The organism is Streptomyces sp. NPDC000229, assembly GCF_040300825.1.
GTDB lineage: Bacteria > Actinomycetota > Actinomycetes > Streptomycetales > Streptomycetaceae > Streptomyces.
On record NZ_JBEPEL010000003.1, the window covers coordinates 1 to 56,205 of the forward strand.

Annotated in this window: 58 protein-coding genes (1 of these 58 only partly in view); 37 read left to right on the forward strand and 21 right to left on the reverse strand. The window is 70.9% G+C overall.

Translation table 11 applies throughout. The annotated features are described in order from the left end of the window. Window positions 1–293 precede the first annotated feature (293 nt). From ABT360_RS02590 to ABT360_RS02680, 19 genes are all read left to right on the forward strand, one after another. A complete protein-coding gene (locus ABT360_RS02590; RefSeq protein ID WP_351809519.1) occupies window positions 294–1,388 on the forward strand; it encodes an LCP family protein in 1,095 nt (364 codons plus the stop codon). A 133-nt stretch (window positions 1,389–1,521) separates the two neighbouring features. Further along, window positions 1,522–1,743, forward strand: a complete 222-nt coding sequence (gene rpmE / locus ABT360_RS02595) for a 50S ribosomal protein L31 (RefSeq protein ID WP_351809522.1) — start codon at window positions 1,522–1,524, stop codon at window positions 1,741–1,743. 104 nt (window positions 1,744–1,847) lie between these two features. Then, window positions 1,848–2,927, forward strand: coding sequence for a peptide chain release factor 1 (prfA, locus tag ABT360_RS02600; RefSeq protein ID WP_351809524.1), 1,080 nt, complete (start codon window positions 1,848–1,850; stop codon window positions 2,925–2,927). Window positions 2,928–2,967: 40 nt separating this feature from the next. Next, window positions 2,968–3,849 (forward strand): peptide chain release factor N(5)-glutamine methyltransferase, encoded by an 882-nt coding sequence (gene prmC, locus ABT360_RS02605; protein WP_351809527.1) that lies wholly within the window; start codon window positions 2,968–2,970, stop codon window positions 3,847–3,849. Between the two features lie 29 nt (window positions 3,850–3,878). Continuing rightward, on the forward strand, window positions 3,879–4,526 hold the full coding sequence (locus ABT360_RS02610; RefSeq protein ID WP_351809530.1) for an L-threonylcarbamoyladenylate synthase: 648 nt from the start codon (window positions 3,879–3,881) through the stop codon (window positions 4,524–4,526). Next, window positions 4,523–5,161 (forward strand): arsenate reductase/protein-tyrosine-phosphatase family protein, encoded by a 639-nt coding sequence (locus ABT360_RS02615; protein WP_351809533.1) that lies wholly within the window; start codon window positions 4,523–4,525, stop codon window positions 5,159–5,161. Before ABT360_RS02610 ends, ABT360_RS02615 begins: the two co-directional genes overlap by 4 nt. Window positions 5,162–5,228: 67 nt before the next feature. Further along, on the forward strand, window positions 5,229–6,512 hold the full coding sequence (gene glyA / locus ABT360_RS02620; protein ID WP_351809536.1) for a serine hydroxymethyltransferase: 1,284 nt from the start codon (window positions 5,229–5,231) through the stop codon (window positions 6,510–6,512). A 106-nt stretch (window positions 6,513–6,618) separates the two neighbouring features. Beyond that, window positions 6,619–7,953, forward strand: a complete 1,335-nt coding sequence (locus ABT360_RS02625; protein ID WP_351809539.1) for an MraY family glycosyltransferase — start codon at window positions 6,619–6,621, stop codon at window positions 7,951–7,953. A gap of 263 nt (window positions 7,954–8,216) precedes the next feature. After that, window positions 8,217–8,654, forward strand: coding sequence for a hypothetical protein (locus ABT360_RS02630; RefSeq protein ID WP_351809541.1), 438 nt, complete (start codon window positions 8,217–8,219; stop codon window positions 8,652–8,654). A gap of 225 nt (window positions 8,655–8,879) precedes the next feature. Then, window positions 8,880–9,692: a F0F1 ATP synthase subunit A gene (gene atpB / locus ABT360_RS02635; RefSeq protein WP_351809544.1), complete on the forward strand. Its 813-nt coding sequence runs from the start codon at window positions 8,880–8,882 to the stop codon at window positions 9,690–9,692. Window positions 9,693–9,770: 78 nt separating this feature from the next. Further along, complete coding sequence (gene atpE, locus ABT360_RS02640; RefSeq protein ID WP_290111532.1) at window positions 9,771–10,013, forward strand: ATP synthase F0 subunit C; 243 nt, start codon at window positions 9,771–9,773, stop codon at window positions 10,011–10,013. A 41-nt stretch (window positions 10,014–10,054) separates the two neighbouring features. Next, complete coding sequence (locus tag ABT360_RS02645; RefSeq protein WP_126883239.1) at window positions 10,055–10,600, forward strand: F0F1 ATP synthase subunit B; 546 nt, start codon at window positions 10,055–10,057, stop codon at window positions 10,598–10,600. Then, window positions 10,597–11,412, forward strand: a complete 816-nt coding sequence (locus tag ABT360_RS02650; RefSeq protein WP_351809547.1) for a F0F1 ATP synthase subunit delta — start codon at window positions 10,597–10,599, stop codon at window positions 11,410–11,412. The genes ABT360_RS02645 and ABT360_RS02650 overlap by 4 nt, the downstream gene beginning before the upstream one ends. A gap of 127 nt (window positions 11,413–11,539) precedes the next feature. Beyond that, window positions 11,540–13,138 (forward strand): F0F1 ATP synthase subunit alpha, encoded by a 1,599-nt coding sequence (gene atpA, locus ABT360_RS02655; RefSeq protein WP_351809550.1) that lies wholly within the window; start codon window positions 11,540–11,542, stop codon window positions 13,136–13,138. 20 nt (window positions 13,139–13,158) lie between these two features. Further along, complete coding sequence (locus ABT360_RS02660) at window positions 13,159–14,076, forward strand: F0F1 ATP synthase subunit gamma (protein WP_351809553.1); 918 nt, start codon at window positions 13,159–13,161, stop codon at window positions 14,074–14,076. Further along, the gene (atpD, locus tag ABT360_RS02665) at window positions 14,076–15,518 is read left to right on the forward strand and encodes a F0F1 ATP synthase subunit beta (RefSeq protein WP_351809556.1); all 1,443 of its coding nucleotides are present in this window, start codon (window positions 14,076–14,078) and stop codon (window positions 15,516–15,518) included. Before ABT360_RS02660 ends, atpD begins: the two co-directional genes overlap by 1 nt. A 152-nt stretch (window positions 15,519–15,670) precedes the next feature. Next, complete coding sequence (locus ABT360_RS02670) at window positions 15,671–16,045, forward strand: F0F1 ATP synthase subunit epsilon (protein WP_073754366.1); 375 nt, start codon at window positions 15,671–15,673, stop codon at window positions 16,043–16,045. Between the two features lie 129 nt (window positions 16,046–16,174). Then, window positions 16,175–16,621, forward strand: a complete 447-nt coding sequence (locus ABT360_RS02675; protein WP_351809559.1) for a DUF2550 domain-containing protein — start codon at window positions 16,175–16,177, stop codon at window positions 16,619–16,621. Further along, the gene (locus tag ABT360_RS02680) at window positions 16,618–17,400 is read left to right on the forward strand and encodes a 4'-phosphopantetheinyl transferase family protein (RefSeq protein ID WP_351809562.1); all 783 of its coding nucleotides are present in this window, start codon (window positions 16,618–16,620) and stop codon (window positions 17,398–17,400) included. Before ABT360_RS02675 ends, ABT360_RS02680 begins: the two co-directional genes overlap by 4 nt. On the opposite strand, the gene ABT360_RS02685 is transcribed toward ABT360_RS02680, so the two are convergent. The 3 genes from ABT360_RS02685 to ABT360_RS02695 form a co-directional block, all read right to left on the reverse strand. After that, window positions 17,381–19,243 (reverse strand): glycoside hydrolase family 18 chitinase, encoded by a 1,863-nt coding sequence (locus tag ABT360_RS02685; RefSeq protein ID WP_351809565.1) that lies wholly within the window; start codon window positions 19,241–19,243, stop codon window positions 17,381–17,383. The two genes, ABT360_RS02680 and ABT360_RS02685, sit on opposite strands and share 20 nt — an antisense overlap. Before the next feature lie 120 nt (window positions 19,244–19,363). Beyond that, the gene (locus tag ABT360_RS02690) at window positions 19,364–20,029 is read right to left on the reverse strand and encodes a response regulator transcription factor (protein ID WP_351809567.1); all 666 of its coding nucleotides are present in this window, start codon (window positions 20,027–20,029) and stop codon (window positions 19,364–19,366) included. After that, window positions 20,026–21,231 (reverse strand): sensor histidine kinase, encoded by a 1,206-nt coding sequence (locus ABT360_RS02695; RefSeq protein ID WP_351809570.1) that lies wholly within the window; start codon window positions 21,229–21,231, stop codon window positions 20,026–20,028. Before ABT360_RS02695 ends, ABT360_RS02690 begins: the two co-directional genes overlap by 4 nt. A gap of 151 nt (window positions 21,232–21,382) precedes the next feature. Between ABT360_RS02695 and ABT360_RS02700 the strand changes: the two genes are divergently transcribed. Then, a complete protein-coding gene (locus ABT360_RS02700) occupies window positions 21,383–21,961 on the forward strand; it encodes a hypothetical protein (protein ID WP_351809573.1) in 579 nt (192 codons plus the stop codon). A gap of 138 nt (window positions 21,962–22,099) precedes the next feature. Here the strand turns inward: ABT360_RS02700 and ABT360_RS02705 are convergent, their stop codons facing one another. From ABT360_RS02705 to ABT360_RS02715, 3 genes are read right to left on the reverse strand one after another with little or no spacing between them, the layout of a single operon-like run. Continuing rightward, a complete protein-coding gene (locus tag ABT360_RS02705; protein ID WP_351809576.1) occupies window positions 22,100–22,672 on the reverse strand; it encodes a cob(I)yrinic acid a,c-diamide adenosyltransferase in 573 nt (190 codons plus the stop codon). A gap of 13 nt (window positions 22,673–22,685) precedes the next feature. Then, window positions 22,686–23,435, reverse strand: a complete 750-nt coding sequence (locus ABT360_RS02710) for an ABC transporter permease (protein ID WP_351809579.1) — start codon at window positions 23,433–23,435, stop codon at window positions 22,686–22,688. 9 nt (window positions 23,436–23,444) lie between these two features. Continuing rightward, window positions 23,445–24,227, reverse strand: coding sequence for an ABC transporter ATP-binding protein (locus ABT360_RS02715; protein ID WP_351809582.1), 783 nt, complete (start codon window positions 24,225–24,227; stop codon window positions 23,445–23,447). Window positions 24,228–24,306: 79 nt separating this feature from the next. Between ABT360_RS02715 and ABT360_RS02720 the strand changes: the two genes are divergently transcribed. From ABT360_RS02720 to ABT360_RS02735, 4 genes are all read left to right on the forward strand, one after another. Beyond that, a complete protein-coding gene (locus ABT360_RS02720) occupies window positions 24,307–24,954 on the forward strand; it encodes a TetR/AcrR family transcriptional regulator (RefSeq protein ID WP_351809585.1) in 648 nt (215 codons plus the stop codon). A 167-nt stretch (window positions 24,955–25,121) separates the two neighbouring features. Further along, complete coding sequence (locus ABT360_RS02725; protein WP_351809588.1) at window positions 25,122–25,970, forward strand: 3-hydroxyacyl-CoA dehydrogenase family protein; 849 nt, start codon at window positions 25,122–25,124, stop codon at window positions 25,968–25,970. Window positions 25,971–26,123: 153 nt separating this feature from the next. Further along, window positions 26,124–26,447: an STAS domain-containing protein gene (locus ABT360_RS02730; protein ID WP_031073773.1), complete on the forward strand. Its 324-nt coding sequence runs from the start codon at window positions 26,124–26,126 to the stop codon at window positions 26,445–26,447. Window positions 26,448–26,671: 224 nt separating this feature from the next. Continuing rightward, window positions 26,672–29,485 (forward strand): ATP-binding protein, encoded by a 2,814-nt coding sequence (locus ABT360_RS02735; protein ID WP_351809591.1) that lies wholly within the window; start codon window positions 26,672–26,674, stop codon window positions 29,483–29,485. A 58-nt stretch (window positions 29,486–29,543) separates the two neighbouring features. On the opposite strand, the gene nucS is transcribed toward ABT360_RS02735, so the two are convergent. After that, on the reverse strand, window positions 29,544–30,206 hold the full coding sequence (nucS, locus tag ABT360_RS02740; protein WP_351809594.1) for an endonuclease NucS: 663 nt from the start codon (window positions 30,204–30,206) through the stop codon (window positions 29,544–29,546). Window positions 30,207–30,426: 220 nt separating this feature from the next. On the opposite strand from nucS, the gene ABT360_RS02745 reads away from it, so the two are divergent. Further along, window positions 30,427–30,819, forward strand: coding sequence for an SCO5389 family protein (locus tag ABT360_RS02745; protein WP_064071815.1), 393 nt, complete (start codon window positions 30,427–30,429; stop codon window positions 30,817–30,819). 66 nt (window positions 30,820–30,885) lie between these two features. On the opposite strand, the gene ABT360_RS02750 is transcribed toward ABT360_RS02745, so the two are convergent. Further along, entirely contained in the window at window positions 30,886–31,920 is a 1,035-nt protein-coding gene (locus tag ABT360_RS02750) for an LLM class flavin-dependent oxidoreductase (RefSeq protein WP_351809597.1), read from the reverse strand. A 193-nt stretch (window positions 31,921–32,113) separates the two neighbouring features. Between ABT360_RS02750 and ABT360_RS02755 the strand changes: the two genes are divergently transcribed. Next, window positions 32,114–32,443, forward strand: a complete 330-nt coding sequence (locus ABT360_RS02755; RefSeq protein ID WP_351809600.1) for an ATP/GTP-binding protein — start codon at window positions 32,114–32,116, stop codon at window positions 32,441–32,443. A 15-nt stretch (window positions 32,444–32,458) separates the two neighbouring features. On the opposite strand, the gene ABT360_RS02760 is transcribed toward ABT360_RS02755, so the two are convergent. The 8 genes from ABT360_RS02760 to mce all read right to left on the reverse strand — a co-directional run bounded on the left by ABT360_RS02760 (window position 32,459) and on the right by mce (window position 42,581). Beyond that, complete coding sequence (locus tag ABT360_RS02760; RefSeq protein ID WP_351809603.1) at window positions 32,459–33,268, reverse strand: ABC transporter permease; 810 nt, start codon at window positions 33,266–33,268, stop codon at window positions 32,459–32,461. Further along, window positions 33,265–34,416: an ABC transporter ATP-binding protein gene (locus tag ABT360_RS02765; protein ID WP_351809606.1), complete on the reverse strand. Its 1,152-nt coding sequence runs from the start codon at window positions 34,414–34,416 to the stop codon at window positions 33,265–33,267. Before ABT360_RS02765 ends, ABT360_RS02760 begins: the two co-directional genes overlap by 4 nt. A 133-nt stretch (window positions 34,417–34,549) precedes the next feature. Beyond that, entirely contained in the window at window positions 34,550–34,879 is a 330-nt protein-coding gene (locus ABT360_RS02770; RefSeq protein WP_351809609.1) for a hypothetical protein, read from the reverse strand. A gap of 30 nt (window positions 34,880–34,909) precedes the next feature. Continuing rightward, window positions 34,910–35,689 (reverse strand): ABC transporter permease subunit, encoded by a 780-nt coding sequence (locus ABT360_RS02775; RefSeq protein ID WP_351809612.1) that lies wholly within the window; start codon window positions 35,687–35,689, stop codon window positions 34,910–34,912. Between the two features lie 2 nt (window positions 35,690–35,691). Then, a complete protein-coding gene (locus ABT360_RS02780; protein ID WP_351809615.1) occupies window positions 35,692–36,627 on the reverse strand; it encodes an ABC transporter ATP-binding protein in 936 nt (311 codons plus the stop codon). Window positions 36,628–36,813: 186 nt separating this feature from the next. Continuing rightward, window positions 36,814–37,752, reverse strand: a complete 939-nt coding sequence (locus tag ABT360_RS02785) for a cellulose-binding protein (RefSeq protein WP_351809617.1) — start codon at window positions 37,750–37,752, stop codon at window positions 36,814–36,816. 115 nt (window positions 37,753–37,867) lie between these two features. Further along, on the reverse strand, window positions 37,868–41,953 hold the full coding sequence (scy, locus tag ABT360_RS02790) for a polarized growth protein Scy (protein WP_351809620.1): 4,086 nt from the start codon (window positions 41,951–41,953) through the stop codon (window positions 37,868–37,870). Window positions 41,954–42,128: 175 nt separating this feature from the next. Beyond that, entirely contained in the window at window positions 42,129–42,581 is a 453-nt protein-coding gene (gene mce / locus ABT360_RS02795) for a methylmalonyl-CoA epimerase (protein WP_351809623.1), read from the reverse strand. A gap of 138 nt (window positions 42,582–42,719) precedes the next feature. Here mce and ABT360_RS02800 point away from each other — a divergent pair, with 138 nt between their 5' ends. Then, the gene (locus ABT360_RS02800; RefSeq protein ID WP_351809625.1) at window positions 42,720–43,928 is read left to right on the forward strand and encodes an acetyl-CoA C-acetyltransferase; all 1,209 of its coding nucleotides are present in this window, start codon (window positions 42,720–42,722) and stop codon (window positions 43,926–43,928) included. 31 nt (window positions 43,929–43,959) lie between these two features. Then, complete coding sequence (meaB, locus tag ABT360_RS02805; protein WP_351809628.1) at window positions 43,960–44,916, forward strand: methylmalonyl Co-A mutase-associated GTPase MeaB; 957 nt, start codon at window positions 43,960–43,962, stop codon at window positions 44,914–44,916. A 493-nt stretch (window positions 44,917–45,409) separates the two neighbouring features. On the opposite strand, the gene ABT360_RS02810 is transcribed toward meaB, so the two are convergent. Next, window positions 45,410–45,727: a PepSY domain-containing protein gene (locus ABT360_RS02810; RefSeq protein WP_351809631.1), complete on the reverse strand. Its 318-nt coding sequence runs from the start codon at window positions 45,725–45,727 to the stop codon at window positions 45,410–45,412. A gap of 119 nt (window positions 45,728–45,846) precedes the next feature. On the opposite strand from ABT360_RS02810, the gene ABT360_RS02815 reads away from it, so the two are divergent. Together ABT360_RS02815 and ABT360_RS02820 are read left to right on the forward strand one after the other, a co-directional pair. Beyond that, a complete protein-coding gene (locus ABT360_RS02815) occupies window positions 45,847–46,506 on the forward strand; it encodes a response regulator transcription factor (RefSeq protein ID WP_351809634.1) in 660 nt (219 codons plus the stop codon). Next, window positions 46,503–47,870, forward strand: a complete 1,368-nt coding sequence (locus ABT360_RS02820) for a sensor histidine kinase (protein WP_351809637.1) — start codon at window positions 46,503–46,505, stop codon at window positions 47,868–47,870. The genes ABT360_RS02815 and ABT360_RS02820 overlap by 4 nt, the downstream gene beginning before the upstream one ends. A gap of 4 nt (window positions 47,871–47,874) precedes the next feature. Here the strand turns inward: ABT360_RS02820 and ABT360_RS02825 are convergent, their stop codons facing one another. From ABT360_RS02825 to ABT360_RS02840, 4 genes are all read right to left on the reverse strand, one after another. Then, window positions 47,875–48,351 carry a MarR family winged helix-turn-helix transcriptional regulator gene (locus tag ABT360_RS02825; RefSeq protein ID WP_351809639.1) on the reverse strand — a complete coding sequence of 159 codons (477 nt, stop codon included), beginning with the start codon at window positions 48,349–48,351 and terminating at the stop codon, window positions 47,875–47,877. Between the two features lie 137 nt (window positions 48,352–48,488). Continuing rightward, window positions 48,489–49,262, reverse strand: a complete 774-nt coding sequence (locus ABT360_RS02830) for an AIM24 family protein (protein WP_351809642.1) — start codon at window positions 49,260–49,262, stop codon at window positions 48,489–48,491. Then, window positions 49,259–49,909, reverse strand: coding sequence for an AIM24 family protein (locus ABT360_RS02835; RefSeq protein ID WP_351809645.1), 651 nt, complete (start codon window positions 49,907–49,909; stop codon window positions 49,259–49,261). The genes ABT360_RS02830 and ABT360_RS02835 overlap by 4 nt, the downstream gene beginning before the upstream one ends. Next, window positions 49,909–50,547 (reverse strand): AIM24 family protein, encoded by a 639-nt coding sequence (locus tag ABT360_RS02840; RefSeq protein WP_351809648.1) that lies wholly within the window; start codon window positions 50,545–50,547, stop codon window positions 49,909–49,911. Before ABT360_RS02840 ends, ABT360_RS02835 begins: the two co-directional genes overlap by 1 nt. A gap of 173 nt (window positions 50,548–50,720) precedes the next feature. On the opposite strand from ABT360_RS02840, the gene ABT360_RS02845 reads away from it, so the two are divergent. The 7 genes from ABT360_RS02845 to ABT360_RS02875 all read left to right on the forward strand — a co-directional run. After that, the gene (locus ABT360_RS02845; protein ID WP_351809651.1) at window positions 50,721–51,065 is read left to right on the forward strand and encodes a DUF3817 domain-containing protein; all 345 of its coding nucleotides are present in this window, start codon (window positions 50,721–50,723) and stop codon (window positions 51,063–51,065) included. Continuing rightward, the gene (locus ABT360_RS02850) at window positions 51,062–51,355 is read left to right on the forward strand and encodes an MTH1187 family thiamine-binding protein (protein WP_351809654.1); all 294 of its coding nucleotides are present in this window, start codon (window positions 51,062–51,064) and stop codon (window positions 51,353–51,355) included. Before ABT360_RS02845 ends, ABT360_RS02850 begins: the two co-directional genes overlap by 4 nt. A 131-nt stretch (window positions 51,356–51,486) precedes the next feature. Then, the gene (locus tag ABT360_RS02855) at window positions 51,487–52,284 is read left to right on the forward strand and encodes a hypothetical protein (RefSeq protein WP_351809656.1); all 798 of its coding nucleotides are present in this window, start codon (window positions 51,487–51,489) and stop codon (window positions 52,282–52,284) included. After that, window positions 52,281–52,961 (forward strand): DUF4166 domain-containing protein, encoded by a 681-nt coding sequence (locus ABT360_RS02860; protein ID WP_351809659.1) that lies wholly within the window; start codon window positions 52,281–52,283, stop codon window positions 52,959–52,961. Before ABT360_RS02855 ends, ABT360_RS02860 begins: the two co-directional genes overlap by 4 nt. Continuing rightward, a complete protein-coding gene (locus ABT360_RS02865) occupies window positions 52,958–53,608 on the forward strand; it encodes a TetR/AcrR family transcriptional regulator (protein WP_351809662.1) in 651 nt (216 codons plus the stop codon). Before ABT360_RS02860 ends, ABT360_RS02865 begins: the two co-directional genes overlap by 4 nt. Window positions 53,609–53,768: 160 nt before the next feature. After that, window positions 53,769–55,574, forward strand: a complete 1,806-nt coding sequence (locus ABT360_RS02870; protein WP_351809665.1) for a glycosyltransferase family 2 protein — start codon at window positions 53,769–53,771, stop codon at window positions 55,572–55,574. Window positions 55,575–55,577: 3 nt separating this feature from the next. Then, window positions 55,578–56,205, forward strand: partial view of a kelch motif-containing protein gene (locus ABT360_RS02875; protein ID WP_351809668.1) — the 5' end (the start) only. The gene runs 1,331 nt beyond the window's last position; 628 of the gene's 1,959 nt are visible here — the first part of the coding sequence; it begins with the start codon at window positions 55,578–55,580; the stop codon falls past the right edge of the window.

Here is a 56,205-nt window from a genome sequence, read left to right on the forward strand (position 1 = left end):
AACGACTCGTACTCCGCGGCCGCCCGCGCCAGTTCCGCCGTCTCCGCCGCCGTCGTCTCGTGGTCGCCCACCGGGGACTCGCCCGCCGTACCGTTTCGTCGGCGGTCGCATCGCCGCAGGTAAAGCGCCATCTGTGCCCATCGCGCCGCGGCGCGATGGGCACGGCGCGTTCTTAAGAGCCTCTTGGCCGGCCGTGCAACCCTTTGGGCCGCTCCACCGTCTGACAGGCCGAGTGAACAGCGCCTGAGTGCCACAGGTGGGGGTAGCGGAACCAGCGAGGACTCGAGGAGACCATGGCCGAGCAGGGCAGCAGGACCAGCCGAATACGAGCCACCGGGCGCCGCCGCAGGCCCGGCAAGGGGCGCAGGGCGGTCACCGTCGCCGCCTGGTCCGCCGCCGGACTGGTGCTGGTCAGCGGGTGCGGACTCGGTTACGTGTACTTCACGCTCAACGGCAACATCGACAGCGTCGACATCAACAGCCAGCTGCGCGACGACGACCGCCCGCAGAACGTCGACAACGGCTCCATGGACATCCTGGTCCTCGGCTCCGACACCCGGGCCGGCGCCAACGGCGAGTACGGCAGGGACGAGGGCGCCGCCCGCTCCGACACCGCGATGATCCTGCACGTGTACGAGGGCCACAAGAAGGCGAGCGTGGTCTCCGTACCGCGCGACACGATCGTCGAGCGGCCGGACTGCACCGACAGGACCGGCGCGAGAGTCCCGGGGCAGCGCAAGGCCATGTTCAACACGGCGTACGAGGCCGGCGGCCCGGCCTGCGCGGTGAAGACGGTCGAGAAGATGTCCGGCATCCGCATGGACCACTACATCGAGGTCGACTTCACCGGCTTCAAGAAGCTCATCGACGAGCTCGGCGGCGTCGAGGTCACCACCACCAAGGCCATCAAGGACAAGAGCAGCCACCTCGACCTGGCGCCGGGCACCCACACCCTCTCCGGCGAGCAGTCCCTCGGCCTGGTCCGCACCCGCAAGGGCGTCGGCGACGGCAGCGACCTCGGCCGGATACAGCTCCAGCAGGCCTTCATGAAGGCCTTCATCGAGCAGGCCAAGAGCGTCGGCGTCTTCACCAACCCGAAGAAACTGTGGGGCGTCGCCGACACCGCGACCAAGGCGATCAGGCCCGACTCGGAGCTCGACTCCGTCAAGGAGCTCGCCGACTTCGCCCGCGGGCTCGGGCAGCTCGGCGCCGACGACGTCCACATGATCACGCTGCCGGTGCAGTACGACCCCGCCGACCTCAACCGGGTCATACCGCTGCAGGCCCAGTCCCAGCAGGTCTGGGCGGCCCTCAAGGCCGACCGGCCGATCCCCGCCTCCGCCACCGAGGACACCGCCAAGGGTCAGGCGGACGGAGTGGTGAAGTAGCCCCGGAATAGATCCGGCCACCCCCCGGTTTTGGGAGATACGGCCGGTCCTGGCAGACTGGTACGTCGGCCCCGGTTCACGCACGCGCAGCCCGCACGTGCGACCCGGCGCCCTCCCGAAACTAGGAGACACCTTGAAGCGCGACATCCACCCCGAGTACGTCGAGACGCAGGTCAGCTGCACCTGTGGCGCGTCGTTCACCACCCGTAGCACGATCCAGGGCGGCAACATCCGTGCCGAGGTCTGCTCCGAGTGCCACCCGTTCTACACGGGCAAGCAGAAGATCCTCGACACCGGTGGCCGTGTGGCCCGCTTCGAGGCCCGCTTCGGCAAGAAGGCTGCTGCCGCCAAGTAGCGAGCCACTGCGCCGGTCTCCGGCCGCCCCGCGAGTGGGGGCGGCCGGGACCGGCGCTTTGCCGTCTTCCACAGCAGCCATTTCGTTGACACCAGGAGCCCGTGATGTTCGAGGCGGTCGAGGAACTGATCGGCGAGCACGCCGATCTCGAGAAGAAGCTTGCCGACCCTTCGGTCCACGCCGATCAGGCCAACGCCCGCAAGCTCAACAAGCGCTACGCCGAGCTGACCCCGATCGTCGCCACGTACCGCTCCTGGAAGCAGACCGGTGAGGACATCGGGACCGCCCGTGAGTACGCGCAGGTCGACCCCGACTTCGCCGCCGAGGTCAAGGAGCTGGAGAAGCAGCGCGAGGAGCTGACCGACAAGCTGCGGCTGCTGCTCGTCCCGCGCGACCCCAGCGACGACAAGGACGTCATCCTGGAGATCAAGGCGGGCGCGGGCGGCGACGAGTCCGCCCTGTTCGCCGGCGACCTGCTGCGCATGTACCTGCGGTACGCCGAGCGCGTCGGCTGGAAGACCGAGATCATCGACGCCACCGAGTCCGAGCTCGGCGGCTACAAGGACGTCCAGGTCGCCGTGAAGACCAAGGGCGGCCAGGGCGCCACCGAGCCCGGCCAGGGCGTCTGGGCGCGGCTGAAGTACGAGGGCGGGGTGCACCGCGTGCAGCGCGTGCCCGCCACCGAGTCGCAGGGCCGTATCCACACCTCCGCCGCCGGTGTCCTGGTGACGCCGGAGGCGGAGGAGATCGACGTCGAGATCCACGCCAACGACCTGCGCATCGACGTCTACCGGTCCTCCGGCCCCGGCGGCCAGTCCGTCAACACCACCGACTCCGCCGTACGCATCACCCACCTGCCGACCGGCATCGTCGCCTCCTGCCAGAACGAGAAGAGCCAGCTCCAGAACAAGGAGCAGGCCATGCGTATCCTGCGCTCCAGGCTTCTCGCCGCCGCGCAGGAGGAGGCCGAGAAGAACGCCGCGGACGCGCGCCGCAGCCAGGTGCGTACCGTCGACCGGTCCGAGAAGATCCGGACGTACAACTTCCCGGAAAACCGGATCTCGGACCACCGGGTCGGATTCAAGGCGTACAACTTGGACCAGGTGCTCGACGGTGAGCTCGACGCGGTGATCCAGGCGTGCGTCGACGCCGACTCCGCCGCGAAGCTCGCCGCCGCCCAGTAACACCCGACCGCGTAAAGACCCTGCAGCCCGGAGGACCAGCGTGCAGCAACATTTTGGGGGGCGACCCCCAAGCCCCCGCAGTGTGCTGCTTGCCGAGGTGGCCCAGGCCACCCAGCGGCTGGCCGACGCCGGCGTGCCGTCACCGCGCTTCGACGCGGAGGAGCTCGCCGCGTTCGTGCACGGCGTCAAGCGGGGAGAGCTGCACAACGTCAAGGACGCGGACTTCGACGCCCGCTACTGGGAGGCCGTCGCCCGCCGCGAGAACCGGGAGCCGCTCCAGCACATCACCGGCCGGGCGTTCTTCCGCTACCTGGAGCTCCAGGTCGGACCCGGCGTCTTCGTGCCCCGCCCCGAGACCGAGTCGGTCGTCGGCTGGGCCATAGACGCCGTACGGGCGATGGACGTCGTCGAGCCGCTGATCGTCGACCTGTGCTCCGGCTCCGGCGCCATCGCGCTCGCCATGGCCCAGGAGGTGCCGCGTTCACGCGTGCACGCCGTGGAGCTGTCCGAGGACGCCCTGGTGTGGACCCGCAAGAACGCCGAGGGGTCCAGGGTCACCGTCCACCAGGGCGACGCCCTGACGGCCCTCCCCGAGCTCGACGGCCAGGTCGACCTGGTCATCTCCAACCCCCCGTACATCCCCCTCACCGAGTGGGAATACGTCGCGCCCGAGGCCCGCGACCACGACCCGGAGATGGCGCTCTTCTCCGGCGAGGACGGCCTCGACACCATCCGCGGCATCGAACGCACCGCCCACCGGCTGCTGCGCCCCGGCGGCCTCGTCGTCGTCGAGCACGCCGACACCCAGGGCGGCCAGGTGCCGTGGATCTTCAACGAGGAGGCCGGCTGGACGGACGCCGCCGACCACCCCGACCTGAACAACCGCCCGCGCTTCGCGACCGCGCGCAAGGCGACCCCATGACGAAGCACGTGTACGAGGAGGCCTGCTAAATGGCTCGGCGATACGACTGCAACGACGCGACCGACCGCACGACCGGCCTCCGTGAGGCCGCGTCCGCCGTCCGCCGCGGAGAGCTCGTCGTGCTGCCCACCGACACCGTGTACGGGATCGGTGCGGACGCCTTCAGCGCGGAGGCCGTCGCGGACCTGCTGGAGGCCAAGGGGCGCGGCCGCAACATGCCCACCCCTGTCCTGATCGGCTCCCCGAACACCCTGCACGGCCTCGTCACCGACTTCTCCGAGCAGGCCTGGGAGCTCGTCGACGCGTTCTGGCCGGGCGCTCTGACGCTGGTCGCCAAGCACCAGCCGTCGCTCCAGTGGGACCTCGGCGACACCCGCGGCACCGTCGCGATCCGGATGCCGCTGCACCCGGTCGCCATCGAGCTGCTGACCGAGGTCGGCCCGATGGCCGTCTCGTCGGCCAACCTGACCGGCCACCCGTCGCCGGAGGACTGCGACGCCGCGCAGGGCATGCTCGGCGACTCCGTGTCGGTGTACCTGGACGGCGGCCCGACGCCGGGCATCGTCCCGTCGTCGATCGTCGACGTCACCGGCGAGGTCCCGCTCCTGCTGCGCGCGGGCGCCCTGTCCGTGGACGAGCTGCGCAAGGTGGTACCCGACCTCGAGGTGGCCAATTGACCGCCCCTGAGGGGCGTGGCATAGGCACGGATGGCTCGTTCCGCATCCTCCACGTCAGCACCGGCAACGTCTGCCGCTCGCCGATCACCGAGCGGCTGACCCGCCATGCCCTGTGCGACCGCCTGGGCGACCCCATGGGCGGCGGCCTGATCGTGGAGAGCGCCGGTACCTGGGGCCACGAGGGCGCCCCCATGGAGGCCAACGCCGAGCTCGTCCTCGCCGACTTCGGCGCGGACGCCAGCGGGTTCGTCGGCCGCGAGCTCCTCGACGAGCACGTCATCCGTGCCGACCTGGTGCTGACGGCGACCCGCGACCACCGTGCCCAGGTCATCTCGATGGGCCACTCGGCGGGGCTGCGCACCTTCACCCTGAAGGAGTTCACCCGCCTCGTACGGGCGATAGATCCGGCCACTTTGCCGGACCCCCTCAGCGACGGCATGGTCGAACGCGCCCGCGCCCTGGTCCGGGCCGCCGCCGCTCTACGCGGGTGGCTCCTGGCCCCCAGCGCGGAAGCGGACGAGGTCAACGACCCGTACGGCGCCCCCATCACCTTCTTCCGCTCCATCGGCGACGAGATCCAGCAAGCACTGGACCCGGTGGTCACGGCCCTGACGGGCGTGCCGACCAAGCGTTGACGGCGCGCTGAGCGGTCCGCGGGCCTACATTGGGTGTGACGGGGCCCGCCCACGCCTGGAGCCACTGATGCCGGTTATTGGTGTTGCCGCCGATGTGCGTGCCTCGAACGCGTACGGGGCGGATGCCGACGTCCTGCGACGGCAGGATCCCGAGATCGCCGACGTGCTGGCGGGGGAGGGGCGGCGGCAGGCCGACAGCCTGCAGCTGATCGCCGCCGAGAACTTCGCCTCGCCCGCCGTGCTGGCCGCCCTCGGGTCACCGCTCGCCAACAAGTACGCCGAGGGGTATCCCGGCGCCCGCTACCACGGCGGCTGCGAGTACGTGGACACCGCCGAGCGGATCGCCGTCCAGCGGGCCACCGCCCTCTTCGGGGCCGAGCACGCCAACGTCCAGGCGCACTCCGGCTCCTCCGCCGTCCTCGCGGCGTACGCGGCGCTGCTGCGGCCGGGGGACACCGTGCTGGCGATGGGCCTGGCGTACGGCGGCCATCTGACCCACGGGTCGCCGGCCAACTTCTCCGGCCGCTGGTTCGACTTCGTCCCGTACGGCGTGGACGCCGAGTCCGGGCTCATCGACTACGAGCAGGTCCGGGTCCTCGCGCACGAGCACCGCCCGAAGGCGATCGTATGTGGCTCGATCTCGTACCCCCGGCACATCGATTACGCCGAATTCCGCGAGATCGCCGACGAGGTCGGGGCCTGCCTCATCGCCGATGCCGCCCACCCCATCGGCCTCGTCGCTGGCGGGGCCGCGCCCAACCCCGTGCCGTACGCCGATGTCGTCTGCGCGACGACGCACAAGGTGCTGCGCGGGCCGCGCGGTGGCCTGCTCCTGTGCGGCGGCGAGCTCGCGGAGCGCATCGACCGTGCGGTGTTCCCGTTCACGCAGGGCGGCGCCCAGATGCACACGATCGCCGCCAAGGCGGTGGCCTTCGGGGAGGCGGCGACGCCGGAGTTCGCCGCGTACACCCATCGGGTGGTCGTCAACGCGCGGGCGCTGGCGGACGCGCTCGCCCAGGAGGGCTTCGCCATCACCACGGGCGGCACCGACACCCACCTGATCACCGCCGACCCGGCGCCGCTCGGCGTCGACGGACGCGTCGCCCGGGCCCGGCTCGCGGCCGCGGGCATCGTGCTGGACACCTGCGCCCTGCCGTACGGGGACGGGCGCGGCATCCGGTTCGGGACGGCCGCCGTGACGACCCAGGGGATGGGCGCCGCCGACATGGAGCGGATCGCCGCCCTGTTCACGGCGGCGCTGCGCGAGGACCCCGACACGGCCGGAGCGGCCGGGAAGGTCCGTGCCGAGGTACGGGAACTGGCGATGCGATTTCCACCGTATCGGGGGTAGAAGGGCAGCCGTGCAACCGTCGACGGCACCCGTGTGTCCTCAACCATGGGGACGGCAGAGCTAGGGTGTGGGGCTGAGATGGCCAGCGATTCCTGTGGGGCAGCCCGTGCGTGATTACCTGCTGACGCTCTGTGTCACGGCCGCGGTGACCTATCTGCTGACCGGTCCGGTGCGGAAGTTCGCCATCGCGGCCGGAGCGATGCCGGAGATCCGCGCCCGCGACGTGCACCGAGAACCGACGCCGCGGCTCGGCGGCATCGCCATGTTCTTCGGGCTGTGCGCGGGGCTGCTGGTCGCGGACCACCTGACGAACCTCAACAGCGTCTTCGAGCTGTCCAACGAACCACGCGCGCTGCTCTCCGGCGCCGCCCTGATCTGGCTGATCGGCGTCCTGGACGACAAGTTCGAGATCGACGCCCTGATCAAGCTCGGCGGCCAGATGATCGCCGCGGGCGTGATGGTCATGCAGGGTCTGACGATCCTGTGGCTGCCCATCCCCGGTGTCGGCACGGTCGCGCTCACCCAGTGGCAGGGCACGCTTCTGACCGTCGCCCTGGTCGTCATCACCATCAACGCGGTGAACTTCGTCGACGGCCTCGACGGCCTGGCCGCCGGCATGGTGTGCATCGCGGCCGCCGCGTTCTTCCTGTACGCCTACCGCATCTGGTACGGCTTCACGATCGAGGCCGCCGCCCCGGCGACGCTGTTCGCGGTGATCCTGATGGGCATGTGCCTGGGCTTCCTGCCGCACAACATGCACCCGGCGCGCATCTTCATGGGCGACTCCGGCTCGATGCTGATCGGCCTGGTGCTGGCCGCCTCCGCGATCTCGATCACCGGCCAGGTCGACCCGGACGCGCTGAAGATCTTCGAGGGCTCGACCCGTGAGGCCACGCACGCCGCGCTGCCGGTCTTCATCCCGCTGCTGCTGCCGCTGACCATCATCGCGATCCCGGTGGCCGACCTGGTGCTGGCCATCGTGCGCCGCACCTGGAACGGCCAGTCGCCGTTCGCGGCCGACCGGGGCCACCTGCACCACCGGCTGCTGGAGATCGGGCACTCGCACAGCCGGGCGGTGCTGATCATGTACTTCTGGTCGGCGCTGATCGCCTTCGGCACCCTGGCGTACTCGGTGCACTCGGCGTCGATGTGGATCGTGCTGGTGATCGTCGCGCTCAGCGCGATCGGGCTCGTACTCCTGCTGCTGCCGCGCTTCACACCGCGCGCCCCGCGCTGGGCGGAGGCCTTCGTCCCGCCGCGCTACCGCCGGCGCCAGGTGCGTCCGGCGGCCGAGGCGGCGGAGGCGGCGGAGCCGTCCTCCTCGTACGAAGAGGACGAGGACGAGGAGCGCGTGCCGGTCCCGGCGGGAGTCAACGGAGCGACCGCCCTCAGTGCCCTCACCGAGCTCCCCGACCGGCGGAAGGCCGGAACGCGCGGTTGACGAACGCCTTCGGTGGGTCCATTACCAGACAAACCGGCTCACCGTCCTGCACACACGCGCAGGGTCACTCTCATGTGTGAGAGTGGGCACACCTCCGGGTAAAGACCTCATCAAATAGTTTGTGATACCGTTCACGAGACCCGGCGACAGAGCCGAAGGACCGTAGTGCGACGGTTCCTCGGCCCCCGAGAGCACGCCTCGGACCGGGCTTACGCTCGTCCATGACGACACCACTGCCCCCACCAGCAAGCGGAGATGCCGCCATGCCGTCCAACGACGCACGCACCCTCCTGTACGCCGCTGTACCCACTCTCGCCACCGGCGCTGTTGCCACCGTGGTGAGCGGTGTGGTCGCCGGCGGCAAGGGTGCTGTCGGCGCCGTGGCCGGCACGCTCGTGGTCGTCCTCTTCATGGGGATCGGGCTGGTGGTGCTCCAGCGGACGGCCAAGTCGCTGCCGCAGCTGTTCCAGGCCATGGGGCTGATGCTCTACATGGCCCAGCTGCTGCTGCTGTTCATGCTCATGGCCTTGCTGAAGAACACCACGCTGTTCGACTTCAAGGCCTTTGCCTTCACGCTGCTCGCGGCGACCATCGTCTGGGTCGCGGCCCAGGCCCGCGCCTACATGAAGGCCAAGATCCTCTACGTGGATCCTTCGTCCGACAAGGGTGAGAAGCCCGAGAAGACTGGGCCGTCGACGTGAGGAGTAGGGCCGGGATAAACGCGCGTTCGCGATGCTGCTATCGTCCGGTGCCAACTGCGGCACTGCGGGCGCGGCCATCCGAGCTGACGCCTGTCCCAGCGCGAGGCTCGACGCCGAACCGCCGCCCCCCCATCCGTAAGACCAGTCCAGTGCCGACCCGCGGCTGCGTGCCGCGCCGACACAACGAGGTTGCCGTACCTATGCGCCACGCTGAAGGAGCCCGCGGTGAGTGCTGACCAGACGCTTGCCTTCGACCCGAGCTGTCACCTCTTCATCGAGGGATGTGGCTTCCCGGCACCGGGCCTCCACTCGTTCATCTACGAGCCCATCGCCACCGTGGCCGGCTTCGAGTTCACGAAGCCCATGCTGCTCGCGTTCCTGGGTTCGATCCTGATCGTCGCGTTCTTCTGGGCCGCCTTCGCGAAGCCGAAGCTGGTGCCCGGCAAGGTGCAGATGGTCGGTGAGGCCGGGTACGACTTCGTCCGCCGCGGCATCGTCTACGAGATCATCGGCAAGAAGGACGGCGAGAAGTACGTCCCCTTCATGGTGTCGCTGTTCTTCTTCGTCTGGATCCTGAACCTCTGGTCGATCATCCCGCTGGCCCAGTTCCCGGTCACCTCGCTGATCGCCTTCCCGGCCGCGCTCGCGCTGATCGTCTACGTGATGTGGGTCAGCCTGACCTTCAAGAAGCACGGCTTCGTGGGCGGCTGGAAGAACATCCTCGGCTACGACAAGAGCCTCGGTGCCATCCTTCCGCTGGTCATGGCCCTGGAGTTCCTCTCCAACCTGATCATCCGGCCCTTCACGCACGCGGTCCGGCTCTTCGCGAACATGTTCGCCGGCCACATGCTTCTCGTGATGTTCTCGCTGGCGAGCTGGTACCTGCTGAACGGCATCGGCATCGTCTACGCCGGCGCCTCCTTCGTGATGGTCGTCGTGATGACCGCCTTCGAGCTCTTCATCCAGGCCGTCCAGGCGTACGTCTTCGTCCTCCTGGCCTGCAGCTACGTACAGGGCGCGCTCTCCGAGCACCACTGAGCCAGCCCCTCCCTCAAGACCCCCAGTCATCCGGTGGCCAACCCCCACCGGGTCATTGAAAGAGAAGGAAGATCCGGCATGTCCGTTCTCCAGACCCTCGCCGCCGAGAACACCGTCTCCGGCAACATGAACGCTGTTGGCTACGGCCTCGCGGCCATCGGCCCCGGCGTCGGCGTCGGCATCATCTTCGGTAACGGCACCCAGGCCCTCGCCCGCCAGCCCGAGGCGGCCGGTCTGATCCGTACCAACCAGATCATGGGTTTCGCCTTCTGTGAGGCGCTCGCCCTCATCGGCATCGTCATGGGCTTCGTCTTCCAGTAAGCCGGACCGACAGCCCAACCCCTTTCACGGAAGGCACTGATGTGAACGCTCTGTTCCTTGCGGCGGCGGAGGAGCCTCAGCCTCCTATCGTCCCGCATCTCGACGAGCTCGTCATCGGCCTGATCGCCTTCGCCATCGTCTTCGGCTTCCTCGCCAAGAAGCTCCTCCCGAACATCAACAAGGTTCTGGAGCAGCGCCGCGAGGCGATCGAGGGTGGCATCGAGAAGGCCGAGTCGGCCCAGATCGAAGCCCAGAGTGTGCTGGAGCAGTACAAGGCTCAGCTCGCCGAGGCCCGCCACGAGGCCGCGCGGCTGCGTCAGGAGGCGCAGGAGCAGGGCACCGCGATCATCCAGGAGATGAAGGCGGAAGGCCAGCGCCAGCGCGAGGAGATCATCGCGGCCGGCCACGCCCAGATCGAGGCCGACCGCAAGGCCGCGGCGACCGCGCTGCGCCAGGACGTGGGCAAGCTCGCCACCGACCTGGCCGGCAAGCTGGTCGGCGAGTCCCTCGAGGACGTCGCCCGCCAGAGCCGCACCATCGACCGCTTCCTCGACGAGCTCGAGGAGAAGGCCGAGGCCGCCCGATGAACGGAGCGAGCCGCGAGGCACTGGCTGCCGCACGCGAGCGTCTCGACGCGCTGACCGACAACACGTCGGTCGACGTGGCGAAGCTCGCAGGTGACCTGGCCGCCGTTACCGCGCTGCTCGGCCGCGAGGTGTCGCTGCGTCGGGTCCTGACCGACCCGGCGCAGGCCGGCGAGGCCAAGGCCGAGCTCGCCACGCGACTGCTGAGCGGTCAGGTGGGCGGGGAAGCCGTCGACCTGGTCTCCGGCATGGTCCGGTCCCGCTGGTCGTACTCGCGTGACCTCGTCGACTCCCTCGAGGAGCTGGCGAACACCGCGGACCTCACCGCGGCCCAGCAGGCCGGCGCTCTCGACAACGTCGAGGACGAGCTGTTCCGGTTCGGCCGGATCGTCCAGTCGAGCACCGAGCTGCGGTCCGCGCTGACGGACAAGGCGGCCACCGTGTCCGCCAAGAGCGAGCTGCTGCGCAGCCTGCTCGGCGGCAAGGCCAACCCGGCCACCGAGCGGCTGATCGTCCGTCTCGTCACCCAGCCCCGGGGACGTAGCCTGGAGGCGGGACTCGAGTCCCTGTCCAAGCTCGCCGCGGCGCGCCGGGACCGGATGGTCGCGGTCGTCACCTCGGCGGTGCCGCTCAGCGACCAGCAGAAGCAGCGCCTCGGCGCCGTGCTGGCGAAGCTGTACGGCCGCCAGATGCACCTGAACCTGGACGTGGACCCCACGGTCCTCGGCGGGATCTCGGTGCGGGTCGGCGACGAGGTCATCAACGGCACCGTCGCAGGCCGCCTCGACGAGGCTGCCCGGCGACTGGCCGGCTGACCAGCACCAACTCAACAAGCGTTACCTACGGCCCGGTTGGGCCGTGCAGAGGATGCAGAAGTTCTGGGGGGAGCCCCCAGATCCCCCAAAGAAACTTCGGGCCCAACAAGGAGAGCAGGGAACCCAGATGGCGGAGCTCACGATCCGGCCGGAGGAGATCCGGGACGCGCTGGAGAACTTTGTCCAGTCGTACAAGCCGGACGCGGCCTCGCGCGAGGAGGTCGGTACGGTCAGCCTTGCCGGCGACGGCATCGCGAAGGTCGAGGGTCTGCCCTCGACCATGGCGAACGAGCTGCTGAAGTTCGAGGACGGCACCCTCGGCCTCGCCCTCAACCTCGAGGAGCGCGAGATCGGTGCCATTGTCCTCGGTGAGTTCAGCGGCATCGAGGAGGGCCAGCCGGTCACCCGCACCGGCGAGGTCCTGTCCGTCGCTGTCGGCGAGGGCTACCTGGGCCGGGTCGTCGACCCGCTCGGCAACCCGATCGACGGTCTCGGCGAGATCGCGACCGAGGGCCGCCGCGCCCTCGAACTGCAGGCACCCACGGTCATGCAGCGCAAGTCGGTGCACGAGCCGATGGAGACCGGCTACAAGGCCGTCGACGCCATGACCCCGATCGGCCGTGGTCAGCGTCAGCTGATCATCGGTGACCGTCAGACCGGCAAGACCGCCCTGGCCGTCGACACGATCATCAACCAGCGCGACAACTGGCGCTCGGGCGACCCCAAGAAGCAGGTCCGCTGCATCTACGTCGCCATCGGCCAGAAGGGCTCCACCATCGCGTCCGTGCGCGGCGCGCTGGAGGAGGCCGGTGCCCTGGAGTACACGACCATCGTCGCCGCCCCGGCGTCCGACCCGGCCGGCTTCAAGTACCTGGCGCCCTACACCGGCTCCGCCATCGGTCAGCACTGGATGTACCAGGGCAAGCACGTCCTGATCATCTTCGACGACCTGTCGAAGCAGGCCGACGCCTACCGTGCCGTCTCCCTGCTGCTGCGCCGCCCGCCGGGCCGTGAGGCCTACCCGGGTGACGTCTTCTACCTGCACTCGCGTCTGCTGGAGCGCTGCGCCAAGCTCTCCGACGACATGGGCGCCGGTTCGATGACCGGTCTGCCGATCGTCGAGACCAAGGCCAACGACGTCTCGGCGTTCATCCCGACCAACGTCATCTCCATCACCGACGGCCAGTGCTTCCTGGAGTCCGACCTGTTCAACGCCGGTCAGCGCCCGGCCCTGAACGTCGGTATCTCGGTCTCCCGTGTCGGTGGCTCCGCCCAGCACAAGGCGATGCGCCAGGTCTCCGGCCGTCTGCGCGTGGACCTCGCCCAGTTCCGTGAGCTGGAGGCGTTCGCCGCCTTCGGTTCCGACCTGGACGCCGCGTCGAAGGCTTCGCTGGAGCGCGGTAAGCGCATGGTCGAGCTGCTGAAGCAGCCGCAGTACCAGCCGATGCCGACCGAGAACCAGGTCGTCTCCGTCTGGGCCGGTACCACGGGCAAGATGGACGACGTGCCGGTCGGGGACATCCGCCGCTTCGAGTCGGAGCTGCTGGACTACCTGCACCGCGAGCACAAGCCGCTGATGACCTCGATCCGCGAGGGCGCGAAGATGTCGGACGACACCCTCACGGCCGTCGCCGACGCCATCGCCGCGTTCAAGAAGCAGTTCGAGACCTCGGACGGGAAGCTGCTGGCCGAGGACGCCCCGGCCGCCGCCAACGTCTCGAAGTGACGACGGAAGGGACCTGACTCATGGGAGCGCAGCTCCGGGTCTACAAGCGTCGCATCAAATCCGTCACGGCGACCAAGAAGATCACCAAGGCGATGGAGATGATCGCCGCCTCGCGCATCGTCAAGGCGCAGCGCAAGGTGGCGGCCTCCACGCCGTACGCGACCGAGCTCATCCGCGCGGTCACCGCGGTGGCCACCGGGTCGAACACCAAGCACCCGCTGACCACCGAGACGGACAACCCGACCCGGGCCGCGGTCCTGCTCATCACGAGCGACCGTGGTCTGGCCGGCGGCTACTCGTCCAACGCCATCAAGGCCGCGGACCAGCTCACCGCGCGGCTGCGGGGCGAGGGCAAGGAGGTCGACACGTACATCGTCGGCCGCAAGGGTGTCGCCTACTACGGCTTCCGCGAGCGCAAGGTCGCGGAGTCGTGGACCGGCTTCACCGACAGCCCGAGCTACGCGGACGCCAAGCAGGTCGCCGCACCGCTCATCGAGGCCGTCACCAAGGAGACGACCGAGGGCGGGGTCGACGAGCTGCACATCGTCTTCACGGAATTCGTGTCGATGATGACGCAGACGCCCGTGCAGAACCGGATGCTCCCGCTCAGCCTGGACAAGGCTGCGGAGGAGACGGGGACCAAGGGCGAGATCCTTCCGCTGTTCGACTTCGAGCCGTCGGCCGAGGACGTCCTCGACGCCCTGCTGCCGCGGTACGTCGAGAGCCGCATCTACAACGCACTGCTGCAGGCCGCCGCTTCCGAGCACGCTGCCCGCCGCCGCGCGATGAAGTCGGCGACCGACAACGCCGGAGACCTGATCAACAGCCTCTCCCGGCTTGCCAACGCGGCCCGCCAGGCCGAAATCACCCAGGAAATCAGCGAGATCGTCGGTGGCGCGAGCGCCCTGGCCGACGCGACCGCGGGGAGTGACAAGTAATGACCACCACTGTTGAGACGGCCACGGCGACGGGCCGCGTCGCGCGGGTCATCGGCCCGGTCGTCGACGTGGAGTTCCCCGTCGACGCGATGCCGGAGATCTACAACGCGCTGCACGTCGAGGTTGCCGACCCGGCCGAGGACGGCAAGAAGAAGACGCTGACCCTGGAGGTCGCCCAGCACCTGGGTGACGGCCTGGTCCGCACCATCTCGATGCAGCCCACCGACGGCCTGGTCCGCCAGGCCCCGGTGACCAACACGGGCGTCGGCATCTCGGTGCCGGTCGGCGACTTCACCAAGGGCAAGGTGTTCAACACCCTCGGTGAGGTGCTGAACCTCCCCGAGGAGAACGCCAACGTCGGTGAGCGCTGGCCGATCCACCGCAAGGCCCCCGACTTCGACCAGCTCGAGTCCAAGACCGAGATGTTCGAGACCGGCCTGAAGGTCGTCGACCTTCTCACCCCGTACGTCAAGGGTGGAAAGATCGGTCTGTTCGGTGGTGCCGGTGTCGGCAAGACCGTGCTGATCCAGGAAATGATCATGCGTGTCGCCAACCTCCACGAGGGCGTCTCCGTCTTCGCGGGCGTCGGCGAGCGCACCCGTGAGGGCAACGACCTCATCGCGGAGATGGAAGAGTCCGGCGTTCTGGACAAGACCGCCCTGGTCTTCGGCCAGATGGACGAGCCCCCGGGCACCCGTCTGCGCGTCGCCCTGGCCGGTCTGACCATGGCGGAGTACTTCCGCGATGTGCAGAAGCAGGACGTGCTCTTCTTCATCGACAACATCTTCCGGTTCACCCAGGCCGGCTCCGAGGTGTCCACCCTGCTCGGCCGTATGCCGTCCGCGGTGGGTTACCAGCCGAACCTGGCCGACGAGATGGGTCAGCTGCAGGAGCGCATCACCTCGACGCGCGGTCACTCGATCACCTCGATGCAGGCGATCTACGTCCCCGCGGACGACCTGACCGACCCGGCCCCGGCCACCACCTTCGCCCACCTCGACGCGACGACGGTTCTCTCCCGTCCGATCTCCGAGAAGGGCATCTACCCGGCCGTGGACCCGCTGGACTCCACTTCCCGGATCCTGGACCCGCGCTACATCGCGCAGGACCACTACGAGGCCGCCATGCGCGTCAAGGGGATCCTCCAGAAGTACAAGGACCTCCAGGACATCATCGCGATCCTCGGTATCGACGAGCTGGGCGAGGAGGACAAGCTCGTTGTCCACCGTGCCCGTCGCGTCGAGCGCTTCCTGTCCCAGAACACCCACGCCGCCAAGCAGTTCACCGGCGTGGACGGCTCGGACGTGCCGCTCGACGAGTCGATCGCCGCGTTCAACGCGATCTGCGACGGTGAGTACGACCACTTCCCCGAGCAGGCCTTCTTCATGTGCGGTGGTCTTGAGGACCTCAAGAAGAACGCCAAGGAGCTCGGCGTCTCCTGAGTCCCGTGACTCGTGAGGGGGGCGGGCGCGTCCCGCCCCCCTTCGTACGCCTCTGTTTGACCGAGGGGCCCGGCGTCTTCCGCGTCGGGCGCCCTACTAGACTTATGACCCAACACCCGGCACACGCCGGGTGGTGACCCGAGGAGCCACCCTTGGCTGCTGAGCTGCACGTCGAGCTGGTCGCCGCGGACCGGAGTGTCTGGTCCGGCGAGGCCACCCTGGTCATCGCGCGCACCACGTCCGGCGACATCGGCGTCATGCCCGGCCACCAGCCGCTGCTCGGTGTGCTGGAGTCGGGCCCGGTGACCATCCGTACGAGTGAGGGCGGGACTGTCGTCGCCGCTGTGCACGGCGGTTTCATCACGTTCGCGGACAACAAGCTGTCGCTGCTCGCCGAGATCGCCGAGCTGGCGGACGAGATCGACCCCCAGCGCGCCGAGCGTGCGCTGGAGCGCGCGAAGGCCGAGTCGGACGCCGCCGCCGAGCGGCGCGCCGAGGTCCGGCTGCGCGCGGTAGCGGTGCACTAAGCGCACCGCGCCGACAGTTGTGCCCTCAGCCGCGGCCCGGTCTGGAATCATCCAGACCGTGCCGCGGCTGAGGTCGATGCAGGTGCAGGTTGAATTCGCTGAACGAACGATGCGAGGAGGTCGGTGGAGATGTTCCTCGCTCTGCTGGTGAGCGCCCTGGTCGTCGCACTGGTGGTGATCGGGCTCTTCGTGTTCGGACTGCGCCGGCGGCTGATCCAGCGTTCCGGCGGCACCTTCGACTGCAGCCTGCGCTGGAACGTGCCGGACGAGGGTGACGTTTCCGGCAAGGGGTGGGTGTACGGCGTCGCCCGCTACAGCGGTGACCGGGTCGCCTGGTTCCGTGTCTTCTCGTACGCCCCCCGCCCGCGCCGCGTCCTGGAGCGCTCCGGCATCGAGGTGCTGGCGCGCCGGATGCCCGAGGGCGAGGAGGAGCTGGCGCTCCTTTCCGACTCGGTGGTGCTGGGCTGTCTGCACCACGGGCGCCATGTGGAGCTGGCGATGAGCGAGGACGCGCTCACCGGTTTCCTCGCCTGGCTGGAGGCGGCGCCTCCCGGGCAGAGGGTCAATGTGGCGTGAGCCCGGACATACCCCGGGTGGGGGCGGGCCAGTGCCATGTGTGGATCGCCGACGCCGTCCGCGTACCGTCGCCGTCGCTGCTGGAACTGCTCGACGCCCGTGAGCGGGCGCGGCATGACGCCTTCGTCCGGGAGACGGATCGCGCGCTGTACCTGACCGCTCACGCCTTGGCGCGCGAGGTCGTCGCGGCGCAGCTCGGGGTCGGTCCGCGCGAGGTGCGGTTCACCCAGGAGTGCCGGCACTGCGACCGGCCGGAGCCGCACGGGAAGCCGGGTGTGGCGGATTCCGCGCTGGAGCTGTCGCTGTCGCACTCGGGGGACCGGGTGGCGGTCGCGCTGTCGCTGGCCGGGCCGGTCGGTGTCGACATCGAGGAGGTCGGCGGCGAGGGCAGGGTGGCGGACCTGGCGCCGGTCGTCCTCGCGGAGGCGGAGCGCGCCGCGCTGGAGGGGTTGCCGGCGGAGGAGCGGACGCGGGGTTTCATCCGCTACTGGGCGCGGAAGGAAGCGGTGCTCAAGGCGACCGGGGACGGGCTGACGGTGGAGCCGGCGCTGCTCACGGTGAGCGCTCCGGACGCTCCGGCCGCGCTGCTGGAGTGGCGCAAGCGGGTGGAGCCGCACCCGCCGGTGCGGCTCCACGATGTCGACGCGGGTGACGGCTACCGGGCAGCGGTCGCCGTGCTGGGTGATCAGTGCCGGGTGGTGCGGCACGAAGTGGGGTACGGCGGGGACGGCACCCTAGTACCGGCCCCGCCGGGGGTGACTACTTCAGCCCGTTGCTGATGGCGCTGACCAGTTCGCCGTTGGCCGTGTCACCGCTGAACTCCCAGAAGAACGCGCCGCCCAGGCCCTGGTTCTTCGCCCAGCCCATCTTGGACGTGACGGTGGCCGGGGTGTCGTAGCTCCACCAGTTGGTGCCGCAGTGCGCGTACGCGGTTCCCGCGACGGTGCCGTTGGCGGGGCAAGTGTTCTTGAGGACCTTGTAGTCCTCGATGCCCTGCTCGTACGTGCCCTGCGCCGGGCCCGTGGCGGTGCCGCCGGGCTCCTTCTGCGTCACGCCGGTCCAGCCGCGGCCGTAGAAGCCGATGCCGAGGAGCAGCTTGGCGGACGGGACGCCCTTGGCCTTGAACTTGGCGATCGCCTCGGCGGAGTTGAAGCCCGCCTGCGGGATGCCCGGGTACGAGGTCAGCGGGGAGTGCGGGGCCGTCGGGCCCTTCGCCGCCCAGGCGCCGAAGAAGTCGTACGTCATCACGTTGTACCAGTCGATGTACTGCGCGGCACCGCCGTAGTCGGCCGCGTCGATCTTGCCGCCGGGGGAGGCGTCCGCGGTGACGGCGGCGGTGACCAGGTTGCCCGCGCCGAACTTGGCGCGCATGGCCTTCATCATGTTCGTGAAGGCGGCGGGACCGCTGGTGTCGCAGGACAGGCCGCAGGCGTTGGGGTACTCCCAGTCCAGGTCGATGCCGTCGAAGACGTCCGCCCAGCGCGGGTCCTCGACGAGGTCGTAGCAGGACTGGGCGAAGGCGGCCGGGTTCTGCACGGCCTGGCCGAAGCCGCCGGACCAGGTCCAGCCGCCGAACGACCACAGCACCTTGATGTGCGGGTACTGGGCCTTGAGCTTGCGCAGCTGGTTGAAGTTGCCGCGCAGCGGCTGGTCCCAGGTGTCGGCCTTGCCGTCGACGGACTGGTCGGCGGTGTAGGCCTTGTCGTAGTCGGCGAAGGCGTCACCGATGGTGCACTTGCCGTTCTGGACGTTGCCGAAGGCGTAGTTGATGTGCGTGATCTTGGACGCCGAACCGGAGGTCACCAGGTTCTTGACGTGGTAGTTGCGCCCGTAGACGCCCCAGTTGGTGAAGTAGCCGAGGTTCACCTTGGCGCCGGGGCCCGGTCCGGGGCCGGGGTCGGTGCCGCCACCGGTGGTGCGCACGGCTCGGGAGCCGCTGACCGGTCCGGTCTGGTCGGCGGTGTCCCGCGCCTGGACGGCGTACGAGTAGTCGGTCCCGGCCGTCAGGCCGGTGTTGGTGTACGTCAGGCCCGTCACCGTGGCGACCTTGACGCCGTCGCGCAGCACGTCGTAGTTCTTGACGCCCTTGTCGTCGGTGGCGGCGGTCCAGGTGAGCTTCACCGACGTGTTGGTGATCTCGGAGGCGCTGGGGGTGCCCGGGGCGGAGGGCGGGTTGTCACCGGGGACGGTGGGGCCGCCGTCGCACGATCCGCCGTTGAGCTTGCAGCCGGAGGGGGATCCGGTGCCGGTGCCGTTGAACCCGAAGGAGACGGAGGCGCCGGGGGCGAGAGTGCCGTTCCAGCCGACGTTCTTGGCGGTCCAGTGGGTGCCGCTGCTGGTGACGGTGGCGTCCCAGGCGGAGGTGACCGACGTACCGGAGGGGAAGTCCCATTCGACGGTCCAGGAGGACAGCGAAGTGGTGCCGGTGTTCTTCACCGTCCACTTGCCCTCGAAACCGGAGCCCCAGTCGGAGACCTTGGTGTACGTCGCGGTCGCCGAGGTGGCGGCCTGGGCGGGGGAGGCGAGGCCGACCATGGCGGCCAGCGGGAGCAGAAGGGCGGTCAGTCCGGCCGTGGCTCTGGCCCGGAACCTCGTTCTGCGCGGAAGTGCTTGAGTGCTCAACGGTGCTCCTCAAGGTGCGAACGGACAACGGTGGGGGTCCGTGAAAGGTGCGCGCCCGTGAGCGTAGGAAGGTCTGGACCAATCGTCAATAGGTCCAGACCATAGGTGTTTCCGCTTGTGTCAAACTCCCAACTCCTGAGCCAGCACCGCCGCTTGCACCCTGCTGCGCAGCTCCAGCTTCCCCAGCAGCCGGCTCACATGGGTCTTCACCGTCGCCTCCGCCATCTGAAGACGTACCGCGATCTCCGCGTTCGACAGCCCCTCGCCCAGGCACGACAGGACCTCCCGCTCCCGCCGGGTCAGCACGTCGAGCACCGCCGGATCAGGCGCGTTCTCCCCCCGTACCGGCCTCGTCGGCGCCGCGAACTCGGCGATCAGCCGGCGCGTCACCGCCGGGGCGATCAGACCCTCGCCGCGCGCCACCGTCCGTACCGCCTCGATCAGGTCCTTCGCGTCCGTGTTCTTCAGCAGGAACCCGGCCGCCCCGGCGCGCAGGGCCCCGAAGACGTACTCGTCCAGATCGAACGTCGTCAGGACCAGCACGTCGGCGAGGGACTCGCCCACCACCTGCCGAGTCGCCGACACCCCGTCGAGGCGCGGCATCTGAATGTCCATCAGCACCAGGTCGGGCCGGAGCTCACGCGTCAGCCGCACCGCCTCCTCGCCGTCCCCCGCCTCGCCCACCACCTCGATGTCGGGCGCGCTGCCCAGGATCAGGACCAGCCCGGCGCGCACCGCGCCCTGGTCCTCGGCCACGAGTACGCGTACACGAGGGGTTCCGGTCATGCCGATGGCTCCTTGTCGTCCGCCGCCACGGGCAGCTCCGCCCGTACCCGCCAGATCTTCTCGCCCTGGTTCTCGACCGGACCCGCCTCGAACACGCCGCCCAGCAGCGCGATCCGCTCCCGCATCCCCACCAGGCCCGCCCCCGAACCAGGCACCCGCGGGCCCGGCCGGGTACCGAAGGGGCTGGTCACCTGGACGGTCAGGGCGTGGTCGGCGGAGTGCAGCGTGACAGTCACCTCACCGGCGTCCGCGTGCTTGAGCGTGTTGGTCAGCGACTCCTGCACGATGCGGTACGCGGCGAGCTCGACGGGCGCGGGAAGCGGCTCGGCGTCCGGCGCCCGGTCGTCGACCAGCCGGAAGGTCAGGCCGCTCGCGGCGCCGTTCGCCCCGGCCTGGCGTACGAGGGCGTCCAGGCCGTCGAGGGTCGGCGCGGCGGCGGGCTCGTCGTGGCCGCTCGTGTCGCGCAGCAGACCGATCAGCCGGCGCATCTCGGCCAGGCCGTCGACGCTGTTCTCCCGGATGACGCCCAGCGCGTCGCGGGAGGTCTTGGGATCGTCGAGGGAGAGCGCGGCGGTGGAGTGGATGGCGATCGCGGACAGGTGGTTGGCCACCATGTCGTGCAACTCGCGCGCCATCCGCGACCGCTCGGCGATCACCGCCTCACGGCGGTCCATCTCGGCCAGCAGCGCGGTCTGCTCCGCCCGCAGCCGGGCCGTGTCGGCGGCCTGTCGGTGGTTGCGGACCACCGCGCCGGTGAGGGCGGGGAAGAACGTGATCAGCGCCGTGAGCACACCGATCAGCAGCGCCTCGGGGTCACGGAACCAGGCCAGGAACCCGAGCGTCACCAGGATCGTGATCAGCCCGGTGGTGACCGGGATGCGCCGGGCGGAGGCGGGTGTCCCGTACACCACGGCCGCGTACACGATGTCGGCGAACATCACGACCGTCATGATGTTGCCCCGGGTGAACTGGTCCGCGACGACCGCGACCGTGCCCATGAGCAGCGCCGTGCGCGGCAGGGTCCGGCGGACCAGCGCCAGCGCGGTCATCGCGACGAGCGGGACCAGTACCAGCAGGCCCCCGGGCAGCCCTCCGGCGGCCCTGCCCCGCGTGTACAGCCCGAACGACCACAGCAGCAGCCCGCAGGCCAGTCCGGCGGCGGCGATCAGCACGTCGTCGCGATGCGTACGGGGAAGTCTCACCCGTCCATCCAACACGCCGCGCGCCGCCCGGGCCTCCGCGTGCGGTCGGAGCGTCGACTACATCGAAAGATGCAGTACCGATTCGTCACCGGCGACGACGAATCGGCGCACGGCGGCCGGAAGGCTGGAGCGGTACCGGAGGGAGAGCGCCGTGGTCGTCACGCTCATCGTGATCTGTGAGGTCGGGTTCTGGGTGCTGCTGGTCACCGGACTGGCCGTCCGCTATCTGCTGAAGATGCCCCGTACGGGCGCGGCGCTGCTCCTGTGCGAACCGCTGCTGGAGGTCGTCCTGCTGGTCGTCACCGCGATGGACCTCAAGAGCGGCGCCGAGCCGAGCTGGAAGCACGGGCTGGCCGCGCTGTACATCGGCTACACAGTCGGCCACGGCCACCGCACCGTGAAGTGGCTCGACGGCCACGCCGCCCACCGCCTCGCAGGCGCCCCGCGTCCGGTCGGGCCGCCCCGCTACGGCATGGCCCGCGCCCGCCACGAGGGCCGCGTCTGGCTGGGCACGCTGGTCGGAGCGGCGGTCGCCACGGTCCTGCTGTGGCTGGCGATCCTGTACGTGGGCGACGCGAGCCGGACCAGTTCGCTGCGGAGCTGGATGGGCGCGGCATGGCGGACGGCCGGCCTCCACGGCCTGGTCGCCCTCTCGTACGCGATCTGGCCGAGGAAGGCCCCGGAGCCGGACCCCGGACCCCGCGAACCGGTCCGCGTGGAACGCCGCTAGCGCCCTGCCCGGCTCAGCGCTCCCCGCCGGGGACCCGCAGGACGTCGCCGACCTGCTCGTTGGCCGTCCGCGCCAGGATGCTGTGTTTCCCGGGGGGCGACCCCCGGACCCCCGGCAGGGGGCGTGGCCGCCTTGGTGTCAGCGTTCCCCGCCGGGGACCCACAGGACGTCGCCGACCTGCTTGTTGGCCGTCCGGGCCAGGATGAACAGCAGGTCGGAGAGGCGGTTGAGGTAGGTGGCCGTCAGGGCGTTCATCGTCTCGCCGTGGACCTCCAGCGCGGCCCACGTGGAGCGCTCGGCTCGGCGGACGACCGTGCACGCCTGGTGCAGCAGGGCCGCGCCCGGGGTGCCGCCCGGGAGGATGAAGGAGCGCAGCTTCTCCAGGTCCTCCAGGAACCGGTCGCAGTCCGCCTCCAGCTTGTCGATGTAGGACTGCTCCACCCGCAGCGGCGGGTACTTCGGGTCCTCGACGACCGGGGTCGACAGGTCCGCGCCCACGTCGAACAGGTCGTTCTGGACGCGGACGAGGACCTTGACGACCTCCTCGTCGAGGCTGCCCAGCGCGATCGCGGTGCCGATGACCGCGTTGGCCTCGTTGGCGTCGGCGTACGCCGCGATCCGCAGGTCCGTCTTGGCCGTGCGGCTCATGTCGCCGAGTGCCGTCGTGCCCTTGTCGCCGGTGCGGGTGTAGATGCGCGTCAGATTGACCATGCGGCCAGAGTAGTTACGCCCCGGCCTTCCGGAACACTCCTGTGCCCACCGTCACGGCCAGCGCCGCGAAACCCGCCGCGACCAGCACGCCGTACAGCATCGCGGCGCTCGCGTAGTCGCCCACGTACGCCGCCCGCACCGCGTCGACCATGTAGCGGAAGGGCATGAGGCGCGAGAGGACGTCGAGCCAGACAGGGGCCAGGGCCATCGGCAGCATCAGGCCCGACAGCAGCATCGACGGCATGCTCACGGCGTTGATGACCGGCCCGAACTCCTGCGGCTTCGACACCTTCAACGCCAGCGCGTACGACAGCGAGGCCAGCGCGACCGTCAGGACGGCGACGAAGGCGAACCCGATCAGGATCCCGCCCAGCGGCGCCCGCAGTCCCATCGCCACGGCCGCCAGGACCAGCAGTACCGCCTGGAGGACGAAGACCGCGGCGTCCCGCAGGACCCGGCCGAGCAGCAGCGCCAGCCGGCTGACCGGGGTGACCCGCATCCGTTCGACGACCCCCATCTGCTTCTCGATGATGATCGCGAAGCCCGCGAACGAGGCGCCGAAGAGACCGAGCTGGAGCAGCAGTCCGGGCACGAGGATCTGCCAGGAGTCGCCCTGGGTGCCGAGTGGCAGGTCGGTGAGCAGCGGGCCGAAGAAGAGCAGGTACAGCAGCGGCATCAGGACGCCGAAGAGCAACTGGAACGTGGAGCGCAGCGTCTGGCGGGCGTACCGCCCGAAGACGAGTGCGGTGTCGTGCAACAGCATCCGGGTCTCCTAGACGGCGATGGGCGTGGGGTCGGCGGGCGCCGGTCCCCGTCCGGTGATGGCGAGGAACGTGTCCCGCAGCGACGCGTCGGCCGATCCGGCGTACCGCTCCTTGAGCGCGGCCGGCGTGCCCTCGGCGACGACGGTGCCCTTGTCGACGACGACGAGCCGGTCCGACAGCTCGTCGGCCTCGTCGAGGTAGTGGGTGGTGAGGAAGACGGTCGTGCCGTAGGTGTCGCGCAGTCGCCGCACCAGCCGCCACAGGTCGGCGCGGCTGCCGGGGTCGAGGCCGGTGGTCGGCTCGTCCAGGAAGAGCACCTCGGGGCGGTGTGTGAGGCCCATCGCGATGTCCAGCCGCCGCCGCTGTCCCCCGGAGAGCGCCGCGCAGGGGCGGTCCAGCAGCTCGGTCAGGTCCAGTTCGCGTGCCAGCTCGTCCGCGCGGCTGGTCGCCTCGGCCTTGGAGAGGCGGTAGAGCCTGCCCTGGGTGACCAGCTCCTCGCGTACGGAGACGCCGGGATCGACGCCGCCGGACTGGGCGACGTACCCGATCCTCCGCCGTACGCCGACGGGGTCGGCGACCAGGTCGCAGCCGGCGACCGTGGCGGCGCCGCCGGTCGGCGGGAGGAGCGTGGTGAGCATGCGCAGCGTGGTGGTCTTCCCGGCCCCGTTGGGTCCGAGGAAGCCGAGGATCTCGCCGGGCGACACGGTCAGGTCGATGCCGCGGACGGCTTCGACGGGGCCGTTACGGGTGCGGAAGGTATGGGCCAGTCCGGCCGTACTGATGATGGGCATGACCCCAGAAAAACAGAGTCGCTTAAAATTTGCAACGGTCCCAAGTTTTCAGTGGGTCCAGGAAAGCTAGGATGGGAGCATGGCGACGACCGAGGGACTGAGAGAGCGCAAGAAGCGGCAGACCAGGCAGCACATCTCCGACGTGGCCACGGGCCTGTTCCTGGAGCGCGGCTTCGACGCCGTGACCATCGCCGAGATCGCCAAGGCCGCCGACGTCTCCGTCAACACCGTCTACAACTACTTCCCCGCCAAGGAGGACCTCTTCCTCGACCGGGGTGAGGACGTCATCGACCGGCTCTCCCGCTACGTTCGCGGCCGCCGCCCCGGCGAATCCGCCGCCGACGCCGTCCTGCGCGAACTGCGCGCCGCCGTCGTCGGCCAGTCGCCCACCATCGGCCTCTTCGCCGGCTGGGCCGACTTCATGCGCGTCATCACCGAGGCCCCCGCCCTGCGCTCCCGCCTCTGGGCCATCCAGCAGGAAGCGCTCGCCGACCTGACCGCCACCCTCGCCGAGGAGACGGCCGCCGCGGACGACGACCCCATGCCCACCCTCGTCGCCGGACAGCTCTCCTGGATCCACGGCACGCTCCTGGCCTGGATCGGCACCGAGATGGTCAAGCGGCGCGACATCGGCGAGGTCGCCCGCGAAGCTCTCGGCCTCCTCGACGAGATGGAGGAACTGATGGGGCGCAAGGTGCTGGAGTACGCGGTACGGCCGCCCGAGTGACCCGGCTCACGGCCTCCTGACGGTGGCTCGGGCTCACGCGGCCACCCGTATCGGTGTGATGTCCGTCATCTGAGACGTGACGCGCATCTCTTCGGCGCCACACGGCCCCGCGCGCCCGCTAACCTCCGCGAAGAGCCGATACGTAAACGGGTGTTAAGGGGAAGATCGTGGCCAGGAAGCTCGCCGTCATCGGGGCCGGACTCATGGGATCCGGAATCGCGCAGGTCTCGGCCCAGGCGGGCTGGGAGGTCGTGCTGCGCGACGTCACCGACGCGGCCCTGACCCGTGGCACCGACGGCATCAAGGCCTCGTACGACAAGTTCGTCACCAAGGGCAAGCTCGAAGCCGCCGACGCCGAGGCGGCCCTGGCCCGCATCACCACGACCACCGACCTGGACGCGGCCGCCGACGCCGACATCGTCGTCGAGGCCGTCTTCGAGAAGCTCGAGGTCAAGCACGAGATCTTCCGGACGCTCGACAAGATCGTCCGCGACGACGCCGTCCTCGCCTCCAACACCTCCGCCATCCCGATCACCAAGATCGCGGCCGTGACGGAGCGCCCGGAGCGCGTCGTCGGCACCCACTTCTTCTCGCCCGTCCCGATGATGCAGCTGTGCGAACTGGTCCGCGGCTACAAGACGAGCGACGAAACCCTCGCCGCCGCGCGCGAGTTCGCCGAGTCCGTCGGCAAGACCTGCATCGTCGTCAACCGCGACGTCGCCGGGTTTGTGACGACCCGTCTCATCTCCGCCCTCGTCGTCGAAGCGGCGAAGCTGTACGAATCGGGCGTCGCCTCCGCCGAGGACATCGACGTCGCCTGCAAGCTGGGCTTCGGCCACGCGATGGGCCCGCTGGCGACCGCCGACCTGACGGGCGTCGACATCCTCCTCCACGCCACCAGCAACATCTACACCGAGTCCCAGGACGAGAAGTTCGCGCCGCCGGAGCTGATGCGCCGGATGGTGGACGCCGGTGACATCGGACGCAAGAGCGGGCAGGGCTTCTACAAGCACTGAGCCGTATCGCCCGTTTCACCATCACCCCTCGGGGTGAATTCGGTATCGGTTCGCTTACAAGGCGCAACTGGTCCGCCGGTCAGGCAGTCAGTTGTTGCATAGAAGTACGTGACGACGAAAGACGTGACGACGACGCACTCTCGGGGAGCGCATATGCACATCAGGGGCGACCACGCCGAGCTGGTCGTCGGGGGCCGCCTCGACGTCCGCAGCGCGGCGGACGCCCGTACGGTCCTGCACTCGGCCGTCGACGACGGAGCCGGCGACCTGGTGCTCGACCTGACCGGCCTCGACTCCTGGGACGCCACGGGCCTCGGAGTCATCATGGGCGCCCACCGGCGAGCGGGCCGCTGCGGCCGCCGGCTGGTGCTGCGGGGCGTACCGCCCCAGATGCAGCGCCTGCTGGTGGCCACCCGGCTGCACCGCATCCTCGCCATCGAGGGCGGCATCGCCGCCGAAACGTTGCCCCGGGTGTAACGGTACGGGCCTGGTAAACCGCACCAGGCACCCAATCCTCACAAGACCGTGACGTCTTGGGCGCCGTGCCACCCCGGCTCTTCATTCATACTGAGCGACGGTCTAGGGTTCGGTCGCCTGCCCATTGACGTACCCACCCGGCGGGCACCGGACCAGAAGCGACAGCGGGCGTGCAGAAAGGCCGGGAGGGGCTTCGGCGCACCACGCTTTTGGGGGCTTTCACCATGGACCCGATCAACCGGGCAGCGGAAGACTTCGGCCACGACGACCGCGACGGCGACGGCCGCCCGCGCAGCACGCGCGACGACGGCTCCTCACCCGCCTTCGGGCAGGGCGGCGCACCGCCGGGCCCTGCCCGGACCGCCCAACTCGTCTCGGGCGACCTCCTGCTCACCATCAACCCGATAGACGGCAGCGAGATCGAACCGTGCCCGCCCGGGCGCCGGCCCGAGCCGCCCGGCCGCAACACCCCCGAGGAGCGCGCCGACCTCGCCCGCACGGCCGGCCCGCCCGTACCGCCCGGTCCCGCCGCCCCGCCGCTGCCGCTCCTGGAGCGCCAGGAGAAGCGCGAACGGCTGGTCCGGCTGCTGTCCCGCGGCCGCTCCGTACGGCTCACCGGACCGGCGGGCTCCGGACGCACCGCGCTGCTCGACGCCGTCGCGTCCGACTGCGCGGACCTCGCGCCCGACGGTGTCGTGCGGCTCTCCGGCCACCACCGCACGCCCACCGAGCTGCTGTACGAACTGTTCGCCACCGTCCACCACTCGCCGGCCCACCGCCCCGACCGCGCCGGGCTGCTGGCCGCCGTCCACGGCATCGGCGCGGTTGTGGTCCTGGACGACCTGGAGTTCGGCGGTGCCGCGCTGGACGAGTTCCTCGACGCCACCCCCGAATGCGCGTTCCTGCTCGCCGCCACGCCCGACGTCGCCGCACCGTCCGCCGACTCCCACCTCGAAGAGGTGTTCCTTTCCGGGCTGGACCGCAGTTCCGCGCTGGAGCTGCTGGAGCGCGGCGTCGACCGGCCGCTCACCGACGACGAGGCCAACTGGGCCGGCGACCTCTGGTTCGAGTCCGAGGGCCTGCCCCTGCGGTTCGTCCAGGCCGGCGCCCTGCTGCGGCAGCGCGACGAGCTGCGTGCCGGCCCCACCGACGACGACGAGGACAACGTCTTCGCCGACGGCCGCGAGGCACCCCTGCCCTCCCTCGGCGACGGCGCGGCGCCCGCACCGCTGCTCGCCTCCCGGCTCTCGGAGTCCGCCCGCGAGACGCTGCGCTTCGCCGTCGCGCTCGGCGGGGAGGTGCCGCACCAGGCGCACCTGCCGGCGCTCGTCAACGACACCCACGCGGACTCCGCCCTCGGTGAGCTGCTGCGCTGCGGACTGCTCACCCCGGTGGGCACCCGCTACCGGCTCGCCGCCGGGGTCATGGCGCAACTCGTCGCCGAGGGATACGACGAGGGCGCCGCCGACCGCGCCCTCACCGCCGCCCAGCACTACGCCTGGTGGGTCGGCCACCCGTCGGTCAGCCCGGAGCGGGCGGTCACCGAGGCGGACGCCGTACTGGCCGCGATGACGGCGCTGGTGAAGGCCGCCGCGGACACCGGTACGGGTGCGCCCGGCGCCTCGGGCACCTCGGGAACCCCGGCCGTCTTCGGTGGCTCGGGGACCTCGGCGGCCGCCGATTCCTCCTCCGACGAGGAAGAGGAGGGGTATGCCGACGTGGCGGTCGTCCTGGCCCGCAGTGCGGCGCCCGCGTTCGCGGCCGGGCTGCACTGGGGTGCCTGGGAGCGGGCGTTGCGGACCGGCGCCGAGGCGGCGCGGCACGCGGGGGAGGTGGCCGAGGAGGCCTACTTCCACCACGAGTTGGGTGTGCTCGCGCTGTGCGCCGGGAACCTGGACCGGGCCCGCGCCGAGCTGGAGGCGTCCATCGCCATGCGTGGCGCCCTCGCCGACAAGCGCGGCACGGTGGCCGGCCGGCGCGCCCTGGCCCTGGTCGCGGACCGCGAGCGCGGGCCGCTGCTCGGTGGCCGGACGGCGGCGGGCGAGGAGGTGCCCGCGGCGCGGTACGAGGAGTCGGCGTCCCCGACCGGGGGCGTCCCGGCCGTCGCCGGCGTCCCGGCGGCCGCGGGCGTCCCGCAGCCGGCGGGGACGGCTGCCCGGCCGGGCCCCGGCGGCAAGACGGAGACGCTCATCACCCGTCAGGAACCGCCCGCCCCGGCGGCCGGACCGACGGCTCGGCGCACCATCCTGAACGGCGCCCGGCGCAACCTGGTCGCGGCGGGGGCGGGCGCCGTCCTCGCGGCCGTCCTGGGCACCGTGGTGACCCTGGGCGCGACCTCGGGCGGCGGCGAGGACGGCAAGGGCGGCTCCGGCCGGGTCACTTCGGACCAGTCGGCCAACGAGGACCGCGGCGACGGGGGCCTCGACGCGGACGAGCCCGCGCAGGGCTCCACGCGTGACCCCGGTGACGGCGGTGGCACGGGCGGGTCGGACTCCGGCTCCGGTACGTCCGGCGCCCCGGGTTCCTCGGCCGGCCCCGGCGAGACCGGCACCGCCGGTGCCCCGACCACCCCGTCGGGAACCCCGTCCGACACGACGGGCGGCACGACCACGGGCGGCAGCAGCTCCCCGACGACCGGCGGCAGTTCCACCACGACCGGTGGGACTTCCTCCCCGACGACCGGTGGCAGCAGCTCGCCGACGACCGGCGGCAGCTCCTCGCCCACCACGGGCGGCACCAGCTCGCCCACGACCGGGGGCAGTTCCTCCCCGACCACGGGGGGAACGGACACGACCGGGGGAACGGACACCACCGGCGGGACGGACACCACCGGTGGTACCGACACGACCGGGGGCACCGACACCACGGGCGGCACCACCACCGGGGGGACGGACACCACCGGGGGGACGGACACCACGGGTGGTGCCGGCGGCGGCACCAGCAGCGGCGGCACAGAGACCACCGGCGGGGCCGGCGGCGCCACCCAGAGCGCGCCCGCCACGAGCGGTGGTCCCACGCCGTCCGGCACGGCGGCCTGAAACGTGCCGACGGCCCCGGGGCGGCGACGCCCCGGGGCCGTACACGCGTGAACAGGGCTCAGAACAGCCGCAGCTTGTCGTCCTGGATGCCGCGCAGCGCGTCGTAGTCCAGCACCACGCACCCGATCCCGCGGTCGGTCGCGAGCACCCGTGCCTGGGGCTTGATCTCCTGGGCCGCGAAGATGCCCTTCACCGGCGCCAGGTGAGGGTCGCGGTTCAGCAGTTCCAGATAGCGGGTGAGCTGCTCCACGCCGTCGATCTCGCCACGCCGCTTGATCTCCACGGCCACGGTCGCGCCGTCCGAGTCGCGGCACAGGATGTCGACCGGCCCGATGGCGGTCGGGTATTCGCGGCGGATCAGGGTGTACCCGTCGCCCAGTGTCTCGATCCGGTCGGCGAGCAGCTCCTGGAGGTGTGCTTCCACGCCGTCCTTGATGAGGCCGGGGTCGACACCGAGCTCGTGCGACGAGTCATGGAGGATTTCCTCCATCGTGATGATCAGTTTCTCGCCCGCTTTGTTCACGACCGTCCAAACACGGTCATCACCCTCTTTGAGGGTGCACGGCGGCGACATCCAATTGAGCGGTTTGTACGCCCGGTCGTCGGCGTGGATGGAGACGCTGCCGTCTGCCTTGACCAGGATCAGACGGGGTGCGGAGGGCAGGTGGGCGGTGAGCCGGCCCGCGTAGTCCACGGAGCAGCGGGCGATGACGAGACGCATGGTCGGCAACGCTACAAGACACACGCTCTTCCGCGCGATTCGGTCCTAAACTCCCCTTCTCCCATGGCCGGTTGTGCACCCAATCTCCTGGTGCGGTCCGGACAGCGCGCTTACCGTGGAAGCGGGAGGTTGTCGCTCGTGCACGCAGCGTGTCGTGCGGGGGGCGTCCTCCTTGCCTGCCCGTAAGACCCCGGTGACCGGGGTCGCGAGAGGAGAACCCATGTCGCTCGACGTCTCACCGGCGCTGTTGGAACAGGCCGAGCGAGGCGAGGTCGACGAAGCCGACTTCGTCGACTGCGTCCGGACCTCCCTGCCCTACGCGTGGGAGATGATCAGCTCTCTGGTGGCCCAGCTGAAGGTGGACGGCGGTGCGTTCGCCGACAACCAGACGCCGCCGCCGGACGAGCAGGCGCGCGGTCAGCTGCTGCGCGCACTGGCGAGTGATGCGATCCGGGGTGCGCTCCAGCGGCACTTCGGCGTGCGTCTGGCGTTCCAGAACTGCCACCGCGTCGCGGTGTTCCCGCTGGACTCCTCGGTCGACGAGCGGCTCGCCCGCTTCACCTCCGTACGAGCCCAGCTGCTGAACCAGTCGCCGACCCTGCGCGACTGCTGACGCCCTGTGCTGCCGCTCCGCATCGCGGGAGGTGCGACAGGTGCAGGGGCGGCAGCCTGGTGGGCGTCATTCGAGCCGGGGCGCCACCTCCGCTCCCAGCCGCCGTACGTTCTCCTCCGTGGCCGCGACGTCGCCGGAGCCCTCGACGAGCAGCGCGAAGCGCGTGATGCCCGTCCGCTCCGAGGTCGCCGCCAGCCGGTCCGCCGCCACTCGGGGCGTCCCCACCGGATGCAGCCGGCACAGCAGCTCGGTGTAGGCGACGGGGTCGCGCATCGCGCGGTGCCTGCCGTCCACGGTGACATGGGCGTCCAGCCCCTGTTTGAGCCAGCCGGGCATCGCCTTGACCAGCGTCTCCACCGCGTCCGCCGTGCGGTCCGCGATCTGCGCCACCCCCGCCGACACATGGCCGCCCGCCGCCCGGGCGACCACGTCCGGGGTGTGGCCGGCGGCCAGCGCCTCGCGCCGCCACAGGGCGGCCATGTCGGCCTTCTCGTCGTCCCCGGAGTGCATCCCGAGCAGCATCGGCAGGCACCGCTCGGCGGCGAGCTTCACGCTCCGGGGCGAGGTGCAGGCGACGATCGTCTCCGGTACGGGATCCCCGTCGATCAGCTCCTGCGGCCTCGGTACGACGGCGACCTCGCGGAACCGGTGGCGCGGCCCGTCCGCCGAGACACGCGGCCGGCGCAGCCAGCGCAGCAGCAGGTCCAGCGACTCGGGGAAGCCCGCCTCGTACGCCGCGAGGCCCGCGCCGAACACCTCCAGATCCACCCACGGCCCGCCCCGGCCCACCCCCAGCGTGAACCGCCCGCCGGAGGTGATGTGCAGCAGCGCCGTCTGCTCGGCGAGCGCCACGGGGTGGGCCGTCGGCAGCACGCTCACGGCCGTCCCGACCCGGATGCGACGCGTCCGGCCGAGCAGCAGCGCGGCGAGCGTCACGGCCGAGGGGCACACGCCGTACGGTACGAAGTGGTGCTCGGCCAGCCATACCGAGTCCAGTCCGGCCTCCTCGGCCACCTCCGCCGACCGCACCGCGCGGTGCAGTGCCTCCCCCTGCCCCTGGCCGGGAAACTGGGCCGCCAGTACAAAAGTTCCCACACGCATCGCCTTATGCCTCCTTGACCGGCCGACGCGGCTCCCCTCACTGGCAACAACGTCTGGCAGGTGCCAAAGGCAACGGTCCCAGGGCAGGTTGTTGCGATTTTCCGGTAACTCGAACCGAGCTGTGCGAGTACCCACAGTCGCGACCCTTAGGCTGGACGGGCAAAAGTCCGCGCCCGCCACAGTGAGGTGTTCCGTGTCCCCGCGCCGCAACCGCCCCCGTGGCGGCGAGAAGCCGAACGTGAACAGCGGCGAGTCGGGCGACAGGTACGGGGGGTTCCAGCGCACCGAGTCCTGGCAGGACGAGGAGTGGTCGGTCCGGCATGTGGGGGGCGCACCCGCCGCCGGAAAACGGTACCGCTGCCCGGGCTGCGACCAGGAGATCCCGGCGAGCGTGCCGCACGTGGTGGCCTGGCCCGAGTACGGCGGCGTGGAGGACCGGCGGCACTGGCACAAGGCTTGCTGGAACGCGAAGGACCGCCGCACCACGAGGGTGCAGCGGTCCCGTAACGCACCCCGCCACTGAGGCGGGGCGGCCGCATCAGACGTCGCGCTTCTCCGTCGCGAGGAACGCTCCGGCCAGCGCGACGGCGGTCACGCCGCACAGGATCCACAGCGGCATCCAGCCGTGCGGTCCCCCCGCGATCAGGCCCTCGTCGCTGTAGAAGGCGATCAGCAGGCTCGGGATCGAGTACTGGAACAGGAACTCCTGGACCTTCGGCATCGCGTCCATGAACATGGCGGCCACCAGCGGCAGCAGCATGACACCGATCATGATGGTGATCGCACCGGCCGAGTGCCGGACCAGTCCGCCGACGGCGAGCGCCAGCAACCCGAGGACCGCCGTGAACAGGCCCGCGCCGACCGTCGCGCGAAGCCACTGCTCCCCGGTGGCGGTGCCGGAATCGATCATGGTGGCCTGCATGGCTGCGACCAGGGCGGCGGTGATCGCCGTGACGACGAGGGTGAGCAGGAAGAAGACGATGGCCTTGGCCGCCAGCACGCGGCTGCGGCTGGGGCACGCGGTCAGCGTGGTACGGATCATGCCGGTGCCGTACTCGGAGGAGATGGTCAGCACGCCGAGGGTGACCACGCAGATGCTGCCGAGGAGCACACCGTTGAAGCCCAGGCTGAGGACGGACTCCCCGCTCATGTCCGTGTCGGTCGCGTTGATCGCCACGATGCTGAGCAGCCCGACGCCGACCATGAGCAGGATCATGACGCCGAGCGTCCACATCGTGGAACGCACGGAACGGATCTTGGTCCACTCGGAGGCGAGCGCGTCCCCGAGGTGAGCGCGGCGCACCGGGATGGGCGAGGTGTACTGCTGCTGGTAGGGGGCGGTGGTCATCGGGCGTCCTCGCTCTTGCTCAGGTCTGCGGGGGCGGGCGCGGGGGCCGGAGCGGTGGGGGGCACGGCCGGGGCGGCGCCGGGCGCGGGGTGCTGTCCGTCCGCGTACGGGTTCTGTCCGGGCGGCGGCGGGGCGTACCAGCCCTGCTGCGGCACCTCGGGGACGACCGGCTGCTGCGGCGGCGCGTAGCCCATCGGATCCGGCTGCTGCATCAGCCCGGCGCGCTGGTCGGTCGTCGAGCGGTAGTCCACGGCGCCCTGGGTCAGGCGCATGTACGCCTCCTCCAGCGAGGCCTGGTGCGGCGACAGTTCCCACAGGCGTACGTCGGCGTCGTGCGCCAGGTCGCTGATGCGCGGCAGCGGCAGCCCGGTCACCCGCAGGGCGCCGTCCGGCTCCGACAGGACCTGCCCGCCGGCCTCGGCGAGCACGCCCATCAGCTTCTCCCGCTGCGCCGGCTCGGTCTGCGGCGTACGCACCCGGGCGAAGTCCGCGGAGTTGGCCGAGATGAAGTCCTTGACGCTCATGTCGGCGAGCAGCTGACCGCGGCCGATGACGATCAGGTGCTCGGCGGTCAGGGCCATCTCGCTCATGAGGTGTGAAGAGACGAAGACGGTCCGGCCCTCGGCGGCGAGCGCCTTCATCAGGTTGCGCACCCAGAGGATGCCCTCGGGGTCCAGGCCGTTGACCGGCTCGTCGAACAGCAGTACCTGCGGGTCGCCGAGCAGTGCGGCCGCGATACCGAGCCGCTGCCCCATGCCGAGCGAGAACCCGTTGGACCGCTTGCGCGCCACGGCCTGCAGGCCGACGACTCCGAGCACCTCGTCCACCCGGCGCGCCGGGATGCCGGCGAGCTGGGCCAGCGACAGCAGGTGGTTGCGCGCGCTGCGCCCGCCGTGCACGGCCTTGGCGTCGAGCAGGGCCCCCACCTGCCGCGGCGCGTTCGGCAGCTGCCGGAAGGGGTGGCCGCCGATCGTCACATGGCCCGACGTCGGCTGGTCCAGCCCGAGGATCATGCGCATCGTCGTCGACTTGCCGGAGCCGTTCGGTCCCAGGAAGCCGGTCACGGTCCCTGGCCTCACCTGGAAGGAAAGGTTGTACACGGCCGTCTTGGCGCCATAGCGCTTCGTCAGGCCGACTGCCTCGATCATTCTCCAGCCCCATCGACAGGTCGTACGTCGTCGGGCCTGCGGCACGATCACGCAGGGCCCCCGTAAGAGGTAAGAGGGTATCCGCCCCTTGACGGTTCCACCTATGCCGTCAAAGGTGGCCCGTGCTGCCGGGTCAGTAACCGGCAGTGCGGTCGAAGCTGGTGATGTTGAGCTTCACGTCCTCCGCGTTCCTGAGGGTCGTGAGACTCTCTCCCGTCGCGGTCTGGCCGGGCTGTACGTCCGTCACGAACTCCGTGCTGTTCGCCACGCGGGTGCCGTCGGCCCTGACCGCCTCCCGGCTCCATGTGCAGTCGGACTTCTCGCTGCTGCTGTTCTTGATCGTCCACTCGACCCAGACGGCCGAGAAGCCGGCCTGTGACCGGTCGTCGAGCTGGAAGCGGACGAGGTCGGCGCGTTCGCTCCCGGCCTTCGGCTGCGGCTTCGTCTCCGGCTGCCGAGGCAAGGGAGCCGCCCCGTACGGCCGGAGGACGTGCTAGGCGTCCCGCCGCTTCAGCACCACGTACCCGCCGACGAGGGCCGCCGCCACCCACAGCGCCATGATTCCCATGCCGCCCCAGGGGCTGTACGGCGCCGGATCGCTGCCGAGGGCGCCCGGGACCACTTGCATGATCGTGGACCCCGCCTGGTCCGGGAAGTACTCGGCTACCTCCTTCGCCTCCGGCACGGCCGAGAGGATCTGGGAGATGAGGAAGAAGAACGGCACCAGGATGCCCAGTGACAGCACCGTCGAGCGCAGCATCGCGGCCACGCCCATGGAGAACACGGCCATCAGGCCCATGTAGAGGCCGCCGCCGATCACCGCGCGCAGGACGTTCTCCTCGCCGATGCTCGTGCGGTGCTCGCCCAGCAGGGCCTGGCCGAGGAAGAAGGAGAGGAAGCTGGTCACCAGGCCGACGACCAGGGCCAGCACCCCGGCCACCGCGATCTTGCTGAAGAGGAAGGCCGCCCGCTGCGGTACGGCGGCCAGCGACGTACGGATCATGCCGGTGCTGTACTCCGTGCCGACCACCAGCACGCCGAACACCACCATCGCCAGCTGGCCCAGCAGCATGCCGGAGAAGCTGACCACGGTCGCGTCGAAGGTGGCCTGCTCGACGGCGGGCATCTCGTCGAACGTCTCGCGCACCAGGGCGGACAGAGCCGCGCCCATCGCGACGGTGACGACCAGCGCGCTGGCCAGTGTCCAGACCGTCGAGGAGACCGTACGGATCTTGGTCCACTCCGACCGGAGGACCGCGGGTGCCGACGCCATCGTCAGACCTCCTTCGACCACTGCGGCCCGGCGGCCGGGTGTGCGTGGTACTCGACCGCCGCCGCCGTCATCTGCATGAACGCCTCTTCGAGGGAGGCCCGCTGGGCGCTCAGCTCGTGCAGCGTGATCCCGTGGCGGGACGCCAGCTCACCGACCTGTTCGGTCGTCGCGCCGTCGACCTCCAGAGTGCCGTCGACGGCCTCGACCGCCGTGAGGCCTGCGTCGTGGAGCGCGTCACGCACCTGTTCCCGCTGCGGGGAGCGCAGCCGTACATAACTGCGCGAGTTCTGGTGGATGAAATCCGCCATCGACGTGTCCGCGAGAAGCCTCCCCTGCCCGATCACGATCAAGTGGTCGGCGGTCAGGGCCATTTCGCTCATCAGGTGACTGGAAACGAAGATCGTCCGCCCTTCGGCGGCCAGCGTCTTCATCAGATTGCGGATCCAGTGAATTCCCTCGGGGTCCAGACCATTGACGGGTTCGTCGAACATCAGGATTTGCGGATCACCCAGGAGGGCGGCGGCGATTCCCAGTCGCTGCCCCATACCCATCGAAAAACCTTTCGGTTTCTTCTTGGCCACGGCCGCGAGCCCCACAAGCTCCAGCACCTCGGAGACCCGTCGCTCCGGAATGCGGTTCGACTGCGCCAGGCAGAGCAGGTTGTGGTACGCCGTGCGCCCGCCGTGCAGCCCCCGCGCCTCCAGCAGCGCGCCGATGTACTTCAGTGGCTCGTCGAGCTCCCGGTAGTGCCTGCCGTCGATACGGACCGTCCCGCTGGTCGGATGGTCCAGGCCGAGCGCCATCCGCATCGTGGTCGACTTGCCCGCACCGTTCGGACCGAGAAAACCCGTCACCACACCAGGGCGCACCTGGAAGGAGAGATGGTCGACCGCCGTCTTCTTACCGAAACGTTTCGTTAGACCCTCGAGCTCGATCACCCGTCCACGCTACGGGTGCGCGAAGCCCCCCGCCACCGGAATGACACGGCCCTCTTCCGCCGCGGAGGGGAGACCCGAAGGGCCCCGCCGGGCCCGCGCGCGCACGGCCGTCGGGCGTGCACGCGTGGGCTCCACGGGGCCCTCGGTGGCTCGGGGGGACCCGATGGGGCCCCGTGTCCGTGCCGACTAGCGGGTCTGCTGCGCCGGGACGCCGCGCGAGGCCGGCTCGTCGTCCGCCGGGGAACCGGCCGCGGCCACGGCCGCACCGGTCAGCGTGGCCAGCATCTCGCGGACGTTGGTCAGCTGGGCGTTGATCGAGTCGCGACGGTTCGTCAGCGCCGCCAGCTCGCGCTCCGATTCGCTGCGGATACGATCCGCCTTGGCGTTCGCGTCCGCCACGATGTCCTCGGCCTGGCGCTGCGCCGTCTCCACCGTCTGACGGGCCCGGCGCTCCGCGTCCGTACGCAGCTTCTCGGCCTCCAGGCGCAGCTGCTCCGCCCGGTGCTCGATCTCGGCGAGACGCTTCTCCGCCTTCGCCTGGCGCGACGCCAGGTCCCGCTCCGACTGCTCACGCCGCTTGGCGAGGTTCGTCTCGAAGTCGGCGGCGGCCTGTGCCGCCTTCGCCCGGGTCTCCTCGAAGAGCGCGTCCGCCTCCTCCCGCTTGGACTGCGCGTCCTTCTGCGCCTCGGCGCGCAGCGAGTTGGCCTCGCCCTGGGCCTTCTCGACGATCCGGACGCCCTCGTCCTCGGCCTTCGCCTTGCGCTCCGCCGCGAACGACTCCGCGTCGTTGCGCACCTGCTGCGCGGCCGACTCGGCGAGCTCACGGTGCTGTTCGGCGGCGCGACGGGCCTCCTCGCGCAGGTCCTTCGCCTCCTCCTCGGCGAGGCGGAGGATCTTCTCGACGCGGGCACCGAGACCGGCGTACGACGGCTCGGCGTCGCTGACCTGGGCCTGGGCGTTCTGCGTCTCGAGGTGGAGCTCCTCGATGCGCTTTTCCAGAGAGGTGATTCGGGCCAGAGCACTGTCTCGGTCGGCGACGAGTTTGGTAATGCGGTCATCCACCTGACCGCGGTCGTAACCACGCCGCACGAGCTCGAAGCCGAAGGGGGAGGAAGTGTCGCTCATGGGGTTCCTGTCGAATGAGACCGGTGAGGTGTTAGGGGGAATCCTAGGGGGCCACCCGGCGTGTCTTCGAGCGGATGCCCGTTCAAACTGGAGAATGTCCAGCCTTTTGAGTGGCTTACTCGTCGGTTGACTTGCCACTGGAACGGGTAACCCCTGCCGCCGCGGTGGCCTTGACCCCGCCCTCCTTCGTACCCCCCGCGGGAGCTTCGAAAGATTCCAACGCCTCCAGCACATCCTGAACACGGGAGATTTCGGCCTGAATGTCCTCTCGGCGGCGCACCAGCACCTCCAGCTCGCGCTTCCCGTCGGAGATCATCTTCTCGGCCTCGCGCTCCGCGTCCGCCTTGATCTTCTCCGCCTCGCGCGTGAGCGTGGCCTTCTTCTGCTCGGCCTCCTTGAGCAGCCCCTCCGCCTTCTTCACCGCCGAGATCCGGACCTTGCTCGCCTCCGAATTGGCCTCGGACAGCAGTTCCTTCGCCTTCGCCTCCGCCTCGGCGCGCTGCTCGGTCGCGGCCTTCACCAGCTTGTCGACCCGCTCGCCCGCCGTCTTCATCTGCTCGGCGCTCTCCCGGCGGGCCCGCTCGTGCAGCTCCTCGATCTCCGCCTCCGTACGCCGGCGGAGCTCCTCCGTCCGCTCCCTTATGGCCGTCGCGTCACCACGCGCCCCGACCAGCAGCTCATCGGCGTCCGTACGGGCCTTCTCCACCAGCGAGTTGCCCTCGACCGTCGCCTCGGAGACGATCCGCTCCGCCTCCTTGCGGGCCGCGCCCACCATCGTGTCGGCCTGCGACTCCGCCTCCGCGGTGGCCCGCAGCGCCTCCTCCTGCGCCTTCGCGATGAGCTGGTCGGCCTGCTCGGCCGCGTCCGCCCGCCGCTTGGCCGCGGCCTCGCGCGCCTCGTCGACCAGCCGGTCGGCCTCGGCCCGCGCCTCGGCACGCACCTGCTCGGCCGCCGCCTCCGTCTCGGTGCGCAGCCGCTCCGCCTCGGCGCGGATCCGCTCGGCGGCCTGCTGCGCGGAGCCGACCGTCTCGGCCGCCTCGGCCCGCAGCCGCTCCGCCTCACCGGTCGCCTCGGCCACCAGCCGCTCAGCCTCCGCCGCGGCCTCGGTACGCAGCCGCTCGGCCTCCGCCGTCGCCTCCGCGACCAGGCGCTCCACCCGCTCCGCGGTCTCCGCGCCGATCCGCTCGGCCTCGCCCGTCGCCTCGCCGATCAGCTGGTCCGCCTGCGCCGCCGCGTCCGCCCGCCGCTTGTCGGCGGCCTTCCGCGCCTCGTCCAGGACCTGCTCGCCGTCCGCGCGGGCGGCCGCCCGCAACGCCTCGGCCTGGGCCTCGCCGTCCGCCTTGACCTGCTCGGCCTCCCCGCGCAGCCGCGCCGCGTCCCGCTCCGCCGTGGCCAGCAGCTCGGCCGCCTCGGCCGTCATCCGCTCGGCCTCGCTCGTCGCCTCGCCGACCAGCCGGTCCGCCTGCGCCGCCGCCTCCGATCGGATGCGGTTGGCGTCCTCCCGCGCCTCCGCACGGGTACGCGACGCGTCCTGCTCCGCCGCGGCGAGCGAGTCCGACGCCTCCGTCCGCATCCGCTGCGCGTACTCGGCCGTGTCGGACTTCAGCCGCTCCGACTCCGTGATCGCGTCCGCCATCGTGCGCTCCGCGAGCGCCTTGGCGGCTTCCGTCTCCTCCTGGGCCCGCTGCCGCAGCCGGCCCGCGTCCTCCGCGGCCCGCTCCCGCTCCGCGTACGCGTCGGAACGGACCCGGTCCGCCTCGTCCTGCGCCTCGCTCCGCGTCCGCTCCGCCGCGTGCTCGGCCGCCGACCGCAGCCCGGCGATCTCCTCCTCGGCCTGCTCGTGCAGCCCCGCGACCGCGTCCCGCACCTGCTGCGCGGTCTGCTCGGCGGCCGACACCATCTCGGTCGCCCGCCGGTCCGCCTCCTCGACCAGCCGCTGCGCCTCGGTCTGGGCCTCCTCGACACGCTTGCGCGCCGACGCCAGCAGCTCCTCGCTCTGCTCGCGCGCCCGCTCCCGCTCCTGGTCCGCCTCGCCGCGGGCGGCGCCCAGCGTCTCCTCGGCCTCGCGGCGGCGCCGGTTCGCCTCCTCCCGCGCGGCGGCCAGCTCCTCGGCGGCCTCCGCCGTGACGCGCTCGGCGGCTGCCGCCGCCTCCGCGCGCATCCGGTCGGCCGACTCCTGCGCCTCCGACTTGAGGCGCTCCGCCTCGGCGGCCGCCTCCGACCGCAGCCGTACCGCCGCGTTCTCCGCCTCCGCACGGGCGCTCGACGCGTCCTGCGCCGCCTCCGTGCGCAGCCGCTCCGCCTCCTGCTCGGCCTGCGCCTGGAGCGTACGGATCCGCTCGGCGGCCTCGGTGCGCTGCCGCTCGGTCTCCTCGGCGGCCTCGCGCCGGATCCGCTCGCCCTCGGCCCGCGCGTCGGTGAGCGCCTGCTCGGCGGCCGTGAGGCGGCTCTGCGCCTCCGAGTGCAGCCGTGTGAGCTCCTCGGCGGCCTCCGCCTGCCGGGCCGCGATGCCCCGCTCGGTCTCCTCGCGCAGTGCGGCGGCGGCCTGTTCGGCCGCGGCCCGCACCGACTCGGCCTGCTCCTCGGCCTCGGTACGGAGCTGCTCGGCCTCGGCCCGGGTGCGCTCCAGCGCCTCCTCGGCCTGCTTGCGCAGAGACGTCGCCCGCTCGATCGCCTCGGTGCGGACCCGCTCGCTCTCGGCCGTCGCGGCCGTCCGCAGCTCGTCCGCGTCCGCCTTCGCCTTGGTCAGCAGCTCCTCGGCGGTCTTCGCCGCCTCCTCGATCTGCTGGACCGCCTCGCGCCGCGCCTCGCCACGGATCCGCTCGCCCTCGGCGATCGCCTCCGACCGCAGTTGCTCGGCCTCGCCGCGCAGCCGGCGCGCCTCCTCCTGGAGCTCGACCGTCTTGGCGCGGTACTCCTTGGTGTCGTCCTTCGCGGCGCCCTTGAGCTGCTCGGCCGTGTCGTGCGCCTCGGCCCGCAGCCGGTCCGCCTCGGCCTCCGCCTCGCGGCGGATCCGCTCGGCCTCCTCGGACGCCTTGCGGGTGGTCTCCTGCGCGTCCTCGGACGCCTTGGACAGGACCTCCTCGGCGGTACGGGCCGCCTTGGCGAGCTGCGCCGCCGAGTCCTCCGCCGCCGCGGTACGGGCCTTCTCGCTGGCCTCCGCGACCAGCTTCTCCGCCGCCGCGCGGGCGTCGGCCAGCGCCTGCTCCGCCTCCGCCTTGAGGGCTTCGGACTCCTTCGTCGCCTCCGCCACCAGCCGGGCGATCTCCGCCTTGGCCGTACGGGTGCGCTGCTCCGTCTCCGACTCCGCGGTCGACAGCCGCTTGGTCGCCGCCTCCCGGGCCTCCGCGACGACCTTGTCGGCCTCCGCGCGGGCCTCGCGCAGCCGCTCCTCCGCCTCGGCCATCCGCTGCTCGGCCGCCCGGCTCAGCTCCGCCGCCTGCTGGCGCGCCTGGTCCGACTCGGCGGTCGTCGCGCTGCGCAGCTGCTCGGCGTGGCTGGTGGCTTCCTGCGCCTGGGTGGACGCGGCGTTCAGCAGCCGCTCGGCGTCCTTGCGGGCGCGCAGCAGGATCGCCTCGGCCTCCGCGCGGGCCGTCTCCGTCTCGGCGCTGAGCCGCCGGCGGGCCTCCTCGGCGAGCCGGGTGGCCTCCGCGCGGGCCGCGGCGAGCGCCTGCTCGGCCTCGGCGCGGGACTCCTCCATCAGACGGCGGGCCTGCGCCTCGGTGCGGGCCCGCAGCTGCTCCGCCCACGCCACGTTCTCGTTGACGTGCGCCTCGACCGTCTGGCGGCGCTCGGACAGCTCCTGGTCCAGCCGCTGGCGGCGCTGCACCGCCTCGGCGTGCAACTCCGCCTGGAGGCGCGCCTGGTGCTCGGCGTGCTCCTGCAGTATCCGCTGTGTCTGGGCCCGCGCCTCGCGCAGCTCGCGCTCGGCGTCCGAGCGCAACTGGTCGGCCTGGATCTGCGCGTTCCGCAGCAACTGCTCGGCCTGATAGCCGATGTCGGCGTTGTCGTACGCCGGCCGGGACGCGATCGTGCGGCGCGCCTCGTGGAGCTTGGCGCGCAACACCTCGACCTGGTAACCGAGGTCCTCGGCGTGCTGGACGGCCTTCTCCCGCTCGGTCTTCAGCCGGTCCATCTCGGCTTCGAACCGCGAAAGGTGGTCGTCAGCCCGGTGGCTCTCCTGGCGTTCGTAGCCCCGCACTGCGCGGTCCCATCCGTCCCCTGGTCGCAACTCTCTTGGTACGAGCACCGTTCGCCGGCGAACGGCCCCCCGGGGAATGGTGTCAGATCGAATGGCTCGACCACGACGCCGCGGCACGGCCCCGATCCGGCCCCGGCCCGGAGCCGCCCACTCTACCGGGCCAGGAATCCGGAGGTCAGTGCTCCATGGAGGACGCCTCGGAGGACGGCTTGGCCGATGTGACCAGTTCGGTCAGGACTCCGTGGCAGTCCTTGGGGTGCAGGAACGTGATACGGGATCCCATGGACCCGATACGGGGCTCGTCGTACAGAACCCGCACACCCTTTTCACGGATCGAGGCGGCGTCCCCGTCGACGTCCGCCGTGCCGAAGGCGATGTGGTGGACGCCCTCGCCGTTCTTGGCGAGCCATTTGCCCACGGCGGAGTCCTCCCGGGTCGGCTCCAGGAGCTGGAGGTAGGAGGCGCCGCCGTCGGAGGTCTCGTTGATCTTGAGCATGGCCTCACGGACCCCCTGCTCCTCGTTGACCTCGGTGTGGAACACCTCGAAGCCGTACGTGGCACGGTAGAACTCAACGGTCTTGTCGAGGTCGAAACAGGCGATCCCGATGTGGTCGATTCGCGTCAGCATGGGACCAGTGCAGCGCGGTGGAGGTGGTTACGCAACGTGCGCGCCGTCACACTGGCTGCCCGGTGACCAGGACACGTACCGCTCAGTACATTGGCGGTAAACCCTCGTTCACTCTCCACATCCAAGGGGCCGTGCCTCATGTCTGGAACGACCGGTACCACCTCAGTCATCGTCGCGGGCGCACGCACGCCCATGGGCCGTCTGCTCGGCTCGCTGAAGACCTTCTCGGGCGCCGATCTCGGCGGCTTCGCCATCAAGGCCGCCCTCGACCGGGCCGGCATCGGCGGCGACCAGGTGCAGTACGTGATCATGGGCCAGGTGCTGCAGGCCGGGGCGGGGCAGATCCCGGCGCGGCAGGCGGCCGTCAAGGCCGGCATCCCCATGAACGTGCCCGCGCTCACCATCAACAAGGTGTGTCTCTCTGGTCTCGACGCCATCGCCCTCGCGGACCAGCTGATCCGCGCCGGCGAGTTCGACGTCGTCGTCGCCGGCGGCCAGGAGTCCATGACCAACGCGCCGCACCTGCTGCCCAAGTCCCGCGAGGGCTACAAGTACGGCGCGATCGAGATGATCGACGCCATGGCGTACGACGGCCTCACCGACTCCTTCGAGAACATCGCCATGGGCGAGTCCACGGAGAAGCACAACACGCGGCTCGGCATCGCCCGCGAGGCGCAGGACGAGATCGCCGCCCTCTCCCACCAGCGGGCCGCCGCCGCGCAGAAGAACGGGCTCTTCGAGGCCGAGATCACGCCCGTGGAGATCCCGCAGCGCAAGGGCGAGCCCGTCGTCTTCAGCAAGGACGAGGGCATCCGCCCCGAGACGACCGTGGAGTCGCTGGGCAAGCTGCGCCCGGCCTTCGCCAAGGACGGCACGATCACGGCCGGTACGTCGTCGCAGATCTCCGACGGCGCGGCTGCCGTGGTCGTGATGAGCAAGGCCAGGGCCGAGGAGCTCGGCCTGGACTGGATCGCCGAGATCGGCGCCCACGGGAACGTGGCCGGACCGGACAATTCGCTCCAGTCGCAGCCCTCGAACGCGATTCGGCACGCGCTGAAGAAGGACGGGCTGGAGGTCTCGGATCTTGATTTGATCGAGATCAACGAGGCGTTCGCCGCGGTTGCCGTGCAGTCAATGAAGGACCTGGGGGTAACCCCCGAAAAGGTGAACGTCAACGGCGGCGCGATCGCGCTCGGGCACCCGATCGGCATGTCCGGCGCCCGTGTCGTCCTCCACCTGGCGCTGGAGCTCAAGCGGCGCGGCGGCGGGGTCGGTGCGGCGGCGCTGTGCGGTGGCGGTGGTCAGGGCGACGCGCTGATCCTCCGTGTTCCGGGCAACGGCAAGTAATCCTCGCTGCGAGTAAGGAGCGGTGTAAGTCATGGTGGACGTCCCCGAACTGGTGGCCCAGGCACGGGAGGGCCGGCCGCGGGCCGTGGCCCGGCTGATCTCGCTCGTGGAGGGGGCGTCCCCGCAGCTCCGTGAGGTGATGGCGGCGCTGGCACCGCTGGCCGGTGGTGCGTACGTGGTGGGCCTCACCGGCTCGCCCGGTGTCGGCAAGTCGACCTCGACGTCGGCGCTGGTCACCGCGTACCGGAAGGCCGGGAAGCGTGTGGGTGTGCTGGCCGTGGACCCGTCCTCGCCGTTCAGCGGTGGCGCCCTGCTCGGTGACCGGGTCCGGATGTCCGAGCACGCGTCGGACCCGGGGGTCTACATCCGCTCGATGGCCACGCGCGGGCACCTGGGCGGGCTCGCGTGGGCCGCGCCGCAGGCGATCCGGGTGCTGGACGCCGCCGGCTGCGACGTGGTGCTCGTCGAGACCGTGGGCGTCGGCCAGTCCGAGGTGGAGATCGCCTCCCAGGCCGATACGTCGGTGGTGCTGCTCGCCCCGGGGATGGGCGACGGGATCCAGGCCGCGAAGGCGGGCATCCTGGAGATCGGCGACGTGTACGTCGTCAACAAGGCCGACCGGGACGGGGCCGACGCGACCGCCCGGGAGCTGAACCACATGCTGGGGCTCGGCGAGTCGCGCGGACCCGGCGACTGGCGGCCGCCCATCGTCAAGACGGTGGCGGCGCGGGGTGAGGGCGTCGACGAGGTCGTCGAGGCGCTGGAGAAGCACCGGGCGTGGATGGAGGAACGGGGCGTCCTCGCGGAACGCCGCCGCGCGCGGGCCGCGCACGAGGTCGAGACCATTGCCGTCACGGCTCTCCGGGAGCGGATCGGTGACCTGCACGGCGACCGGCGCCTGGACGCGCTCGCGGAGCGCATCGTCGCGGGCGAGACGGACCCGTACGCGGCGGCGGACGAGCTGGTGGCGGGGCTGACGGGACGGTAGGCCGCCGCGGGGCGGGTGCCTTCCCCGCCGGGGTGCGGCCCGGCGGGGTGCCGTCCCGTTGTGGGCGGGTGCGGCCCGGCGGGGTGGCGTCCCGTTGTGGGCGGGTGCGGCCCGGCGGGGTGGCCCCGCCCTCTGCCGTTGTGGGCGGTCGCCCGGTGGTACGGGGTCGCCTTCGCGTTTTTGGCGGTCGCCCGTGGGGCGGGGTCGCCTTCGCGTTCTTGGCGGTCGCCCGGGGGGCGGCGCCGCCGCGTTGTGGGCAGTCGTCCCCCGGGGCGGTGCGCTTGCTCGGTCGCCCGCGGGGCGGTGCCGTTTCCGGTGCGCTCGGGCGCGGGGCCAGGCGGCCACCCCCGGTGCGTGGGGGCGGGGCCCCTCCGGGCTCACCTCCTCGAGGCCGGCGGCCTTGGGTGCGGGCAAGGGAGCCCGTCCTTTGCCGCCGGCCTCTGCGGGGGCGACCCTGCACGGCCCCGCCCGTGCCGGATGCCGACTGCGGGCCTCAGTCGTCGGAGTCGTCCTGGTCGGTGTCCTTGTCCTGGGTGGCCTTCGCCGTCGTCGCGTCGACGGTCCAGTCCTGGGCCTTGCCGTCCTTGGTGACGAGTTCGACGTCCCAGGTCTTGTTGCTGTCGTCGTCCAGCTCCAGGGACACCACCGTGCCGTGGCCGGCGACGGCCTTGAGGGCTTCGTCGGCCGTGACCTTGACGCCCTGGACGGCGCGCTGGGCCTCCTCGTCCGTCGAGGAGGCGAACGCGACTGCCGTGCCGCCCGTCAGCAGGGCCGCCGCGGTGACCGTGGCGATGATCAGGTTGCGCTTCATGGATGGCCTCCGGAATGTCGGTGCGTTCTCGGTACGGGAAACACCCTGCCGTCGGCTCGCTGAACGCAGCCTGAAGGTGGCTGAAGGGTTCTTCAGGTTCCGTTTGGGACCCTGAACGCATGCGCCTGTTGATCGTGGAGGACGAGAAGCGGCTGGCCCTGTCGCTGGCGGCCGGGCTGCGGGCCGAGGGGTTCGCCGTGGACGTGGTGCACGACGGGGTGGAGGGCCTGCACCGGGCCGGGACCGGTACGTACGACCTGGTCGTGCTGGACATCATGCTGCCCGGCATGAACGGCTACCGCGTGTGCGGGGCGCTGAGGGCCGCCGGGAACGACGTACCGATCCTGATGCTCACCGCCAAGGACGGCGAGTACGACGAGGCGGAGGGCCTCGACACGGGTGCCGACGACTACCTGACCAAGCCGTTCTCGTACGTGGTCCTGGTCGCGAGGGTGAAGGCGCTGCTGCGGCGGCGCGGGGGCAGCCCGTCGCCGGTGCTGACGGTGGGGGCGCTCCGTGTGGACACGGCGGGGCGGCGGGTGTCGGTGGAGGACGCGGAAGTCGCGCTGACCGCGAAGGAGTTCGCCGTGCTGGAGCAGCTGGCCACCCGGGCGGGGGAGGTGGTGTCGAAGGCGGAGATCCTGGAGCACGTCTGGGACTTCGCGTACGAGGGCGACCCGAACATCGTCGAGGTGTATGTGAGCGCGTTGCGGCGGAAGCTCGGCGCCGGGGTCATCACGACCGTGCGGGGCGCCGGGTATCGGCTGGAGGAGCGGTGAGGTCGGTACGCGCACGGACCGCGGCGGGGGCGACGCTGGTGGTCGCGCTGGCTCTCGTGGTCGCGGGGGTCGCTCTGCTGTGGGTGCTGCGGGGCAACCTCGTGGACCAGGCGGAGCTCCAGGCGGAGGTGTCCGCGCGGTCGGTGGCCTCGCAGATCGCCAACGGCACGCCGTTCGCCCGGCTGGATCTGCCCGACGACACCGAGGAGCACCCGGTGCAGGTCGTCGACGAGGAGGGGCGGGTGGTGGCTGTCGGGGAGGACATCGAGGCCATCGGGGGGACGGGGAGTCCCGGTACGAAGGCCGTCCCCGGGGGAGGGGAGGGGGAGGCCGGGGAGGTCTCGGAGGAGGTCGCGCACTCGACCGGTGAGGTCACCGTGGACGGGGGGACCGCCACGTACCGCTTCGCCGCCGTCAAGGTCTCCGGGCCGCAGGGCGAGGCCACCGTGTACGCGGGCGCGCCGCTGGCCACCGAGGCGGCCACGGTCGCGGGCGTACGGGACGCGATGCTCGCCGCGCTGCCGTTGCTGCTGCTCGTGGTGGGCGGCGTGACGTGGCTGGTGACCCGGCGGGCGCTGAAGCCCGTCGAGGGCATCCGGCGGGAGATGGCGGCGATCACGGCGTCGGAGGACCTGTCACGGCGCGTTCCGGAGCCGTCGACGCGGGACGAGGTGGCCCGGCTGGCGCGGACGACGAACGAGACGCTGGCCGCGCTGGAGGCGAGCGTGGAGCGGCAGCGGCGGTTCGTCGCGGACGCGTCGCACGAGCTGCGCAGCCCCATCGCGAGTCTGCGCACCCAGCTGGAGGTGGGGGCCGCGCACCCGGAGCTGCTGGACGTCCCGGGGGCGGTCGCCGACACCGTGCGGCTGCAGCAGCTCGCCGCCGACCTGCTGCTGCTGGCCCGGCTGGACGCGGGTGAGCGGCCCGGGGCCGGGCGGGTCGACCTCGCCGCCCTGGTGCGGGAGGAGGTTGCCCAGCGGGTGGGGGACCGGGTGCCGGTGCGGGTCGCGGCGGCGGAGGCGCAGGCCCGCGGGTCGCGCGGGCAACTGGCGCGCGTGCTCGGCAACCTCCTCGACAATGCCCAGCGGCACGCGGAGACGGCTGTGACCGTGACGGTGCGCCGCGAGGGCCGGCACGTCGTGCTCACCGTCGCGGACGACGGGGCAGGCGTGCCGGAGCCCGAGCGGGAGCGCGTCTTCGAACGGTTCGTACGCCTCGACGACGCCCGCAGTCGCGACGAGGGTGGTGCGGGGCTGGGTCTGGCCATCGCCCGTGACGTCGCCGTCCGGCACGGCGGCACGCTCACGGTGGGGCGTGCCCCGGAAGGTGGTGCGCTGTTCGTCCTGCGGCTGCCGGCGGGCTGAGGTCCTACGGTTTGCCGCGCAGGCCCCTGAGCTGCTCGGCGATGGGTTTGAGGGACTGGCGCAGGTCGCTCAGGGCCTCGGGGCTCAGCAGGTCGATGAAGTGCTTGCGCACCGAGTCGACGTGGTGCGGTGCGACCTTCTGCATGGTTTCCATGCCCTGCTCGGTCAGGACCGCGTACAGCCCGCGCCGGTCGGACTCGCAGTTCTCTCTGCGTACCAGACCCGCGTTCTCCATGCGGGTGATCTGGTGGGAGAGCCGGCTCTTGGACTGGAGCGTCACGGCGGCCAGGTCGCTCATCCGGAGGCGGTGGTCGGGCGCCTCCGAGAGGTTGACCAGGATCTCGTAATCGTTGTTGGTCAGGCCGAATGGCTGGAGGTCCTTCTCCAACTGGTACGTCAGCAGCCTGTTGACGTCCAGATAGGTGCGCCAGGCGCACTGCTCGGCATCGGTCAGCCAGTTGGTGGCCGTCTCGGTCTCCATATATGGATTCTACCTAAGAAGTTGAATTCTGGACGAATGAGGGTCGGTGACGCCGGGCACTCCGGCCCCCCGTCCTCGCGTCCGTACCGGGTCAAGGGTGCAGACGTTCGAGGGCGTCACACTCCGCAGACTACCGCTCACAGCCCGAAGCGACGCTGGAGGTCCCCCAGCTGTCCGGGAAGGCGCGGTGAGGACCCGTGGTGGCCTTGGCCGGATCCCGCCCCCGGAACGCCCGCCTCCTGTGGCACCGCGCCCGTCGCCTGCTCCGGCATCAGCGCCTCCGTCGACTGGAGCAGCACCGTCCCGGCCCCGACGAACTCGAACTGGTGCTCCTCGCCCGACGCCCCGCCGAGCCCCGTCAGCGCCCGCAGGCCGCCCATGACGCCCGTCATGTAGCCGTGGTCGTAGTGGTGACACGGCGAGGGGCAGTCCGCCCAGCCGACCAGGGCCTGCGGGTCGACCCGGAGGGGCGGCTCCATGAAGACCACCGGGCCGTTGGAGGCGGCCACGAACTTCCCCGTGCCGATGAGGGTGAGGAAGCCCGGCACGATCGACTGCTTCAGGGCGAGCGTGGGCTGGTAGGCGAGGAGGTTCCCGGCGCGGATCGTGAGGTTCCCGTCGTCCAGGTCGTACGAGTTCACGTCGAACGCGCGGTCCGCCAGCAGCATCTTCCCACTGCCCTCCGCCACCACCCAGTCGCTCGCGTGGAGCGGGGAGTGGAAGCTGGAGCGGACGAGCCGGTCCAGCCGGCCGTGCCCGATGCCGTTGAAGTCGATCCGCCCGTAGTAGGCGATCATCTTGCCCTTCTGCAGGAACCACTGGGAGCCCTTCAGCTCCACGCAGAAGGTGTACGCGTTGACGTTGTCGTCGCTCGGCAGGGTCGACGGGTCGTGAATGACGGGCGTGCTCACAGCTTCTCCTCCGACGCCTGGACGTACACCGCACCACTGCCGCTGAGCTCCAGCTGGAACGCCTCGCCGGAGCCGCGCCCCACCATGTCGCGCCAGCCGAGCGCGGTGGAGAGCTTGTTGCGTACGTCGCCGTGGTGGGCGACGTAGGCCTGCGGGTCGACGTGCACGGGGCGGCCCGGGGTGATGGGCAGCTCGATCACTCCGCCGTGGGCCATCACGGCGACCGCGCCATGGCCCTTGAGGGTCGTGGTGAACAGGCCCTGGCCGGTGACCTGGCCTCGCACCATGCCCATCACACCGCCCTGGGAGCCCATGAACATCGTGCCCTGCTGGAGCGTCCCGTCGAAGGCGAGCAGGCGGTCGGCCTCGACGTACAGGGTCTCGCCGGTGAGGTTGACGACCTGGATGTGGTGGCCGCCGTGGCCGAACATCACCGTGCCGTTGCCCTCGACGGTCATCAGGGGCGCCGCCTCGTCGGCGACGCGGCGGCCGATCATCGACATCACGCCGCCCCGGCCGCCGGCCGTGTTCGGCGTGAAAGTGACGTCACCGCGGTAGGCCAGCATCGCGCCACGCTGGCTGAACATCTTCTGTCCGGGGGAGAGGGTCGCCTCGACCATCTTCGAATTGACCTCGCGGAACGGCATCAGACGTCCCCTCCGACCGTGTTGCGCTCGCTGGGCTGTACGTACACGAGTCCGTCGCCCTCGAAGCGGATCTGGAACGCCTCGCCGCCACCCTCGCCCATGAATGTGCGGAACGTCACGCCGGACTGGAAGTTCTGCTGGAGGTTGCCCTGGTGGGCGATGTACGCGCCGGGGTCGACCGACAGCGGGTACTGCGGGGTCACGCGCAGCACCACGGCCTGCCCGTCCGACATGATCGCGGCCTGGCCGCTGCCCTCGACGGTGGTCGTGAACAGTCCGGTCCCCGTGGCCCCGCCGCGCAGGCCGGTGAAGGTGGTGCCGGTGCGCAGGGAGGCGTCGACGCACAGCAGGTTGCTGGACTCGACGTACAGCTTGTCGCCGTGGAGGGAGACGAGGTTGATCTCGGAGGCGCGGTCGGCGAAGTAGCAGGTGCCCTGCCCCTTCACCTCCATCAGCTCCATCTGCTCGCCGGTGAGGCGGCGGGTGACCATCCCCCGGAGGCCCTCACCGCCGCCGGACATCTTCTTGAAGGCCATCTGGCCGTCGTACGCGACCATCGAGCCGTTCTTCGCTTTGACGGCGTCGCCGGTCATGTCGACGGCGAGCACTTTGCCGCCTTGGAGTCGGAACGTTGCCACGCCACGACGGTAACCGGTGGGCGGGGGCGCAGACAGAGACCTGGGGAGGATCCGGACCCTGACAAAGGGCGGGCAAAGGCGCCTGTCACAATGGACCGGTCGCTTGTGCATCGATTCACAAGATCGGTGCGCGGTGACAGTCGACCCCCGACCGACGCCGAAGGTGCTGCCTCGTGGACATCAAGACCGCCGCCTCCCTCCACCGCCTCCGACTGGTCTCCGCCCCGGAGGCCGTGTCGTTCATCCTGCTGCTCGTCTGCTCGGTACTGAAGCGCACGACGGAGTTCAACGCGGTCCCGGTCATGGGCGCGATCCACGGCGTGCTCTTCATCCTCTACGTGCTGTTCTGGGCGGACGCCTGGAACCGTACGAAGTGGGACCTGAAGACCGCCGCGCTCTACTTCGTGCTCTCCGTCCTGCCGTTCGGCGGCTTCTTCGCCGACCGCAAGCTCAAGCGCGCCGCCGACGACGCCGTGATCGCCTCCCGCGCCCGCCGCGAGGGCAAGGTGAGCGCATGATCGTCGCCTTCTCCGTCACCCCGCTCGGCGTCGGCGAGGAGGTCGGCGAGTACGTCGCGGACGCGGTGCGCGTGGTCCGTGAGTCGGGCCTGCCGAACCGCACCGACGCGATGTTCACCTCCATCGAGGGCGAGTGGGACGAGGTCATGGACGTCGTCAAGCGAGCCGTCGCCGCCGTGGAGGCCCGCGCGCCGCGCGTCTCCCTCGTGCTGAAGGCCGACATCCGGCCGGGTGTCACGGACGGGCTGACGGCCAAGGTGGAGACGGTGGAGCGCCACCTCTCCGCCTGACAGCGAGTCGAAGAACCCCCGGTCCCCATGGGCCGGGGGTTTTCCATGTCCGGTCTTGAGCGACTGCTCAAACAACTGTAGCTTCGTGTTGAGCGATCGCTCAAGAAGCGGGACGGCCGGGGGGAATCGTCGTGGGGCTCTACGTAGAGACGCGCATACGCGCCGACCTGGAGACCCTCTGGGAACGCACCCAGGACCCGGCGCAGCACCAGCGGTGGGACCTCCGGTTCACGGAGATCACCCACCTGCCGTCCGCGCCCGGACAGCCCCAGCGGTTCCGCTACGCGACCCGGGTGCTGCCCTTCCTGACCGTCGCCGGCACCGGTGTCTCCGCGGGGGAGCGCCACCGGGCCGGCGGCGAGCGGGTCTCGGCCCTGAGGTTCGCCTCGCCGCACCCGCTCTCGCTCCTCGCCGAGGGCAGCGGCTACTGGCGGTACGTCCCCACACCCGACGGCATCCGCTTCCTCACCGGCTACGACTACCGGCCGCGCTGGGGACGCTTCGGCGCGGTGGCCGACCGGCTGGTCTTCCGGCCGCTGATGGGCTGGGCCACCGCCTGGTCCTTCGACCGGCTGCGGCTGTGGTGCGAACACGGCGTCAGCCCCGCCCGGTCGCTGGCGCACGCCCTCGCGGAACTGGCCGTACGGTCCTTGGCCGTCGCCGTGGCGGTCCTCTGCTGCCTGTGGGCGGTGTGCCCGGGCACCACGGCGGAGGCGGCCGCCCTCGGCGGCACCGTATGGACCATGCCGGTCGCCGCCCCGCTCAACGGCGGCCCCGCCGTACTCGCCGGGCTGGGCGCCGTCGGACTCGCCGCCGTCGCGCTGCTGGCCCCGCCCTCCCCCCGTACCCCCGCCGCCAGGCGCTGTGGGCGCACCCCTCCCGCGCGCACCGCCGCGCCCGCCCTCCTCGCCACCCTGGAGCCCGCATGACCTCGATCTTCGCCCGCGCCATGGGGGACGACTTCCCAAGGCTCCACCCCCAGCTGCGGCGGCGCTTCTCGGTGGGCCTCGACAGTGGCGAGATGTGCGTCGGCCGGGGCGTGATGGACCGCATCTGGCACGGGCCGGCCTTCGTCAAGCCGTTCCTCGCCCTCGGCGGCACCCGCAACATCCTCGTCCCGCGCACCGGCCGGCACGTCCCCTTCACCATCGAGAACGTCCCCTACACCGACGCCTACGGCCGCGAGACGGTCACCTTCGTCCGCACGTTCGCGCTGCCCGGCGGGCCGCGCCGCTTCGACGCCACCATGGTCCACAGCCCCGAGCGCAACTGCGTGCTCGACTACCTCGGCACCCATCAGCACCTCGCCAGCGACCTGCACCTGAGCGCCGAGCCCGACGGCTCCCTGCTCATCCGCTCCGGGGAGCACCGCTTCCGCGAGGGCCGGATCGACGTCCGCGTACCGGAGCTCATCGGCGGCGACGCCGAGGTGCGCGAGTCCTACGACGACTCCACCGGCCGCTTCCGCGTCCGGGTCCGCGTCACCAACCGGTACGCCGGCCCCCTCTTCGGGTACGAGGGGTCGTTCACCGCCCACTACGCCGACGTACGCTCGCACGGGGTGCGGGCCGGGCTGCGCCCGGTACGCGAGGAGATACGGGCGTGAGCGCGGAAGCCAGAAGCCAGGAGACGAAGGTCAAGCTGCTGGAGGGCGCGCTGCGCACCCTCGCCGAACAGGGCATCGCCAAGACCTCCGCCCGGGCCGTCGCCGCCGCCGCGGGGGTCAACCAGGCCCTGGTCTTCTACCACTTCGGCTCCGTCGACGAGCTGCTGGCCGCCGCGTGCCGCCACGGGGCCGAGCAGCGCGTCGCCCGCTACCGCGACCGGCTCGCCAGGGTCACCGGCCTCACGGAGCTGCTCGCGCTCGGCCGCGAACTGCATGCCGAGGAGCGGGAGGCGGGCAACGTCGCCTTCCTGGGCCAGCTGCTCGCCGGCGCCCAGACCCAGCTGCGCCTCGCACCCGCCACCGCCGCCGGGCTCGACCTGTGGATCGACGAGATCGAGAAGGTCCTCACCCGGGTGCTGGCAGGGACCCCGCTCGCCGAGTTCACCGACAGCGCGGGGCTCGCGCGGGCCGTCGCCGCCTCCTTCGTCGGCCTGGAGCTGTACGAGGGCGTCGACGCGGACGGCGCCGAGCGGGCCCTCGCCGCGCTGGAGCAGCTCGCCGCGCTGGTCACCGTCCTCGACGAACTCGGCCCCATGGGCCGGCGGGCGGTACGGCACCGGCTGCGGCGTACGAGCGGGCGCGGCTGACGGCCCGGCCGGCGGCACGGCCCGGGCGCGGCTCAAACGCTGATGGCCCGGCCAAACGGGTCCCGGCGCAGAAACGCCCGCTCGGACGCCTCCAGTCGACACGTCGCCGGATCTCCCCTTTTGTGGGGATATAGCGACCCGCTCGACAGCTGGAGGCACCGTGCGGCCGGAAGGCTACGACTACGACACCTACAGCCGTCTCGCCGGTCCCCTGACGGAACCGGACCGGACGGCGTATCAGGTGCAGTACCGCAGTCTGCTCTCCGGGGAACCGCACCGAATACGCGCCGTCCTGCTGATGACGCTCGCGCCGGTGCTCTCGGCGGTGCTGCTCGTCTATCTGGTCTGGCCCAGTCACTGGACCGAGCGCGAGGGCGGCGACCGGTGGCTCATCAGGTTCGACACCGTCATGCTCGTGTCGATCGGGCTCATCTGCCTGTTCATGCTGATCAACGTCGTCTCCATCGCCCACGCCACGATGGTCGCCCGCGACCCCGTTCCCGTCGTTCCCCAGAAGGGGACCCGTGTCGCGTTCCTCACCACCTACGTACCGGGCAAAGAACCCCTCTCCATGGTCCGGGCCACCCTCGAAGGCGCCGTCCGTGTCACACACGACGGACGGCTGGACGTGTGGCTGCTCGACGAGGGCGACGACGAACAGGCCAAGGCCCTGTGCCGGGAGCTCGGCGTACGCCACTTCACCCGGGCCGGCGTCCCCGCCTGGAACCGCACCTCGGGCGTCCACAAGGCCAGGACCAAACACGGCAACTACAACGCCTGGATCGCCATGCACGGCGACGACTACGACTTCTTCGCCTCCGTCGACACCGACCACGTACCGCTGCCCAACTTCCTGGAGCGGACCCTCGGCTACTTCCGCGACCCCGACGTCGCCTTCGTCGTCGGCCCCCAGGTGTACGGCAACTACACGTCGCCGGTCACCAAGGCCGCCGAGTCCCAGCAGTTCCTCTTCCACGCCCTCATCCAGCGCGCCGGCAACCGCTACCACGCCCCCATGTTCGTGGGCACCAACAACGTCGTACGCGTCCGCGCCGTCAAGCAGGTCGGCGGGCTCTACGACTCCATCACCGAGGACATGGCCACCGGATTCGAGCTGCACCGCACCGTGAACCCGCGCACCGGGCACCTGTGGCGGTCCGTCTACACGCCCGACGTCCTCGCCGTCGGCGAGGGGCCGGCCTCCTGGACCGACTTCTTCACCCAGCAGCTGCGCTGGTCGCGCGGCACGTACGAAACCCTGTTCAAGCAGTACGGAAAGGCGTTCTTCCGGCTGCCGCCGGGCCGGCTGCTCAACTACACCCTGATGCTCGTCTACTACCCGATGACGGCCGTCAACTGGTTCCTGGGCATCCTCTCCTGCGTCCTGTTCCTCTGGCTCGGCGCCTCCGGCACCCAGGTCTCGTCCTCCGTCTGGCTGATGCTCTACAGCGATGCCGCCGCCCTCCAGATCGGCCTCTACCTGTGGAACCGCCGCCACAACGTCTCCCCCCACGAACCGGAGGGGTCCGGCGGACTGGCCGGCATGGCGATGTCCGCGCTCTGCGCGCCCATCTACCTCAAGTCCCTGGCATCGGCGCTGCTGCGCACCGACGGCCGCTTCGTCGTCACTCCCAAGGGCGGCGCGGCCAGCCCCGACCAGCCGGCCACCTTCCGTGTCCACCTGTACTGGGCCGCCGTGCTCGTCGCCTCGCTCATCGCCTCCGCCGTCCTCGACCACACGCACGCGGCCATGCGCACCTGGGCGGTGCTCGCCCTCGCCATCGCGCTGGCGCCGGTCGCCGTCTGGGGTTGGGGCCTGGTCCGGGAAGGCCGGGCACGCGCCCGCCTCCGCGCCCCGGCGCCCGGCCGCCCGGTGAAGGTGACGGTGACGGTGAAGGCGAAGGCGAAGCCCACGACAGGCGACGAGCCGGAGCCGGCCTTCGCCACGACGACAGGAGGGAACTGAACCATGGCCTACCGGCCGTCGAAGAAGCTCAAGAAGACCTTGCTGGGCGGTGGAGCGGTGGTCCTGCTCGCGGGCCTGAACGCGCCGGCCGCACTCTCCTTCGCGGAGGAGAAGTACCACGCGTACAAGATCGCCCAGCCTGGCTACAAGGCCAAGTACGGGTCCTGGCAGCAACTCGACGTGCCCGACGCATACCGGCTCAACGCCATCCACGCCGCCCTGCTCCACACGGGCAAGGTGCTGCTCATCGCGGGCTCCGGCAACAATCAGAAGAAGTTCGACGCGGGCACCTTCGACACCATCCTGTGGGACCCGGCCAAGAACACCTTCAAGAAGATCCCCACCCCGGAGGACTTCTTCTGCGCAGGACACAGCCAACTCCCCGACGGCCGCCTCCTGGTGGCCGGCGGCACCGCCCGGTACGAGGTCCTCGACGGCGAGGTCAAGCGCGCCGGCGGCGGTATGCGCGTCAAGAACGAGAGCCCGGACAAGGCGATCACCCTCAAGAAGGGCACCGTCTTCCGCTCGCCGTCAGGCGTGGAGTACGTGTCGAAGTTCGATGTGACGGTCCCCAGGGCGAAGCGCGAATTCAAGATCTCGTACTTCACGAGCGGCCAGATGAAGCCCTGGG

Bases quoted from the DNA above. Each gene is read 5' to 3' on its own strand.
- ABT360_RS02765 (WP_351809606.1), bottom strand. From the start codon at position 34,416: ATGATCGAGGCAGTCGGCCTGACGAAGCGCTATGGCGCCAAGACGGCC.
- ABT360_RS02835 (WP_351809645.1), bottom strand. From the start codon at position 49,909: ATGCCGTTCCGCGAGGTCAATTCGAAGATGGTCGAGGCGACCCTCTCC.
- ABT360_RS02745 (WP_064071815.1), top strand. From the start codon at position 30,427: ATGTCGCTCGACGTCTCACCGGCGCTGTTGGAACAGGCCGAGCGAGGC.
- ABT360_RS02815 (WP_351809634.1), top strand. From the start codon at position 45,847: ATGCGCCTGTTGATCGTGGAGGACGAGAAGCGGCTGGCCCTGTCGCTG.
- ABT360_RS02785 (WP_351809617.1), bottom strand. From the start codon at position 37,752: ATGAGCGACACTTCCTCCCCCTTCGGCTTCGAGCTCGTGCGGCGTGGT.
- mce (WP_351809623.1), bottom strand. From the start codon at position 42,581: ATGCTGACGCGAATCGACCACATCGGGATCGCCTGTTTCGACCTCGAC.
- ABT360_RS02675 (WP_351809559.1), top strand. From the start codon at position 16,175: ATGTTCCTCGCTCTGCTGGTGAGCGCCCTGGTCGTCGCACTGGTGGTG.
- ABT360_RS02860 (WP_351809659.1), top strand. From the start codon at position 52,281: ATGACCTCGATCTTCGCCCGCGCCATGGGGGACGACTTCCCAAGGCTC.
- prfA (WP_351809524.1), top strand. From the start codon at position 1,848: ATGTTCGAGGCGGTCGAGGAACTGATCGGCGAGCACGCCGATCTCGAG.
- ABT360_RS02650 (WP_351809547.1), top strand. From the start codon at position 10,597: ATGAACGGAGCGAGCCGCGAGGCACTGGCTGCCGCACGCGAGCGTCTC.
- ABT360_RS02705 (WP_351809576.1), bottom strand. From the start codon at position 22,672: ATGGTCAATCTGACGCGCATCTACACCCGCACCGGCGACAAGGGCACG.
- ABT360_RS02750 (WP_351809597.1), bottom strand. From the start codon at position 31,920: ATGCGTGTGGGAACTTTTGTACTGGCGGCCCAGTTTCCCGGCCAGGGG.
- ABT360_RS02775 (WP_351809612.1), bottom strand. From the start codon at position 35,689: ATGGCGTCGGCACCCGCGGTCCTCCGGTCGGAGTGGACCAAGATCCGT.
- ABT360_RS02730 (WP_031073773.1), top strand. From the start codon at position 26,124: ATGCACATCAGGGGCGACCACGCCGAGCTGGTCGTCGGGGGCCGCCTC.
- ABT360_RS02590 (WP_351809519.1), top strand. From the start codon at position 294: ATGGCCGAGCAGGGCAGCAGGACCAGCCGAATACGAGCCACCGGGCGC.
- ABT360_RS02710 (WP_351809579.1), bottom strand. From the start codon at position 23,435: ATGCTGTTGCACGACACCGCACTCGTCTTCGGGCGGTACGCCCGCCAG.
- meaB (WP_351809628.1), top strand. From the start codon at position 43,960: ATGGTGGACGTCCCCGAACTGGTGGCCCAGGCACGGGAGGGCCGGCCG.
- ABT360_RS02825 (WP_351809639.1), bottom strand. From the start codon at position 48,351: ATGGAGACCGAGACGGCCACCAACTGGCTGACCGATGCCGAGCAGTGC.
- ABT360_RS02760 (WP_351809603.1), bottom strand. From the start codon at position 33,268: ATGACCACCGCCCCCTACCAGCAGCAGTACACCTCGCCCATCCCGGTG.
- ABT360_RS02800 (WP_351809625.1), top strand. From the start codon at position 42,720: ATGTCTGGAACGACCGGTACCACCTCAGTCATCGTCGCGGGCGCACGC.
- ABT360_RS02610 (WP_351809530.1), top strand. From the start codon at position 3,879: ATGGCTCGGCGATACGACTGCAACGACGCGACCGACCGCACGACCGGC.
- ABT360_RS02720 (WP_351809585.1), top strand. From the start codon at position 24,307: ATGGCGACGACCGAGGGACTGAGAGAGCGCAAGAAGCGGCAGACCAGG.
- ABT360_RS02630 (WP_351809541.1), top strand. From the start codon at position 8,217: ATGCCGTCCAACGACGCACGCACCCTCCTGTACGCCGCTGTACCCACT.
- ABT360_RS02660 (WP_351809553.1), top strand. From the start codon at position 13,159: ATGGGAGCGCAGCTCCGGGTCTACAAGCGTCGCATCAAATCCGTCACG.
- ABT360_RS02690 (WP_351809567.1), bottom strand. From the start codon at position 20,029: ATGACCGGAACCCCTCGTGTACGCGTACTCGTGGCCGAGGACCAGGGC.
- ABT360_RS02810 (WP_351809631.1), bottom strand. From the start codon at position 45,727: ATGAAGCGCAACCTGATCATCGCCACGGTCACCGCGGCGGCCCTGCTG.
- glyA (WP_351809536.1), top strand. From the start codon at position 5,229: ATGCCGGTTATTGGTGTTGCCGCCGATGTGCGTGCCTCGAACGCGTAC.
- ABT360_RS02715 (WP_351809582.1), bottom strand. From the start codon at position 24,227: ATGCCCATCATCAGTACGGCCGGACTGGCCCATACCTTCCGCACCCGT.
- ABT360_RS02735 (WP_351809591.1), top strand. From the start codon at position 26,672: ATGGACCCGATCAACCGGGCAGCGGAAGACTTCGGCCACGACGACCGC.
- atpA (WP_351809550.1), top strand. From the start codon at position 11,540: ATGGCGGAGCTCACGATCCGGCCGGAGGAGATCCGGGACGCGCTGGAG.
- ABT360_RS02850 (WP_351809654.1), top strand. From the start codon at position 51,062: ATGATCGTCGCCTTCTCCGTCACCCCGCTCGGCGTCGGCGAGGAGGTC.
- atpE (WP_290111532.1), top strand. From the start codon at position 9,771: ATGTCCGTTCTCCAGACCCTCGCCGCCGAGAACACCGTCTCCGGCAAC.
- atpD (WP_351809556.1), top strand. From the start codon at position 14,076: ATGACCACCACTGTTGAGACGGCCACGGCGACGGGCCGCGTCGCGCGG.
- nucS (WP_351809594.1), bottom strand. From the start codon at position 30,206: ATGCGTCTCGTCATCGCCCGCTGCTCCGTGGACTACGCGGGCCGGCTC.